The organism is Limnothrix redekei LRLZ20PSL1 (assembly GCF_043235035.1).
Taxonomy (GTDB): Bacteria; Cyanobacteriota; Cyanobacteriia; order CACIAM-69d; family CACIAM-69d; genus CACIAM-69d.
Map to the genome: position 1 here is coordinate 1 of NZ_JAZAQF010000083.1, position 47818 is coordinate 47818.

38 protein-coding genes, 2 pseudogenes and 1 riboswitch are annotated in these 47818 nt (G+C 53.3%); of the genes and pseudogenes, 12 read left to right on the forward strand and 28 right to left on the reverse strand.

Translation table 11 applies throughout. The annotated features are described in order from the left end of the window. The 3 genes and pseudogenes from VPK24_RS14500 to VPK24_RS14510 form a co-directional block, all read left to right on the forward strand. Positions 1-105: pseudogene (locus VPK24_RS14500) on the forward strand (IS630-like element ISAtsp7 family transposase); the annotation flags it as partial. 361 nt (positions 106-466) lie between these two features. Next, complete coding sequence (locus VPK24_RS14505) at positions 467-1432, forward strand: PRC-barrel domain-containing protein (RefSeq protein ID WP_393014408.1); 966 nt, start codon at positions 467-469, stop codon at positions 1430-1432. Between the two features lie 148 nt (positions 1433-1580). Then, positions 1581-3413 carry a helix-hairpin-helix domain-containing protein gene (locus tag VPK24_RS14510; RefSeq protein WP_393014409.1) on the forward strand — a complete coding sequence of 611 codons (1833 nt, stop codon included), beginning with the start codon at positions 1581-1583 and terminating at the stop codon, positions 3411-3413. Positions 3414-3546: 133 nt separating this feature from the next. On the opposite strand, the gene VPK24_RS14515 is transcribed toward VPK24_RS14510, so the two are convergent. The 15 genes from VPK24_RS14515 to VPK24_RS14585 form a co-directional block, all read right to left on the reverse strand. Beyond that, positions 3547-3678, reverse strand: coding sequence for a hypothetical protein (locus tag VPK24_RS14515; protein WP_393014411.1), 132 nt, complete (start codon positions 3676-3678; stop codon positions 3547-3549). 75 nt (positions 3679-3753) lie between these two features. Continuing rightward, complete coding sequence (locus VPK24_RS14520; RefSeq protein WP_393014413.1) at positions 3754-5556, reverse strand: proline--tRNA ligase; 1803 nt, start codon at positions 5554-5556, stop codon at positions 3754-3756. Positions 5557-5652: 96 nt separating this feature from the next. Continuing rightward, a complete protein-coding gene (locus tag VPK24_RS14525) occupies positions 5653-6120 on the reverse strand; it encodes a hypothetical protein (RefSeq protein WP_393014414.1) in 468 nt (155 codons plus the stop codon). 101 nt (positions 6121-6221) lie between these two features. Continuing rightward, positions 6222-6941 (reverse strand): ferritin-like domain-containing protein, encoded by a 720-nt coding sequence (locus VPK24_RS14530; protein ID WP_190356311.1) that lies wholly within the window; start codon positions 6939-6941, stop codon positions 6222-6224. Positions 6942-6953: 12 nt separating this feature from the next. Beyond that, positions 6954-8333, reverse strand: a complete 1380-nt coding sequence (locus VPK24_RS14535) for a ribonucleotide reductase (RefSeq protein ID WP_393014416.1) — start codon at positions 8331-8333, stop codon at positions 6954-6956. Positions 8334-8391: 58 nt separating this feature from the next. Beyond that, positions 8392-9603 carry an FAD-dependent hydroxylase gene (locus VPK24_RS14540; protein WP_393014417.1) on the reverse strand — a complete coding sequence of 404 codons (1212 nt, stop codon included), beginning with the start codon at positions 9601-9603 and terminating at the stop codon, positions 8392-8394. Continuing rightward, on the reverse strand, positions 9600-10604 hold the full coding sequence (locus VPK24_RS14545; protein ID WP_393014419.1) for a methyltransferase domain-containing protein: 1005 nt from the start codon (positions 10602-10604) through the stop codon (positions 9600-9602). The genes VPK24_RS14540 and VPK24_RS14545 overlap by 4 nt, the downstream gene beginning before the upstream one ends. Positions 10605-10692: 88 nt before the next feature. After that, a complete protein-coding gene (locus tag VPK24_RS14550) occupies positions 10693-10977 on the reverse strand; it encodes a hypothetical protein (RefSeq protein WP_393014421.1) in 285 nt (94 codons plus the stop codon). A gap of 19 nt (positions 10978-10996) precedes the next feature. Next, complete coding sequence (locus VPK24_RS14555) at positions 10997-11431, reverse strand: hypothetical protein (RefSeq protein ID WP_393014423.1); 435 nt, start codon at positions 11429-11431, stop codon at positions 10997-10999. Next, the gene (metE, locus tag VPK24_RS14560; protein WP_393014425.1) at positions 11415-13664 is read right to left on the reverse strand and encodes a 5-methyltetrahydropteroyltriglutamate--homocysteine S-methyltransferase; all 2250 of its coding nucleotides are present in this window, start codon (positions 13662-13664) and stop codon (positions 11415-11417) included. Before metE ends, VPK24_RS14555 begins: the two co-directional genes overlap by 17 nt. Before the next feature lie 662 nt (positions 13665-14326). Continuing rightward, a riboswitch (cobalamin riboswitch) is annotated at positions 14327-14470 on the reverse strand. Positions 14471-14552: 82 nt separating this feature from the next. Continuing rightward, positions 14553-19355: a CHAT domain-containing protein gene (locus VPK24_RS14565; RefSeq protein ID WP_393014426.1), complete on the reverse strand. Its 4803-nt coding sequence runs from the start codon at positions 19353-19355 to the stop codon at positions 14553-14555. 939 nt (positions 19356-20294) lie between these two features. Next, positions 20295-20876, reverse strand: coding sequence for a pentapeptide repeat-containing protein (locus VPK24_RS14570; protein WP_190354693.1), 582 nt, complete (start codon positions 20874-20876; stop codon positions 20295-20297). Positions 20877-21106: 230 nt separating this feature from the next. Then, positions 21107-22054: an alpha/beta fold hydrolase gene (locus VPK24_RS14575; protein WP_393014429.1), complete on the reverse strand. Its 948-nt coding sequence runs from the start codon at positions 22052-22054 to the stop codon at positions 21107-21109. 258 nt (positions 22055-22312) lie between these two features. After that, positions 22313-22894: a VOC family protein gene (locus tag VPK24_RS14580; RefSeq protein WP_393014431.1), complete on the reverse strand. Its 582-nt coding sequence runs from the start codon at positions 22892-22894 to the stop codon at positions 22313-22315. Next, on the reverse strand, positions 22861-23019 hold the full coding sequence (locus VPK24_RS14585; RefSeq protein ID WP_393014433.1) for a hypothetical protein: 159 nt from the start codon (positions 23017-23019) through the stop codon (positions 22861-22863). The genes VPK24_RS14580 and VPK24_RS14585 overlap by 34 nt, the downstream gene beginning before the upstream one ends. A 266-nt stretch (positions 23020-23285) precedes the next feature. On the opposite strand from VPK24_RS14585, the gene VPK24_RS14590 reads away from it, so the two are divergent. The 3 genes from VPK24_RS14590 to VPK24_RS14600 all read left to right on the forward strand — a co-directional run bounded on the left by VPK24_RS14590 (position 23286) and on the right by VPK24_RS14600 (position 26883). Next, complete coding sequence (locus tag VPK24_RS14590; protein WP_393014434.1) at positions 23286-23753, forward strand: DUF3119 family protein; 468 nt, start codon at positions 23286-23288, stop codon at positions 23751-23753. Between the two features lie 218 nt (positions 23754-23971). Further along, a complete protein-coding gene (locus tag VPK24_RS14595) occupies positions 23972-25378 on the forward strand; it encodes a DUF3086 domain-containing protein (protein WP_393014436.1) in 1407 nt (468 codons plus the stop codon). A 233-nt stretch (positions 25379-25611) separates the two neighbouring features. Then, entirely contained in the window at positions 25612-26883 is a 1272-nt protein-coding gene (locus VPK24_RS14600) for a D-Ala-D-Ala carboxypeptidase family metallohydrolase (protein ID WP_393014437.1), read from the forward strand. Between the two features lie 322 nt (positions 26884-27205). On the opposite strand, the gene VPK24_RS14605 is transcribed toward VPK24_RS14600, so the two are convergent. Both VPK24_RS14605 and purT read right to left on the reverse strand, forming a co-directional pair. After that, positions 27206-28366 (reverse strand): histidinol-phosphate transaminase, encoded by a 1161-nt coding sequence (locus VPK24_RS14605; protein ID WP_099534619.1) that lies wholly within the window; start codon positions 28364-28366, stop codon positions 27206-27208. A 700-nt stretch (positions 28367-29066) separates the two neighbouring features. Continuing rightward, the gene (gene purT, locus VPK24_RS14610) at positions 29067-30260 is read right to left on the reverse strand and encodes a formate-dependent phosphoribosylglycinamide formyltransferase (RefSeq protein ID WP_393014439.1); all 1194 of its coding nucleotides are present in this window, start codon (positions 30258-30260) and stop codon (positions 29067-29069) included. On the opposite strand from purT, the gene VPK24_RS14615 reads away from it, so the two are divergent. Further along, on the forward strand, positions 30250-30516 hold the full coding sequence (locus VPK24_RS14615; RefSeq protein WP_393014441.1) for a hypothetical protein: 267 nt from the start codon (positions 30250-30252) through the stop codon (positions 30514-30516). The two genes, purT and VPK24_RS14615, sit on opposite strands and share 11 nt — an antisense overlap. Positions 30517-30527: 11 nt before the next feature. Here VPK24_RS14615 and prmC read toward each other — a convergent pair whose 3' ends face one another. Continuing rightward, positions 30528-31436 carry a peptide chain release factor N(5)-glutamine methyltransferase gene (prmC, locus tag VPK24_RS14620; protein WP_393014442.1) on the reverse strand — a complete coding sequence of 303 codons (909 nt, stop codon included), beginning with the start codon at positions 31434-31436 and terminating at the stop codon, positions 30528-30530. 74 nt (positions 31437-31510) lie between these two features. Here prmC and VPK24_RS14625 point away from each other — a divergent pair, with 74 nt between their 5' ends. Further along, entirely contained in the window at positions 31511-33124 is a 1614-nt protein-coding gene (locus tag VPK24_RS14625) for a DNA cytosine methyltransferase (RefSeq protein WP_393014444.1), read from the forward strand. A gap of 1 nt (position 33125) precedes the next feature. On the opposite strand, the gene VPK24_RS14630 is transcribed toward VPK24_RS14625, so the two are convergent. Beyond that, entirely contained in the window at positions 33126-33917 is a 792-nt protein-coding gene (locus VPK24_RS14630; RefSeq protein WP_393014446.1) for a hypothetical protein, read from the reverse strand. An 89-nt stretch (positions 33918-34006) separates the two neighbouring features. Continuing rightward, positions 34007-36835, reverse strand: coding sequence for an isoleucine--tRNA ligase (gene ileS / locus VPK24_RS14635; RefSeq protein WP_393014464.1), 2829 nt, complete (start codon positions 36833-36835; stop codon positions 34007-34009). Between the two features lie 225 nt (positions 36836-37060). Between ileS and VPK24_RS14640 the strand changes: the two genes are divergently transcribed. The 3 genes from VPK24_RS14640 to VPK24_RS14650 all read left to right on the forward strand — a co-directional run bounded on the left by VPK24_RS14640 (position 37061) and on the right by VPK24_RS14650 (position 40015). Then, positions 37061-37312, forward strand: a complete 252-nt coding sequence (locus VPK24_RS14640) for a type II toxin-antitoxin system Phd/YefM family antitoxin (RefSeq protein ID WP_393014448.1) — start codon at positions 37061-37063, stop codon at positions 37310-37312. 61 nt (positions 37313-37373) lie between these two features. Then, positions 37374-38123 carry a hypothetical protein gene (locus VPK24_RS14645; protein ID WP_393014450.1) on the forward strand — a complete coding sequence of 250 codons (750 nt, stop codon included), beginning with the start codon at positions 37374-37376 and terminating at the stop codon, positions 38121-38123. A gap of 614 nt (positions 38124-38737) precedes the next feature. After that, the gene (locus tag VPK24_RS14650; RefSeq protein WP_393014451.1) at positions 38738-40015 is read left to right on the forward strand and encodes a DUF6602 domain-containing protein; all 1278 of its coding nucleotides are present in this window, start codon (positions 38738-38740) and stop codon (positions 40013-40015) included. A gap of 131 nt (positions 40016-40146) precedes the next feature. Here the strand turns inward: VPK24_RS14650 and VPK24_RS14655 are convergent, their stop codons facing one another. The 8 genes and pseudogenes from VPK24_RS14655 to VPK24_RS14690 form a co-directional block, all read right to left on the reverse strand. Further along, positions 40147-40755 carry a Uma2 family endonuclease gene (locus VPK24_RS14655; RefSeq protein WP_393014453.1) on the reverse strand — a complete coding sequence of 203 codons (609 nt, stop codon included), beginning with the start codon at positions 40753-40755 and terminating at the stop codon, positions 40147-40149. A 76-nt stretch (positions 40756-40831) separates the two neighbouring features. Beyond that, complete coding sequence (locus VPK24_RS14660; protein ID WP_393014455.1) at positions 40832-41455, reverse strand: type I restriction endonuclease; 624 nt, start codon at positions 41453-41455, stop codon at positions 40832-40834. Positions 41456-41596: 141 nt separating this feature from the next. Further along, positions 41597-41962 carry a chemotaxis response regulator CheY gene (locus VPK24_RS14665; RefSeq protein ID WP_393014456.1) on the reverse strand — a complete coding sequence of 122 codons (366 nt, stop codon included), beginning with the start codon at positions 41960-41962 and terminating at the stop codon, positions 41597-41599. Positions 41963-42380: 418 nt separating this feature from the next. Next, positions 42381-42602 (reverse strand): annotated as a pseudogene (yidD, locus tag VPK24_RS14670) (membrane protein insertion efficiency factor YidD); the annotation flags it as partial. A gap of 83 nt (positions 42603-42685) precedes the next feature. After that, the gene (locus VPK24_RS14675; protein WP_393014458.1) at positions 42686-42955 is read right to left on the reverse strand and encodes a YciI family protein; all 270 of its coding nucleotides are present in this window, start codon (positions 42953-42955) and stop codon (positions 42686-42688) included. A gap of 117 nt (positions 42956-43072) precedes the next feature. After that, positions 43073-44566, reverse strand: a complete 1494-nt coding sequence (locus VPK24_RS14680) for a carotenoid oxygenase family protein (protein ID WP_393014460.1) — start codon at positions 44564-44566, stop codon at positions 43073-43075. Positions 44567-44865: 299 nt separating this feature from the next. Further along, positions 44866-45147, reverse strand: coding sequence for a photosynthetic electron transport-dependent transcriptional regulator PedR (gene pedR, locus VPK24_RS14685; RefSeq protein WP_099534603.1), 282 nt, complete (start codon positions 45145-45147; stop codon positions 44866-44868). A gap of 183 nt (positions 45148-45330) precedes the next feature. After that, entirely contained in the window at positions 45331-46149 is an 819-nt protein-coding gene (locus VPK24_RS14690; RefSeq protein WP_190529570.1) for a YdcF family protein, read from the reverse strand. A gap of 583 nt (positions 46150-46732) precedes the next feature. On the opposite strand from VPK24_RS14690, the gene VPK24_RS14695 reads away from it, so the two are divergent. Then, positions 46733-47320, forward strand: coding sequence for a hypothetical protein (locus VPK24_RS14695; protein ID WP_393014462.1), 588 nt, complete (start codon positions 46733-46735; stop codon positions 47318-47320). The last annotated feature ends 498 nt before the right edge of the window (positions 47321-47818 follow it).

Consider the following 47818-nt stretch of genomic DNA (forward strand, 5'->3'; position numbering starts at 1 on the left):
ACAGAAACTATAGAGGTGTTGGAACAATTAACGAGACTAGCAGCCCGACTAGTGGATTTACAGTGCCTGAGAAACTGGTTTACTAAGTGCTGTTATTGTACCTAGTGATTGCGGCAAGGGCTGTAGTTTCTTGAGTTGATGACAGTAGGCGATCAGACCGGATCGTGGGGGGCGAGGGGTTTAAGCCCCTTGCTGCGACGATCGGGGTGCGGAAGATCAATCGTTTCAGCATCGCCTCGAAACATGACGACACCCCCTAAGCCCCTTGATGCCTGACGATCGGGTCACGGTAACAGCCATTTGACTCGACCTATGTAAAGTAGGCTTGCCGCGTTGGTTGGGACTAATCGACAGCGTTCGGCAATCGACACCACCAGCCGCCCGCCCTCAATCTGTCAACCTATGCTTTACTATCGACAAGCATCCCGACTTCGGATCTATTGCAATCCATCCCCCTTTGCAGTCAATGACCTCTGAATCGATTCGCCAGCGCTCTGACCTGCTTGGAACGCAAATCATTACCCGAAACACCGGCAAGCGCCTGGGCATCATCAGCCAGGTTTGGGTCGATATTGATCGCCAGGAGATTATTGGCTTTGGCGTAAAGGACAATATCCTCGCCGTTTCGGCCATGCCGCGCTTCATGAACCTGGATAGCATCAGCCAAATTGGTGATGTGATTCTGGTGGAGGACGATCGGGCGATCGAGGACTACATTGAAGCGGATGCCTACAACACCTTGATTGGTTGTGAGGTGATCACCGAAACCGGCGAACTGCTGGGGAAGGTGCGCGGGTTCAAGTTTGATGTGGAAGATGGCAAGCTGGTCTCGATTGTCATTGCCTCGATCGGGTTACCCCAAGTGCCCGAACAGGTGATCAGCACCTATGAACTCCCGATCGAAGAAGTGGTCAGCACGGGCCCCGATCGGTTGATTGTGTTTGAAGGGGCCGAAGCCCGCCTGATTCAACTCAGCGTTGGTGTTCTGGAGCGTCTGGGTCTCAGCAGCCCTCCCTGGGAACGGGATGAAGAGGATCTGTACTTTACTCCCACCGCTGCCCCCGGCAACCAGTTAGCCTCCGGGTTGCGCACCGAAGCCCGCCCGGAAATTCGCACCGAAACCCGGGCCGAGCGCCGCTACGAAGAGGAAGCTTGGGAAGAGGAAACCTGGGAAGAGCCGGCCCCGCGCTATGGCCAACAACGCCGCCAAGATTACGACGAGGACGACAACTGGAGCGATCAGCCCCCGCGCCGCGAACGGGGCCGCGAGTATGTGCGGGAGGATGAGTATGACTATGAGGAAGTCTACGATCGCTACGATGACAACGTAGATTCCGATGCTTGGACGGATGAGGAACCGGGCTACCGCGCACCCAAGCTGGAGATTCCCGAGAAGGTGCGGCAACGGGAACCGGAATACGAAGATTACTAATGCTGGCGCGGAATGGTTTGAGCGGATCGATCGCCCCGCTGCCCGGTTCAACTTGCCTCCGCTTGCCCCCGCCATTAGCGCGAACTTGGCTCCCGCAATGGGCCCCTGAAATTCAGTATGTTTAGGGTGGCGGCGCAAAACCTAGATCATGCAGCGATCGAACCTAACCAAACGGAGCCGAACCCTCCTGGCCCAACGCGCCATGACGGGCGAGCGGATCACGCTGCGCACCACGGGGAAAGCGGGCGGCGAAGGGGAAATTTATCAGGTTCTGGAAGAATCTAGCCTGCTGGCCAAGATTTATCACCCCGACCAACGATCGCCCGATCGAGTGGCCAAGCTGGCTGCCATGTTGAACGATCCGCCGCTGGATCCGTTGGAACCACCGATTACGATCGCCTGGCCGGTGGATGCGGTGGTGGTGGATGGGGCGATTGTTGGGTTTTTGATGCCCAAAGCACCCGAAACCCGCCCCCTACACGAGGTTTACACGCCCAAGATGCGACGGCGCGAGCTGCCGGGCCTCACCTATCGCTATCTGGTGCGGATGGCTCGCAACCTGGCCGCCGCCGTTGATGTACTCCATGAACGGGGCTACACGATCGGGGATGTGAACGAGTCCAATGTGCTGGCCGCCCCCACCGCCCTGGTCACCCTGGTGGATACGGATTCGTTTCAGGTGGTCGATCGCCAACAGCGGCGCACCTTCCGTTGTCCTGTGGGCAAGCCGGAATATACGCCCCCGGAACTGCAAGGGCGCAACTTTCGAGAGGTCGATCGCACTGCGGCCCAAGACTGTTTTGGGTTGGCGGTGTTGCTCTTTCAATTGTTGATGGAGGGAACCCACCCCTTTGATGGCGCTTTTTTGGGATCCGGCGATCCGCCCCTGATCGACCAACGCATTGCGGCCGGAGAATTTCCCTACAGTGCCCGATCGCCCCGTTGGAAACCCAAGCCGATCGCGCCGCCCTTGGCGGGCCTCGACCCGTCTTTGCAAAGCCTCTTTCGCCAGGCCTTTGAAACCCGCCACCCCGCCGATCGGCCCAGCGCCCGCCAGTGGGCCGCCGTCTTGGACAGCGCCGAAAACAACCTTGTGACCTGTAGCGCCAATCCCCAGCATGTCTACTTTGGCCATCAAGGTTCCTGTCCCTGGTGCGATCGGGCGCGACAGTTCCGAGGGCGCGATCCCTTTCCCTCTCCGGCCGCCATCCGGCGCGGCGAGCATATCCAACTGGCCAAAACACACCGCAAGGCTCCCCGGGTGGTGACTCCGCCGCCCACCGCCGCCAGCATCCAAACGATTCCCCTGCGCCCCCTGCCGCCCACCGTCACCGCCCGCAACTATTGGCTGGCTCCCGGCTATTCCCGATCGAGCGCTTGGGTCTCTGCCATTGGGTTGGGCTGCTGTTTTTTGGTCTCCGCAGCCATCATTGCCAGCCGAGAAGCCCTCGACTTTTCCACCCCCGGAGTCCCCGCTCTCATTCCCCGTGTCCTGACGGCTCGCCCCCCTGTCCTTAGCCCAGAACAGCAGCGCCTGGCCCTGATTCAATTTGACAGCACCCGCAGTCAAATCGAAGGACTCACTAATCAACTCACTCAGGAAATGGTGACCCTGACGCAGGATCCCGATCGGCCCCTCGTGCGGCTTTCTCGATCGGCCCTCACGGAGCGCTCCCAACGGGCGATCGCCGCTGCCCTGGGCAAGCCGGGCCTGTTTTATGGCAATGGAACCATTTCCGGCTCCTTGCCCCCCGGCGGGGAGGCCACCCAAACGGTGCTGCAAATTCAATGGATTGAAGCCATTTCCGAATATCAACGACGAATTTTGGGCGACCAATACGCTTGGGGCTATCTGGATTCCGCCACAGTCCGCCACCTCACGGCCGACTCTCGCCAAATTTTGCTGGACTCGCTCACGCCTGTGCCCGTGGCAGTTCCCAGCACGCTCACCCAGCCCGATCGCCCCGCCAATCAACCGTAGAGTTTATGGGATCGGTTGGCGAGGTCTGCGGGGCCGGAAATCATGTCGAAACCGAGCGATCGCCCGGTTTCGATGGGTTGGTGGTTGGTTTTGGAGGGCGGTGCGGAGCTGTTGGGCAAAGGTGGGATCGTTTTCAGTCGATCGCCTGGCCCAACTCGGCCACCGGGAGCGATCGGCTCTCATAGCGATTGGGATTCTCAAAAAACCAGCGGAATTCCACCGTATCCGCCGTCAGCGATCGCAACCAAAGGGAGAGCGTGGTCATGGGGCGAACAAGTCCAATTACGCCGGTTCAGCGCGCAAAACTCGCTCCAGTCTAGCCACCCGATCGGGGTGATCGCTATGCCTGCAAGGCTTCCGCGATTTTGGTTTGTAACGCGCTGACCAACTCGGCGATCGCCACTTCTTCGGCCGTGCCCGTGGCGCGGGTCACTAGCTCCACCTTGCCCTGGGCGATCGCCCGGCCGGTCACCACTCGGAACGGAATTCCGATCAAGTCCGCATCCTTGAATTTCACGCCGGCCCGCTCTTCCCGATCGTCTAGGATCGTTTCAATGCCGGCGGCGTTCAGGTCGCTGTAAAGCTGCTGGGCGATCGCCATTTGGTTCTCGTCCGCAATGTTCGGCACCGTGACGATCGCATGGTATGGAGCGATCGCCACCGGCCAAATCATGCCGTTTTTGTCGTGGGACTGTTCCACCGCCGCCTGGGCAATCCGCGACACCCCCACGCCATAGCAGCCCATCCAAAAGGGTTGGCTCTCGCCGGATTCCGTTGCGAAGGCCGCGCCCATGGCCTGGGAATATTTCAGACCCAGTTGGAAAATGTGACCGGCTTCGATGCCCCGCGCCGATTGCAGGATTTGCGAGGGGTCATGCACCGCCCGATCGCCCGGCCGCGCCAAGTCCAGTTCCACCACCTCCGGTAGTTGGTATTGAGTGCCCCAGTTTGCCCCCACCACGTGATAGCCCGGTTGATTTGCGCCGGTCACGAAGTTTTGGAGTTGGCTGGCGTTCGGATCCACCAGCCGCAGGAATTGGGGAGCCGTGTCCTTGGCCGGGGCGATGTGGTCGTCGCTCAAATCTGGTGCCATGTAGCCCAGGGGCAAGGGCTTGGCGGCCCAGACGGCTTGGGCATCCGCATCGGGCACGTTCAGGGCCAGCACCTTCGTGCCGCCGTAGTTTGGGGCCCGCTGGGTAATCGCGTTAAACAGCTTCACCTCGTTCACGTCCCGATCGCCCCGAATGCTAATCAACACCAGCACTCGCTTGCCGTTATCCAGCACAGCTTCATAGAGCACGTTCTTGACCACCTGGGTCGGGTCGCACTTCAGCGCCTCGCACAACCGGGCGATCGTGGTAGTGTCCGGTGTTTCCAGGGTTTCAAAACTCGTAAAGGGCGAGGGAACCGCATCCACCGGCTGCGACACGGCTTTTTCCACGTTGGCGGCGTACTGCTCATCTTCCGTGAACAGAATTTCGTCTTCGCCCGTGTCTGCCAGGATCATAAATTCCTGGGAGGCACTGCCCCCGATCGCCCCGGAATCCGCCTGCACCGGCCGGAACTTCAGGCCACAGCGGCGCAGCATATTCCGATAGGCCTGATCCATCGCATCGTAGGTTTCCTTCAGGCTTTCGGGCGAGGTGTGGAAAGAATAGGCATCCTTCATGATGAATTCGCGACCCCGCAGCAGGCCAAAGCGCGGGCGAATTTCATCGCGGAATTTGGTTTGGATCTGATACAAATTCACCGGCAGTTGGCGATAGGAACGGATCAGTTCCTTAGCCACAGTGGTGATTACTTCCTCGTGGGTGGGCCCCAGCATCAGTTCCCGATCGTGGCGATCGCTCAGGGTAAAGGCGATCCCTTCTGCTTTATATACATCCCAGCGGCCGGACTCACGCCACAGTTCCGCCGGTTGCAATTGCGGCAGCAGGCATTCCTGCGCGCCCGTCGCGTCCATTTCCTCGCGCACAATCTGCGACACCTTTTGCAGCACACGCCACATCAGGGGCAAATAGGCATAAATCCCGCTACCGATTTGGCGGATGTAGCCCGCGCGTAGCAGCAGCTTGTGGCTGGTGACAACGGCTTCGGCGGGGTCTTCACGAAGGGTGACGAACAGGGCTTGGGACAGACGCATAAAACAGCCAGGAGCAATGCACAGTCCAGAATATCGCAGTTGGGGCGATCGGGCAGGGCGATCGCCCCAGAAGCCGACAGGCCGCGGCCAGTTTCACTAGAAATTCAGACCGATTCCAGATTGCCCCAACTCAGCAGCATTCGGTTGTCCGAGGCGAAATTCATCTTGAATTCGGCAAACTACTTGATAACTTTTAGGAGGCGAAATGGGCAAAGCGCGTAAGTACAAAAAAGCGGCTTGAGCGCCAGATTCCAGCAACAAAACCAGATCGGTTTCGGGGTTGTAGCTGTCAACGGCTTGCAAGATGTGACCATTAATATGGTGATGATTCAAAATAACCGTGTCAGGAAAGGCTAGCCAAGCATTTAAAAATGCTGCAAGCCGTGATCTCACAACATAATGAGTACGAAATGTTTCTCCTGCAATGTTGAGTTGCGGTAAATTCAAGCTACAAATAACTGCACCTCGTCCTCCCGCCAGATAATTACTCCAAGCGTTATATCCCAGAGCAATTAAATTTGTGGCAACAAAGGACTCCTGCCAATCAGAAGAAGATGTCGCCATACAGAAACTCCAATTCGTCACAACTTCAGATTAAAACCCATGGTCGAAAAAGTTGAAAAATACGATTATCAGTGATAAAGTCCAAGCCGCTGCCTGACCGGCTATCGATAACTCGGCAGGGCATCGTTAGCAATTTCAAAAAATGCAGGCTGAATCGCGCGGCGAGTTTCCACCAAGTCAGAAGCGCCTTGATAGAGCAAGCTATCTGACGCATCTAACCAACGTTGAGGCTTCCCCGATCGTCCTGCTTCAGGAATCCGCAAGCCATCAACAAGCCAACCAACGGTATCTCTTCTGAGACGGTCTAAGGAACTGCTGTAGGTCAATCCCAGATCATGAGCTATTTGGCGATGCACAGCCGCATGGACAGACTCATCACCAGAAATATCGCCCGAGATGATTCCTAAACCCACACCACCAAACATCCGGAGCAAGGGCAAAATCACAAAGAAAACAGAATTTTCTAATACAAAGGCCTTAACCAGCGGGTGATCAGGATGATTAATCCATTGCTGGTGAATCTGTTTGGCTGTTTCTTCATCTCTATCAGTCGTTAATTGATAGATTTGAGCGGCCATGCCTAATACTTTGTCGTGCCGTTCTTCGTCCAGAATATTAGAACGCAGGCATTCAACTGCTGTTGCTGGAAGTGTCGTTTTACCCAAAGCATCGTCTAGCCATTCCGCCACTTCTAATTCAAGAATGCGCAGAGCCAGGGCCCGCCCCAAAACTTGATCTGCCCCCGGCACTGTGTTCATTTTTTCGCCACAAGTGGGTGTCCAAGAGCGCTTACGAGCTAATTGTTCAGTGTAAAAGTCCATCAGAAGTCCTTTCTATTCAGCACAAGCAACACATTCGTCGGCCGCCAGATCGCAAGTGACCTGTTTCTGTTGAATGATGGTTTTATCAAGGGCAGCCTGCTGACGGACTGGCAATCGATAGTAGGTTGTCCAGAGTGCCGATCGCATCCATTGTTCTAGGAAAGCTTGATCAATCACCTGGGTATCCCAAACGTTAAAGGATATCGAGTGAGCCTGTCCCGTCGCTTCCATACTTTGCTGCCAACAATTGGCCAATCGGAAATAGTCCTCATACCCCACTTCTGAGGCAATTTCTACTCGGGGATGATGATCATAGGTTTGAATCCCAAAAACGCCACTGTAGCGATCGACTTCACAGGCGATCGGGGGGCTAATTTCCGGTGTTGTTGTGTAGCCGTCGCGATCAACATAGCGATAAGCACAGGAAGCCGTTGGCGCAATTGTTAGACTGCGCTCCATTCCCTTTTTTCGGGCCCAAGCCGCAGCGCGATCGAACCCTTCAATCAGGCTGCCCACTAATCGATCGGCCTTGGTTTGATTTTTGGTGTGGTCGATCGGCCGCAGGCGCAATTCCCAAGCTTCAACTAACTCACGATAAGTAATCCCTTCGATCGCCAAAAGCGATGCCAAGCCGATTACCCCCAACCCCACCTGTCGATCGTGTTCGGGCGATCGATAAAGGCCGCTCTCACCCACACCAGTCACAGGGTGAATTGCACAGAGCATCTTCATGCCATGCTCGAAAGCATCAGGAATATCCTCAATGCAGCACATTCCCAAGTTGACATGCTGCAGCAAACAGGTTCCCCGTGACGGCAAGAAGATTTCATTGCAAACATTGCCATACAGCAGATTTCCCGCAGCATCAGTCCGAGCTTTAGAGAGCCACAAACTGCCGGATTGCATTTGCTCCATGATGTCATTTAGGTATGGCAACTGTAGCAAATCATCATGAACAATTAGCGTGCGTTTAGCCCAAGGTAGGCGATCAATTGGAATATTAATAAAGTCCTGAGCATCGGGGTGATGACTATCCAGATGCAAATTGACCGCTCCGTTTTTAAATCGGCCGCCCCGGCGGATCGTTTCATTCAGAACACTGTAAATGCGGGCAAAAGATGTGGGGCCAGAGGCCGTGACATTCGGCGAAACCGTACCAGCGGGCCGCAGCGCTGACAAGTTGATCGCAACACCGGCCCCATAGCGGAGGGCCTGGCTCGTGAAATGCCAACTGTCTTCGATGCCATCCGGGCCATCCATTCGATCCTGCACAGCCAGAACCGTGCAGCTCACCGGCAATCGCCCCGCAGGATCATGTAGCCAATGATCCACTCGCCCCGTCACTGCCACGGTGGGATGGTCTGCCAATGCCAAAATTGACTGCTTATTCATAAATGAAAGAAACCCCAAAAACCCCAATAAACTATCGTTTTCTTCGAGTGAATACGGCTCAATTTGTCATCAGCATTGGGATGCCTGCCCGTTGCCAAAATCCCGTCATCAATCGCAGGACTAGATACCGTAAAGGTAGCCAATGTGCCATCCATCGCAGCACCAACCGCCGAACGACCACTAATGGCCACCAATGATTCGAGAAGGTACGATTGAGCAGATCAGTGAACAGCAACATCACCCAGTTTTCTAGGCGACGGCGGCGACCATACCGCAGCAAAACCTTGATCTTGCCCAGATCTTGTTGCTGCTGCTGCGCTGTTGTTAGCACGTGTGCCAACGTAATCGCGTCTCGAATTCCCAGGTTTAGGCCCTGTCCACCCACCGGATGACAATGATGTGCCGCATCTCCAATCATGACCAGCCGATGCTTGCAGTAGGCTCGACTGTGTATTAAGCGAGCTGGAAACAATCGGGGCTTGCCCAGAAGTTGTACCGAACCTGAATGATCACCATAGTATGGTTGCATTTCAGAAATAAAATGTTCTGGGGCAAGGCTAGCGACCCTTCTTGCTTCTTGGTGAGGTAAAATCCACACAATTTGACAGCGATTTTGGGGTAGCGGCAAGATTGCAAAGGGGCCAGTAGACCAAAATCGTTCATAGGCAGTGTTTTGGTGAGATTGCGCTGGGGTAACAAAAGCCGTGACACAAGATTGCCAATAATCCCAGCGATCAACCCCAATACCCGCTTGCCGACGCAATAATGATTCCTGACCATCGGCTGCCACTACCAGAGCGGCGAACAAGACTCGCTGCTGGCCATCATGCTCTACCTTGACCTCCACCCTTGAATCGTCATAAACCACATCAATCACTCGTGTTTCATAGAAACAATCAAAGTTAGGAACTGTAGTTAGTTGCTGCTGGAGCGCCGTTTGCAGCACCTGATGTTCTGCGCAGTAATACACAGCCGCCTCCCCCAGCTCCTCTGGTGTAAACACCACTCGGTGTGGGAAGTCAGCATCTGACAAGATAACCTTGGGGAAATGAGTAATTGCAGCAGCAATTTGTGGCCAAATTCCTAACCCTTTAAAGATCTTAGCGGATAAGGGAGAAAGGGCATAAGCCCTAGAGCAGCTTCTCACTTGTTCTTGAGACTGGGCTTCAATGACTGCAACTTTTAGTCCCGACTCTCGCAGTCCACAGGCTAGAGTCAAGCCAGGAATGCCTCCCCCAACGATGATCAAGTCAAAGTCAGACGAAATCATAAGCACACTAGATTGTCTTGATCTCTTTCAAAATCCAGGACTGATTCAGATGGTTGAGTCGAGTCAGCTCGGATTGCACGGAACATTCCGAAGCGACATAAGCCTGCTCCAAACGCCAACCGCATTAATAGAAAGGTGGGAACTTCCCGCAATGACTTGACAAGTCCAACCAAGCCAAACTTGATCAATCCTTCAGGGCGCACAACCCCTTGCCAAATCGAGTCCAGCCAGGCCGGTAGGGTTTCTTGAGTCCAGTCACCCGTAACGACTTGCCCCGCTGTTAGTCCAGTGGCTTCTAATTGCTCTGAAAACCCTTCAATGCTAGAGAATGCAGGGTGAGACCACTGATCTAGTAGTTGTTTCATTACTAAGCGCTCCCAGCTATTGAGCGGCTTTTGGCGATCGTCCCGCTGATTCCAATCAGCCACCACCAAAATGCCACCCGGCTTCAGCACTCGCAGCATCTCTTGGGCATAGCGAGCCTTATCGGGCATATGCGGCCCTGCCTCCACTGACCAAACCACATCAAAGCTGGCATCAGGGAAAGACAGGTTCAGCGCATCATCTACTTGGAACTGAGCGTTGAGGCTTGGCGGAGTCAACTCCCTTGCTCGTTGCACCTGTTGAGGGCTGATAGTGATGCCAGTGACGGCAAAGCCATAGTCACGCGCCAAAATTCGGCTACTGCCACCAATCCCACAGCCCACATCCAAGACTGTTGTTCCTGGCGGTAACTGGTCTAGTCCTCCCCAGCGGGCCATTTCATGCACAAAGTCATGCTTGGACTGGATAAAGTCTTTGCGTCGCGGCGGAGACCCGTAGTGTCCCAGGTGAATATGTTCTCCCCAATAAAACTCTAGAATGCCGTCTTCAGTCCATTGGTCATAGGATTGAGCAACCGACTCAGCGGATTCATACTTACGGGGTGTGCGCAGGTATGCAATTAACCCTGTAGTTAGCACACCTAGGGTCAGTCCTAGTCCCAAAAGTAAAGTGTTCATCTGCGGTCACGTGAAATTGGGTGGTGGGCTGCGTTAGAGGAAAGCAAAGATTCATTGCTAAAACGCAGGGAAGGGTTGAGAAAGCTGTCTAGCTTTTATTGGGTTTGCCACTGAAGTGCATCCAAGACTTAACGGTATCCCACCTCTTGCTAGCAATAATGCCAATTAGATTCCATCTTCGGTCAATTTCTCTCCATGGAAATGAGGGGCTTTGTGGATGTTTTTTCTGCTCCACTTCTTGAGCAATCTTCTGCTTGACAAACGGATGGACTGATGTGGGAATTTTCCCTGAATGATGAAGATACTGCTGGAGCTGACAGATCTTTAGATCGGTCAATTTTCTGGCATCAGACCGTAATTGATCTTGGGACATTGATCGAGTTCCTTTTGAATCAGGGGGTCAGATTAAACTCTGACCAGCGATCGCACAATTGGCGATAACACTCAGAAGGCGCAATTGCTAAGTTTTGCAGCCAATCAATCTCAACCTCTTGACCGTGCTTGACCAAAATCAAAATCTCTCGATCGGGTGCATAGGTTTTGATCGTGTTCAACAAGCGATCGATTGAACTAACAGGCACAAGGCAAAGGTCAAGGTATAAAGCAGCAAGATCGAACGGAATATATTGCACAGACCTTGCTGTTACATTTTCGATCCAGCCCAAGCGAGTAGTCACCGCTTCTTTCGCTGCACAAGCCACGATTCCTCGTCCATGTTTGAGGTAGCCCTGCCATGCAACATAACCGATGTATAAGAAGTTTTCCTGGATGAAAGTTGGTGACTCAACAGTCAGGTCAGGCAACCTTGAACTAGTGGGATGAACCATGAATTTCTTCCCGCAGCTTTTGCGTGGCGAGCACCATATTTTTGAGCGCAGGAAGCACTTCTTCCCATTGGCGAGTTTTTAGCCCGCAGTCAGGATTAATCCAGGTTTGCTGAACAGGCAAAAGATCAGCACCCGTGCGCAACTGCTGGAGAATTTGCTCCACGCTGGGAACACTTGGGCTGTGGACATCATAGACCCCATTTCCAACTTGATACTGATATCCAGCATCCGTAATCTCAAAGAGCGTTGCGTTGTTGCTGCGGCTATTTTCAATGGATAGAACATCAGCATCTAGGCGCTCGATGTGCTCAATAATGTCTCCAAACTCGGAATAGCACATGTGCGTGTGAATCTGAGTTTCAGCCTTCGCGCCACCGGTGGCTAATCGGAACGAATCCACAGCCCAACTGAGGTACTCATTCCATCGGGCAGATTTCAAGGGCAACCCTTCCCGGAGAGCCGGTTCATCCACTTGCACCATGACAGCTCCGGCAGCCTCCAAATCGGCAACCTCATCTCGTAAAGCCAGGGCAATCTGCATGGCCTGTTCACGGCGCGGGAGGTCAGCTCGGGGAAATGACCAATTGATCATTGTGACCGGGCCAGTGAGCATTCCCTTCACTGGCTTGTTTGTCAACGATTGAGCAACTCGGAATTCCCGAACGGTCATGGGTTGCAAGCGGGACACATCACCATAAATGATGGGCGGGCGCACACAACGACTGCCATAACTCTGCACCCATCCATCCGTTGTGAAGGCAAAGCCCTGGAGTTGCTGTCCAAAATACTCCACCATGTCAGTCCGCTCAAATTCACCGTGGACTAGCACATCTAGCCCAACTTCCTCTTGGCGCTTGATGCACTCTGCAATCTTGGTATCGATCGCCTGGTGATAGTCTGTTTGGGAAATTTCTCCCTTTTTGTATCGGAGCCGCAGTTGTCGGATGTCTTGGGTTTGAGGAAAAGAACCGATCGTGGTGGTGGGCAAGGGGGGGAGTTTGAGTTGCCGATGGAGTCGTTGTTCATAGGGAAGGGAGCGCTGAAAATCCTCTACTTTTAGGGTTTGCAACACATCGCGCACCACCGGGTTAGGCAAGTTGAAGCGCTTGAATGCCTGCCAACGCAGTTCGATCGCCGCTTGCTCATGGGCAATGTCTTGTCCGTTGAGGCCATTGGCCAGCAACACCACTTCCGTTAACTTTTGCTCCGCAAAGCTGAGAACATCGCGCAAGGGTTGGGGGAGTTGAGCTTCGCAGGTTGCGTCATGGGGAACGAACTGGAGTGACGCGGAGGGCTGAACGCGCAAATTTGGTGTGATTGCCTGCAATTCCTGAAGCAGTTCCAGCAGACCCTTGGGTTCAATTGCCCAAACGCTCCGCCCATCCACAACACCGGCCCCAAGCACTTTGTCGCGAGGAACGCCATGGGCTTTCACTAAAGACAGATTGTTGCCTCGCGTGAAATCGAGGCTAACTCCAGCTACCGGGAGCTGCATCACCCAGCTATAGACATCCTCCAGATCATCAAAGTAGGTCACCAGTTGAATCGGCAGCCCCGCAGTTGCTAGCTGATGGTAGGTATGTTTAATTACAGTTTCTAAATCGCCGGCATGACTGGTTACCAAGGTTGGCTCATGAAATTGCACCTCGGTGATTCCCAGAGATTTCAACTGCCCCAGCAGGTCAAGGTAGAGAGGCAGCAACCGATCCAAATCTGAGTAGAGATCGTTGGAGCGCCGACTGAGGGTGAGCAGCGTGACCGGACTGAGGATCACGGGGGTAGCCCGATCGCGGAGAATGAGCTGTGCTCGCTTGACCGTTGCTAGAAAATCATCGAAATTGGCCGCAGGAGCAAGATCAGACTCAATTTCGGGCACGAGATAGTGATAGTTGGTATCAAACCATTTCGTCATTTCGAGGGCAGGAATCCCGTCTTTGCCCCTGGCCATAGCAAAGTACTGATCAATGCCTGTGAACTGCCGAAACCGAGCGGGAATTAACCCCAGACGCACCGACCAATCTAGAACGTGGTCGTAAAAAGTTTGGTCTCCGACGGCAATGCGATCGACCCCAGCCTTTAACTGGGTTGTCCAAGCGTGGGTTTCCACGGCTTCTACGACCGATCGCAAGGCGTTTATCTCACATTTGCCATGCCAAAAAGACTCTAGGGCCTTTTTGACTTCACGATTTTTACCCATGCGGGCATAGCCCAAGGTGGCGGTTTGAATAACCATGGGAATCGAGGCTCCTGAAATTTTGTGAAATGTTGAGTGATAATGACACCGCCATTGAGGGGTGCTCTGTTCGATCGAGCACCCGCCGATCGGCTAGGCAAATCCGCGCGATGTCAAAGGATGAACGTTGAAACCAAGTCCTGGGTGACAAACAGACCTAATCCAGCCAAGATGCAGCGAGTGTGGGCATTACTCTGAGGGTGCCTGGATCTCGCGTTGGGGGGTGCGTCCGCAAGGTTTGCGGTTGCGCCCCTGTGCTGGAGTTTGTCGCTGGTGAGAGCGACGAAGGTTGCGTTTGAAGGTTGAGTTTGTCAGTCTTTTTAGTCCCGATGACACCAAGTCCCGCCGATTTTGACGGGGCGATCGGGTTTCTCACGATCTGGAGAAATTCCAGATTGCAACCAGCGATCGGGAGGCCTGATAGTCAGTCCCCGGTTATCGTGGTTGGCCCTTACTATTGGGCAGAAACTGAATTGCCCTAGCGATCAGCTCTTTGAGGGGATTAGGATCCACACCCGCCTGGACTTAGCAATTTGTCGGACAGGAAGGCACGGTCAAGGTGTTGAGCTGAAATGTTGCGCTGTAAGAGCTTGACGACCCAATTTTCTGGGGGTCGTCAGCAAAATGCTGTAAGTTCATCTGTACCTCGCAGATGTGTGGGGCTTTGTAGGACTGAATCGGCGGGCATTCTGACTCGGAGAAACACTTCTCCTTCACAGCTGCGGGACAGTGCCGGATTTACACCGAACTTTCCCCGTTACCTCTAGCGGCTGCTCCCCGCTAGAACCGACTCGGTGCAGTATAGCATCGTTTCCCCAACTTTCGGCGCTGGTGAGATGGGAATTCATCAATGCTCACCTTTTGGGCAGGAGTCTATTGGAGACTGAACTATCGAGTGTCGCCAATCAGGGTGAAGGCGGCCCAGTCGATCGGGTCGGGATATTCCTGAATGGTTCTCAGGGTGGCTTGGCGCAGGGCCGCCGCCTTGTCCATCCCTTGCCCCAGGAATTGATAGAACTGGGTCATCAGGAAGGCGGTGGGTGCGTCGGGCACGGCCCATTGGGTGACGATCGCGCTGGGGGTTCCGGCCGCCAGGAGCGATCGGGATAGGCCCACAATCCCATCACCGGAAATTGCCCCTTGGCCAGTGTTGCAGGCGCTGAGAACGACTAATTGCGCCTGCAAGTCTAGGTTCAGCAGTTCTCGGGCGGTCAGCCAACCATCATCCCCTGGGCTGTTGCTGGGGGCCAGGGCGATCGCGCTGTCTAGACCATGTTTCGCATCCAAAATTCCGTGGGTGGCCAAGTGAATCAGGCTGGCTTGCTCCATTTGCCCGAGGACGGCGGCTTTGGTGGCTTGGGATCCCAACAGGGGACGAGCGTTCAACATGCGAGCGATCGCTTGGGCTTCGATTTCTGCATTGGGCAGCGGGGCCAACTGCGATCGGGTATTGGATCGGCTGCTGGGTAGGCGCGGCATGGTTGGATTACCCACGATCAAGGGGCGATCGGTCAGGGTCGTGCCTCCCTGGCGCAGGCGCTGGGCCTGGCGTTGGGTGCGATCGAGCACCTGAATTGAAGGAGCCATGGCCAAACTGTGGCGCTCGATGAGGTATCGGCCTTGATCATCTTGCAGGGCAGAAAAGGGCACCAGGAACAGATCCTGCTGGGGCATCACAATCAGTCGATCGCCCGGTTGGGTGGGTAACCATTCGGCGATCGGCTCAATCAACAGGCGATGGAGCTGGCGCAAACCGGGGGTAATCGATCGCCGGTTGCCGTTCACCGTGGCCTGGGCCGATCGGCTGGCGGTGCGTGTTCCCAAAAACAACCGCAACAGGGGAATTTGATCGCGTAGGGTTTGGCTGTTGGGCAAGGGCACTTGGCGAAAATGCACCTGTCCTGAAGGTTGCACCACCCAAATATTGATGGCTAAATCGAGGAGTTGGCGTTGGCCGTTGTGGTCTCGGGTATCCCGCTCGATCGCGTAGGAAATCAGCGTGGCGGACTGCTCGCGGGCCACCCGCTGAATTTGCCCTAGGTCGATCGAATCCGTCAATTCCGATGGATTGGGAGTTGGGGCCGATCGTGCGGTGGATCGATCGCCCCATTGGCTCTCTTCCGCCAACAGTTTCAAGAGGGCTTGGGCCCGACCCCGCTCATTGGCCAGCAGGGCTTGTTCCGGTTTTTGGGCCGCAATCAACACCGTTTGCAAGGTGCTGTAGGTGGTTTCTTGGGTTTCAAAAATCGCCAGCCGGGCCCCATCGCTGGTCAGGTTTTCGCGTACCTGTTCCCAAGAGGCGATCGCCCGTTGCAGATAATCCGTGGCCGCGTCAAAGTCTTGGAGTCGATAGTACGTATCTCCCAGGTTAGACAGGGCCCGCGCCGTACCGTGGCGATCGCCCAAGGCCTGCGACAGGGCCAGGGCCTTTTGTTGAACCGTGGCCGCAGCCCCATAGTCCCCTTGGGCATAGTAGGCCAAGCCCAAATTATCGAGGGTGCGGGCGATCGCCGGTTGATCGTTCGCCTGTTCCGCCAGGGCCAAACTGGCCTGATGGGCTTTCACGGCCGCCTCATAGCGCGTGGCTTGGTAATCCAGCAGGCCAATTTGGGTGAGGGCGCGGGCTTGGTTGCTCAGATCCTGATGCTGCTGGGCGATCGCCAGAGACTGTGCAAAATAGGCGCGGGCTTGCTCCAGGTTTTGTTGATTGGTCGCCATCAGGCCCAAGTTATTCAGGATATTGCTTTCCAACGTGGGCGCAGGGTTTGATCGCAACAGGGCCAGGGCCTGCTCATAATGGGCGATCGCCTCTGGATATTGACCCAAAGCCCCATAGCTACTGCCCAGGTCACTTTCCGCGATCGCGGCCAACAGGGGCTGATCCGTTGCCAAATCACGACTTTCGCGATGGGCCAAAATCGCATCGCCATATTCACCCGCTTGGTAGTGGGCCCGGCCCAACCGCTGCAAGGCCACCACGATCGCCTTGCGATCGCCACTGCTGCGGGCCCGCTCAAGGTCTTTGCGTTGGCAATCTAACCAAACAGTGTTGTCGCAAAGGGCCACTTGCAGAGTTTCGGCCCGCAAGGCCTGCAGATTCAACACTTGCCCTGGGTCGGTTACTGGGCCATTGGTGGGGGTTCCTGAGGGATTTGTGCCTTCCAAACCAGGCGATTGGGGCCCCAGCCAGGCTGTTTGATTAATGGCCTGGTTGGTCTGGGTATTCACCATGCCGGCCGAATGCGCCAAATTTGAGCTGCCCTCTCCAATTGCACCGCTGTTGGGTAAGGGGTTACTACTCACCGGTAGCCCCGTCACCAAGGTTCCCACCATCGAGTTGTTGGCCGCATCCGTCACCCCCGAGGGTGGAACCAAAGGCGCTGCATTGGGAGACTGGCCGGAAGAAGGCGCGATCGACAAATTCGTGGATGTGGGAACTGCACTGGTCACAGGAGCCGCATTGCCAGCAACGCCGTTCACCGATGCCGGGTTCGCCGCAAAGGCAGCGGAGGCCAAATTAGCCCGCTGCACGATCGCATCGGAACTAATGACCGTGCTCAGGTTATTGCCAATCAGGTTCGCGTTCCCAGCATTCGCAGTTCCCGCCACCGGGCTACTCCCCCCCGCGCCCACCGGTTGTTCAATGGTGTTGGCCAAGGTGGACTGCACCAACCCGTCCACATTGGCAGCCCAAGGAGTCGAAACCGGGGGCTTACCGGTAGTCCATGTGGCACCATTCGCCATCGGTGTCACCAACCCGCCAAAGTTTGCCCCGTCAAGGTTGAGGTTAACCGTAGCCACCGTGAATAAACCAGTGTTCCCGGTGTTCCCGGTATTCCCGGTATTGCCCGCGTTGGAATTGCTGTTCACCACGATCGGCTTCACAGGCAACAAAACGGGTTGATCGTCCTCATCCTCTGAATTGGTGGAATTGCTGGCGGGCGAGTCCACAGGGGCGATCGGGCTCAAGCTAAAGGAGGTGTTCAGTCCGCTAACGGTTGTGTTGTTGGTGGTGCTTGGGTTGGAGCCAGTTTGCATGGGAGCCACCGGAATCAGTGGCACTGAATTGCTCAGGGTTGGATTGGTATTGGGGGGATCGTTAGTTGTGCCGGGAATCAGGGTAATGGATCCGGGGTTGATCGTGCCCGTTGTCCCTGTGCTCGTGCCCGTTGTTCCCGTGCCCGTTGTGCCCGTGGGGTTCAGAGGAACAACAGGGCGTAGGGTTGTGGAGCCAGTGCTAGTGCTGCTGCTGGAACTGGTGCTGCTGGGTGAGGGCGTAGTGGGTCTGGTGGTGGTGGTAGCAACCACGGGCGAGGAAATGAAGGGAGCGCGGTTGCTGCGGGCGGGTGTGGAGCCGAAGGCGAGGGTGGTTTGACCATCACGATCGCTGAAGATCGGTTCAAAGACCGTGCGAAACAGCACCCGATCGCCCGTCGGTTGCGTCACAAACAATTGACCACCCGTGCGCAGGGGCAAATTCCCGGCGATCGCCCCTGAACTCACTAAAAAAAGATGGTGATGACTGATGATGCCGCTGTCGGGGTGGTGCAAGCCGTGTAGATCCACCTGCCGATCGCCCCAGAGGGTCAACTGTCCCCCGGCGCTCAACCGCAAAGGATTCGTGGGATTGTCCCGCCCGATCGCCGCTTGTCCCGCCAGTAAATGCAAATCGCCCGTGGAGCTGAGCTGACTAGACAGCAGCAGCAAGTTATGGGCCGCCGACAGGGTGGCCGTTCCGGCCGTGGCTGACTGCACCGCCACATCACCCGTCGCCAAGGGGCCCTCAGAATGGCCGATCGAAACCGTGCCATCGGGCCGCACCGTCAAGGCATTGGCCGTGACCGGTTGCCCCGCCAGCAGTTCCGGAATTGTTTGCGGGGCGATCGGGCCCAACGCCAAATCCGCACCGGGCCGCCCCCCGATCGGCAAATCCAACGCCAGCACCGACCCTTCCGGCGTGAACCGCACAAAGCGATCGCCCGGAACCGCTGCCACCATCAGCCGCCCTCCCGGAGCCGACAGGGTTCCCACGCTCAACACCGTGCCCCCCACCAAACTCAAGCTTTGGCCCGTTGGCACGGCCAGCCCCGCCCGGTTCAAAATTCCCGCCGGTTGCGACAGGGCAAACGCCAATCCCGTTGGATCGCCCAACAAATTCGCGTATTGATTGGCTCCCGTCGCTTGGAACCAAAATTTCTCAGACTCACCAAAGCTCACACCCGTGGCCGTAGTGGCCGTGAAGGAAGCGGGCACATTCAGCCGAGCATTGGGCCCAAACACCAGACCCGCCGGATTCACCAAAAACAGATTGGGGTTGCCACCGCTGACCTGGATGAGTCCATCAATTCGCGATGGATCGCCCCCCACCACACGCCCCAGAATGTTGCGCAAGTCCGGTGTGGCCAGGAAGTTCGCAATTTCCTGAGTGTTGAGATTAAACCGCTCAAAGCTGTGGAACAGGTTGGCCCCGTCGCTCGATCGACTGCCGCCGCTGATATCTAGGCGATCGCCCTGGGGAGTCACCACCGTGCCCGTGCCGTCGGCCGCCGGGGCGATCGACTGGGCCCAAACCGCCCCCGAGTCAATACCCAGGCTCCCGATCGTCAAGAAACCCGCAATTCCCGCAATTAAACATCCCCCAACGCCCGCCCCCACGAAGGAGCAGCCACCTAAGTTCCGCAAGACATGCATGGTAAGGACAACAAGCAGTGAGTAGGAGTCAGATCCAGCGAGATCAAGACGCAAGCAAAATCAAGATGCCATCAAATCGCTGAAGTTTCTGGAGAGCTGCTCAACAAGCAACATACCCATTTTTCGCAAGAATTTGATCCCATACGCCCCGTGGTCAGTCTAGAACATTCGTTTGTGAAATCTAGAAACGATTCAGTCCATTCAAGATCCGCTTCTGGATCCATTCAAAAACTAATGAGACAATCAATTAAATGATTAGATAAATTATTAGATCTCTTTCGCGAATTAGTTAACAGCCTTCATCCCTGAAACCCTTCTCTCAAGATAGGTCAATCAACGATCATTTTGTAGGTTGGGTTGAGGAACGAAACCCAACAACAGCAAGCTTCACAGTGATCGAGTTGGGTTTCGCAAGGCTCAACCCAACCTACTGGCTGTCATGCTACTACCGAAGAACCAGGCGACTGAGCATTTTGTCAGTCAATTAGCAATCTCGAAGAGAGATTTAGGATCATGATTGATACAAGAGGTCTATTAGCTAAGTTTGGTTATTAACTTCTTGTATCACAAACAAAAAATGCTCAATTTTTCATCCATGGTTCTTTGATTGAATAACAGAAATTTAATGAATATCAGAATCAATGAATATTAAATAAATATCAAAATTAGACTCGAAGATTAGATTCAAGTAACTGTATGAATTTGTTGTAATTTTGCAATAAATTTTCAAACAAAAAAGATAAACCCTGATGACTGTCAGGCATCCTTGAACATTCAAATAGGCATGGTGCTCGAAATTTCTGCCATTTTTGCAATTACTCGCAATGCCAGAAATTATTGATCAATGCCATTAATACTTTGAATGACAAGTTTATGGCCTGCTTTTTTTCACTGGTGAACAGAGTGAAAACCACACCCCTAAAAATCAGTCAAGCGCCTTTAGGCCGTTTCAGCACTCGTGTCAGCGCTATGAATTCGATGGCGCTGATGTTGACGTAGTTTCAACATCAAATCAGGAGGCAACTTGGCAGACTTCCAATAGGCATCTTGGAAATTGGACTCGGCTAACTTTGCCATATGCAGGTCGGCCCCGGCAAAATTGGCTCCCAAAATATTTGCCTCTTGTAAGTTCACTCCCACCAACGATGCGCCCACAAAATCAGCCCCCAAAGCACAGAGTCGATGAAGATTAGCGCCATCAAAGGTCGCCCCGGTGAAGACCGCTTCGATCGAGTTAGTCGCTGATAAGTTGGCTCCGGTAAAGTTGGCCCCGATCGCCCTGACCCAAGTGAGGCTAGCTCGACTGAGATTCACCCCAATCAAATCCACCCCAATCAAGTTTGCGCCGTTCAAATTGGCTTCACTCAAGTTGGCACGGGTTAGGTTAGCCAACACCAAATTGGCTTCGCTCAAATTAATTCCCGGTAGCTCAGCCGCAATCAGATTAACTTCACTGAGATCTGCGCCGCGAAAATTTCGTTCTCCTAAGCGATAGCGCCCCAACAGTTCATCTGCATCCATGACGTTATTCACCCCATTTACTTCAATTGGCTTGGGAATGAGCCAAATCGATCGCCCTTTGTCGCCATAAGGGACTGCTACCGCTCAATATGACTGAATTATGACGAAGTATTGTCATCAATTCTGGGCAATCGACCATCTCACTGCTTCCCTCTATTCTGTTCAGAATAACGATGAGTAGAAGCGAGTTGGCTTAATTATCGATTGATTTAGTTTTTATTCCCTTCCAGTCAATCTATCTTTACAAGCAGTTTGAGAGTGAATTCCGAAACCGCATGGGTGAAAGCCGCGGTGGATTCATAGGGCAAAACATTCCGTCCTGGAAGTTTGTAGCCTTCACCTTGGGGAAGGTTTTCAAGGTAAAGATTGAGACGCTGATCAGGACTTTCCTGCTTGCCGCTTTTACTGATGCTAGAAGCGGTTTCTCCAAATAGAGCTAGGGTTGGATAGGGAATTTTGCGAATTTTTTCGGCATAGCCCTTCTGCCAAAACCGAGCTAGAAACGCAAAAACCGCATGGCGACTGGCCGGATCCGCAGCCCCTTGATCCAGCATGGAAAGCCATTCTTCGTCAATGTCTGGCACAGCAGCAAAAAGCTGTTTGGCCGAAAAAGAACTCAAAAATTGCCGCCGCTTTGCATATTGAAAAAAAGCAGCCCCGATCCAAGAGTCAAACAGCCCATTCCAGAGCAATTTCTGTTGCCACTTTGGCGCAACTTCGGCCATCACTTGCCAAGCAGGCGGCCCTGAGAGAATCAGGCCGCGAATGTCGATCGCCCCGTTGGCATTGTTGGCATGGGTCGATCGCTCCACCATCTCGATCGCCACGGGAAACAGCGCCCCTTGCACCACCAAAATCACCGGCCGCTGCACCACCGTTTGCACAAAATGCAGCAGTTGATTAGCCCAATCTTCTGGATAAAGGGCGTAACGAGGCTTGGCCGCATCCCCACAGCCCAACAGATCTGGATTAAAGATGGCTAAGGCACTGCCCGATTGTTCCCAAGCATTAATAAACCGCGTCCAAAAGTGTCGCGATAGGCCAACCCCGATCGGGTGAATTAATAACAAAACTGGCTGGTTGGGTTGGGCCGTTCCCCACTGATCATAGCTACAGCGATAGCCTTGCCAGTCATAAAATTGAGTGGCTTGATTGGTCGAGTTTTGCAAATTAGTCATGGTAATTGCTCGCAAATAATGGCTAAATTCAAGTGTCTATTTTGACGTTCCAGATATTCCTCGAAAAGATTTTTGAGTAATATCTTAAGATGCTTAAAAAGCACTGATCGCGGTGAAAAAGGGGCTTTGGTTTCTTGCTTTTCTCGATTCATGAGACTTGCAAGGTGGCAGCTTTGATTTGACAAATATCCTCTGAGATTAGCTCATGAAATTGGGTTAAAAAATGAGGCGAAGGGTGAATGCAACAACGGTGATTTCTTAACTGGACTCCGAAGACCTTGGATCCGGATCACAGCGAATTTCTACCATGAATCCGTCAGGGTCGTAAAAGTAAACACCGCGACCAGTGGGGCGAGTGACGGGCCCATGGGCGATCACCACGTGGCTTTGCTGAAGGATGGTAAGGGCGTGATCGAACGCTGCGGGGGCAATATCAAAGGCCAAATGATTGGCGCGGGTAAATTGCTGATCCGGATCCGGGTGTGGCGGCTGCAGGTCTGGCTCCCAAAACAAATCCAAAATTAAGCCATCGGGGAGCAGAAAGTTAGCAACCTTGCCCGCTGCCACCAGGGATTTGAGGGTGCTGGGAACCCGATCGCCCGTTAACTCCTCCAGACCCAACAGACCGCCATAAAAGCGACGGGCGGCCTCCATGTCCTTGACGTTGAGGGCGATGTGGTGAACCTTGCGCAGGGTAGCTGGCCCCAATCCAACGGATGCTGACGGGGTGGATGCCAACCCACAAGGCAAAGGAGACAAAGATGGCGAATCAACATCCGGGGTCACATCCGGGGTCACATCCGGGGTCACATCCGGCGCGATCGCTTCAGGGTTCGCCATTCGATCGACTGCTGTTTCCATCGCTCCATGCTGTCCCAACGCTTCGTGCTTTTCAGGTTAACAGGGCGATCGGGTGGGTGTCGTTGCCGTAAATTTGCGGAGAAGGGGGCTGAGAACCGGCGCATGAATCACGGAGCAGGGGTGAAGGGCAGGATCGATCGCGCCGTTCCAAACATCCTCTTAGAATGGGACAACGAGTGCTGCCCTTGGTCATCCAATCACTGCATTTCGCCGCGCTGAAATGGTTGTGCTCAACGCCAAGGCGGCCTGGAGCAATCCCAGAGCCATACCCAGAGCTATTGCTGTATTTTTTTGATCTCAACTGATCTCAACTGATCCCAATTGATTTCAACTCGCGTCCCAATTGATCCCCACTCGCGATCGCCTAAGTATGTCTGAACCCAACGCAACCCCATCCGCTGTCCAGTCGCCCGACTTGTCCCCGATCGCCCCTGGGGAAACCACCGCTGGCTTGCTGCCCGATTCGGAAGTGATCGAACTGCCGCCGGATTTTGTGTTGCCCACGGGTTTGGCGGCCATCTCAATTCTGTTTTTGGCTTGGAACTTGTTGGCGGCGCTGGCGCTGGCGGCGTTTTCGGCGTTTTTGACCCTGCAAGCGGCCACCCTGCGACTGTTGTTCACGGCAACGGCTTTGGACATTTACCGAGGCGACAAGCTGATTCGGCGCTTTCCTTACCAGGATTGGGAAAACTGGGATATCTTTTGGTACTACCTACCAACTCTGTTTTATTTCAAGGAAGTGAAGAGCTTGCATTTCCTGCCCATTTTGTTTGACCCCAAGCTCTTGCGGGCCTGTTTGGAAGCGAAACAACTGCCTAAGCGTCGCGCTTGGCAATAGGGCCGCTGTGGCGCGATTGAGCGCTGGGGAAATTTCTGGGGGCGATCGAGCGGGAGTGATGGGATTGGCGAGATCGGTCACTTTCGGGAAATCCGACCGAAGATCGGGTGGGGTTACGAATCATAATCGTCCAAGGAACTGGGATGATGGCGGCCAAGGTTTAAACGCTCAGTGTTGTTCCGCTTGAGCGTTCCACTGTTTGCAATTTAGTGCTTGAAATGTCTGATATTGCTGATCTGTCCGAATCGATCGATCGCCCCTCGGAAACCAACTGGGACGATGAACCGTTGCCCACCCCTGCCCCATCGCCTCAGGTGGGAGAAGCGGCGACGGCCGGAACACCGGTCAGCTCGGTGGATCGATCGAGCACAGCAGCGCTGACAGCCACAGGGGAATCGATCGCCGATTTCGCCGACTCGGTTCCCGAGGCTTCCCCCGCTCCCGAACCGGCAGCAACACCGGAAACGATCGACGCACCATCTCCGATCGACAACTCCCCGGTGGCTCCGGCCCCGATCGTCGCAGCCCCAGAGTCGGCAGCGCCTCCGGCGGATAACCCCGATCGAGCAACGCCAGCAGCCACTTCAAGTGCAGACCCAAATCCAAACCCAGATCCCGATCCAAGCGCACAGCCCAATCTCGACCCAGCGCCAACTTCAAATTCCCAAAATTCCCAATCAGCCACCCAAGCCTTGGCCGATCGCGTGGCCGATCTCCAAGAGCAACGCGATCAACTGCTGGCGGAAATTGCCCAAGCCCGTCGCGACCTCAGCCGCATTCTCAGCTTGGGAACTGCCGAGCTGGAACAGCGCCGCCAAAACCTGACCGCCAGCATTGAGCAACTGGAGCGCCGTCAGGAACGAATTCGCCAGGAAATGAAAAGCACGTTTGCCGGTGCATCCCAAAACGTTGCCGCCAGGGTTCAGGGTTTCAAGGACTACCTGGTGGGTAGTTTGCAAGAGTTGGTGGCCGCCGCTGAGGAATTATCCTTTGCGCCGCCGCCCGCCCCAACTCCGGCCCCGGCTCCGGAGCGATCGGCCCCCCCACCGCCCACCGCGATCGAGGGACAATTTCAGGGCGATCGCCGCAAAATTGAGCAAATCCTAGAGCGATATCGCACCCGACCGGACTATTACGGCCCCCCGTGGCGTTTGCGGCGCACCTTTGAGCAGGTTCACGCCGATCGGGTCAGTCAGTGGTTTTTTGACCTCAGTGGTCGAGGGGCCCTGCGCACCATGGGCAGCCGTCTACAAAACATCCTGGTGGTTTCCGCCACCATCTCCGTGCTGCGGGCCATCCATGGCGATCGACTCCGAACGCTGATTCTGATCGACAGTCCTGAGCGGCTGGGCGACTGGCGGCGCGGCCTGCAAGACTCCCTGGGCATTTCCCGTGCCGACTTTGGGGCCGAACAGGGCGTAATGTTATTTGAGTCCCCAGACCCCTTGGCTCAGCGGGCCGATCGAATCCAGCGGGGCGGCGGTGTGCCGTTCATTGTGGTGGATGAGTCTGATGGCCGCATTAGCCTTTCGTTGTTGCAGTTTCCCCTATGGCTGGCAATTGCGCCGGATCCCCGCATTGCGCCCCCCAGCGGCCTCGGCGGCAGCAGTTATGGCTACTACTAACGATGAGCTGGCCCACACTGCTGGTCAGCATGGAGTGGCCACTGTGAATGAACTGTCAGGGCTAATCCAAGCGATCGAGGGCTAAAGCCCCATGGCGATCAAGCAACGAGAGTGGCAAAATTCGTAAAAATCCTTGAAGCTTCAAGCCATCCAGCCCATTGATGGCTAGCATGTCCAAGTAAGTGCAACCAGTTCATTGCAACTGGGCGCTGTATTTCGGTGTGGTGCAACCTATGGTGAAGCTGAAAATCGTTCAACCCACGATCTTCAAAAGCCGGCCAGTCTCGTCGAGTGAACTGCCAACCGCAGAAAAACTCTCGGTTGCCCCCCGCGAACTCACGGTAAAGGCGGCGGTCTTGGAAGGGAATCATTATCGGGTGACCCTGATTGAGCCGATCGGGAATCGCCAAGAGTGGTTCATCTTTAAGGATCATTTGGAAATTGCCGCCGTCCCCACCCTGGTTGTCAAGAGCGAAACCGTTTTTAAAACCCGCGTGGCCCTGTCTTCAGCCCTGAGCAGTGCAGAGAAGTTGAGCGTGGCTCGGGGTGAATTTCCCCTTGAAAGCTACGAAGAAGCGCCCGACTCCCACCTGAGTGTGGTGTTGATGCAACCCTTGCGCGATCGCAAAAATTGGGTGGTGTTTAAGGGGCACATTGAGCTGTTGAACGTGCCACCCTACCCGCCGCCAAAGGACGCGACCAATTTTCCGCCCCTGCCCAAAATTCGGGTCAAAGTACCCACCATCTTTAAGCAGCGCCCCGTCTCTTCCGCAGAACTCAAAGATGATGAAGAGGTGTCCGTATCGCCGGGCGATTTTCGAATTCGGGCCATCAGTCGATCGGGCAGCCACTATCAGGTGCAGCTCAGTGAACCGGTGGGCGATCGCCAAACTTGGTTTGTGTTTGCCGGCCACGTGGACTTAATCGATGCCGATCAACTGCTCTCGGCCAGTTCGGCTCCTAGCCCTGCCCCGGCTCCCACGCCTAGCCCCGCGCCAACCCCGACTCCTGCCCCCGCCCCAAGACCTGCCCCGACCCCTGCCCCGACTCCTGCGCCCAGCCCTAGCCCCACGCCTTCCCGCGGCCCCGCTATTCGGATCCCTGGCTATGGTGTGGTGGGAACCCGTGATCCAATTGTTCCCAATGGCTCCTTTTTTTGGGGAGAAGCCACTAAGGAGGGCACCAGAATCCCTGAATCGGAAGAAATTGCCCGCAACATTGTGCGAATGGCTCAACAGATGCAGCGAATTCGCACCAAGTTGGGCGATCGCGCCATCACCATCACCAGTTGGTATCGACCGCCAGCGGTGAACCGGGCTGTGGGCGGCGCTTCCAACTCAACCCACATGCGAGGCCATGGGGTGGATTTTGTGGTGGAGGGTCTTTCGCCCCAAGCGGTTCAGCGAATTCTGGATCCTTGGTGGGAAGGGGGCCTGGGGTATGGCTCCACCTTCACCCATGTGGATAACCGTGGGTATCGGGCCCGGTGGAATTACGGCAATTAATGCCTGAGATAGGTAATCCCATCTAGTGTCTAACATCTCGCGTCTAAGAGGATGTCTGAGAAGTAACTTGAGGGACTTGCAAAGCACGAGTCGTTGTGGGGCAAGGGGCTTAAGCCCCTTGTTTTCGATGATCGATGAGACTCGCAAGGTGGCAGTGATGACTTTTCAGATGTCCCCTAAAATTTCGCGAACTTCGCTGCTGGAATCTGACTTCTCAAATCTGGCTGCTAAAATCTGGCTTCTCAAATCTGGCTGCTAAAAAACGGCTTCCCCCCGATCGCTCAGAGGGAAGCACCTTTGCAGCAAATTTCAGCCGGGTCGCCTAGCGGGAAGCAACGGTTTGCGCCAAGGCCACCCGCATTCGATCGACAGTGCGCGCATTTTCCGCCGGGCTGCCCACAGTAATACGCAATCCGCCTCCTGTGTGACGAATTAGGGTTCCCTGCTGCTTAAGCTGCTGCACCAGATGAGCCATGGCTTCGTCGGTGTTGGCGGCTCCCTTCAGGCGAGCGTAAAGAAAATTCGCTTGGCTATCCCACAGTTCCAGTCCTGGCAGGGCCCGCAACTGCTGGAGCAATCGATCGCGCTCCGTCAAAATTTCTGGGACGATCGCCAACAGGTCTCGGCGGTGGGCCAATGCGGCGAGGGCGGCCGCTTGGGTAAAGCTGGGCAGGTTGTAGGGTAGGCGTACCTTTTCCAAGATGGCGGACAACTCGGGATTGGCGATCGCGTAACCCACCCGATGGGCCGCCAATCGAAACGCCTTCGAGAACGTCCGCAACACCACCCAGTTGGGCCGGGCTTGCAGTTCACCCACCACGGTGCGACGGCTGAATTCAAAATAGGCTTCGTCAATCACCACCAAAATATTGGGCGGCAACCCCCGCAACCAGTTGAGTTCTGCCGTCGTCAGGGCGTTAGCGGTGGGGGAGTTGGGATGCACCATCCACACCACCCGCACGGGCGAGGGGGTCAGTTGCGCTTGGGCAATGACCTGACGCGCGGCATCCAGATCAATTTCAAAGGTTTTGGGCGATCGGCCCACTCGCTCCACCGGAATTCCCAGGGTTTGGGCCAAAATCCCATACATGCCAAAGGTAGGCTGGGCCACCAACACGCGACCACGACCGCCCACGCAGGTGGCAATCAGGATCGATCGAATTAATTCATCCGAGCCATTCCCCACGGAAATTTGCCCAGGGGCGATCGCCTCCGCCGTGCCGTTGGCAATGGCCGAGCAGGCTTCATTCACGTACTGGGCGATCGCCCGCTTCAGATCCGTATGATCGCCTCCCGGGTAACGGTTGGTTTCAATCAGGTTCTGATAGGTTAAGCAGAGTTTTTCTTTCAGCGCTTCCGGCAACTGATAGGGACATTCATTGGTGTCCAGACGATCAATCTCAACGCCCGTGGGTAACTCTCCCCCCGGGTGAGCCTGATAGGCGACAAACTCAACCAAATCTGGACGCAAAAACTCCAACATGGTGCGGGCTACAAATGGCTGTTAGGGAGGTTGACCGGCGTTCCGTCTTAAAACAACGGAATTGGCTGCACAAAAAATCTGAAACAAACCCCAAAAAGTTCAATTTCAACTGCAATTAGACGAGCAACACTGATGCTGATCTGCGGTTGATCTGTGATCTGGCTGGGATCCCCCCCTTGAATCGCGAACTGAATCACAGACGGAACACAAACTTAATCTAGTTCAAGCAAGCCAGTCTAATCAAGCGAGTTTTGTTGAGCTAATTCAGTCGGGCTAATTCACTCAGGCTAGTTCAACCGGACTGATGCAATTCATTGAATGGGTTGATTGGTTTAGTCTCCCATGGCATCAGGTCGAGAAACCACGAATTGAAGCAAAAGTTACCAGCATTGAAACAAGAATTAATTGGCGATTTAACCTAAAAATAGCTTGACCTACAGGTGGCTGGATGGGGTTGCAGGTTCTTCAAAAATAAGCTAGTCCCAAAACCGCAGCGGTCAACATTTTCTCAAGATTTTTGAGGATGCGTTTCGACGATCGCCCTCATCATACCGAGATTCTCCTTACAAAAACACTGGACTCTAGAAAACGCAATCGAAAACCGGTTGGGGCCTCCACTCTGCCCGACCATGGGGAGCGATCGTCGCTGGCCTCGGGGGCGATCGATCCAGCAAGCACATTCAGTGGCCCCATCGGCTCCCTATAGCCCCGTCAGGTTGACCTGAACCGATCGCGCCACTCGATTTGCCTTGGCCCGGGCCTGGTCAATCGACTCAGCCCGCGCCAGGGCCACCCCCATCCGCCGATATTGACGGGTGCTGGGTTTGCCAAACAACCGCACATCCGTGCCCGGCTCCATCAGGGCTTCCGCCAACCCGTCATAGACCACCGACTCTGCGGGATCCGACTGGCGATCGGCCAAAATAGCAGCACTTGCAGCCGGTTCGTAGACCGTAATTTCTGGGATGGGCAACCCCAAAATGGCCCGCAAGTGCAACTCAAACTCATTCAGGTTTTGGGAGACGAGAGTAACCATGCCCGTGTCGTGGGGGCGGGGCGACAGCTCAGAAAAAATGGCAGCGTCAGGCGTGATGAAAAATTCCACCCCAAAAATGCCCGCTCCGCCCAGGGCCTCTGTCACCCGCTGGGCGATCGATTGGGCCTGTTTCAACAGCTCCGGAGCGATCGGGGCCGGTTGCCAGGATTCTTGATAGTCACCGCGTTCTTGACGATGGCCGATCGGGGGGCAAAACAACGTTGGCCCCGCCCACTGCCGAATCGTCAGCAGCGTGATCTCCAGCTCAAAGTGAATAAATTCCTCAACAATCACCTTGGCTTGGTCACCGCGTCCCTGTTCGGTGGCGTATTGCCAAGCGGTGGTTAGCTCCTCGGGCGATCGCACTACGGATTGGCCCTTGCCCGACGAAGACATCACCGGCTTCACCACATTCGGAAAGCCAATCTCCGTCGCCACGGCCTGCAATTCGGCCAAGGTGGCCGCATAGCCATAGCGAGCCGTGCGCACCCCCAACTCGCCCGCCGCCAAGTCCCGGATTCGATCGCGGTTCATGGTGTAGTGGGTGGCGGCGGCCGTCGGAATGACGGTGATTCCGCGTGCTTCAAATTCTGCGAGCTTTTCGGTGCGAATCGCTTCAATTTCCGGAACGATGAAATCTGGGCGATGCTTCGTCACGATCGACTCCAGCGCATCCCCATCCAACATTGAGATGACCTCTGCCTCATCGGCCACCTGCATCGCGGGCGCATTGGCATAGCGATCGACCGCAATCACCTGGTTGCCCAGACGCTTGGCCGCGATCGCAAACTCTTTGCCTAACTCGCCGGAGCCAAGCAGCAAAAAGGTTTTAGGCAAAGTAGAACCGGTGACGGACATGAACTTTCAACACACCATAGCTGAACGATCATCAACGCCGCGGCCCCAGACCAGAGGCCACGTTTTCCCTGAACATTTTTGCCTGAACGCTTTCCTGGATTCGGTCAACGCCATTGAACTGGATTCGGCTCTTTCTGGAGGCGACACTGATTTCAGCGTAACCATCCAATTAAGCACCCATCCCAGTCCCGATCGCCATCCCGATCGCTCCTTAGAAATCGCCCAGGCAACCCAGGGCAAAAGCCCGTTCAGATAACCTTCCTATTATCACGCGGTGGGGGCGATTTCCACAGAGAGCGGGCGACGCAGCGGTTGGTATCTGGCCGAAACAAATCGATCAATCCCCGCCAAATCCCGATGGGCCGTAATCTCCTGATAAGACCCCTTGGCCCACAACAGTTCCATCACCGCCGGAGCCTGCCCAGCCATCACCTCCACCAACCAAACGCCACCCGGTCGGAGATAGGCCGGAGCCGTCTTCACCAAATGACGCAAGCAATCGAGTCCATCGGGCCCACCATCGAGTGCTCCGTGGGGTTCGTGGTCAGCAACTTCTGGCTGCAATGCAGGCACTTCTGCACTCGGAATATAAGGCGGATTGGAAACCATCCCCGCCAGGTGGCCCGCCAAATCTGCCAAGGGTTCAAACCAGTTCCCCTGCGCGAGGTGAATTCGGTGATCCAGTCCTGTGTGCATGGCGTTGAGGTGGGCAATTTCCAGCGCCGCTGTCGATCGATCCACCGCCCAAATTGTTGCCTCCGGCATGGCTTCCGCCAGCGCCAGGGCGATCGCCCCGCTTCCCGTCCCCAAATCCGCCCAAACCCCCCGCCGCAAGAGGGCATTTGTCGCCGTCAGTTCCCAAGCCAAGTCCACAATTAACTCCGTCTCGGGCCGAGGAATCAGCACCCCGGGAGACACCTGTAGCCGAAAATTGCGCCAGCCCACCACCCCAGCCAGGTACTGCACCGGTACGCGATCGACCAATCGCCGTTGCCACAATTGATCCAAGCGTTCTAGGTCGATTCCCGAAGGCAAATCGCCCACCTGGAGCCGCAGCCGCAGCCGATCGACCCCGGCCCATTCGACCAAGAGCCAATCTAGTTCCCCAATGGGCACTTGCTGCTCCGATGCTTGGCGGCGCGCTTGCGCATACCAAGTCCAAAAATCCGCTGTCATGGATCACACCGCTCCGCAATTGCCACAAAGCCCCGAGTGAACAGTGCCCCGCTGCGATCGCTTTGTACCGCTTCATGGCCCTTCTCGCAATGACCGGGCCACAAATTGTGCCCATGGAACCCGCCCAAAAATCAACGGCAACCATCGGCCCGAGCACCCACTCAGGCGATCGGCAATCCATTTCAGGGATGATTTCGGCTAAAACACACCCGCCAAGGCCGAAACACAGCGATCGCCCGCCAGCACAGAACACCTCAGGCGCGGTTGTTAATTCTGAACTGCAACACTCTCCCCAGATCTTGAACCTCAGATCTTTTGATTTTTGCAAGGAATTTCATATCATGGCAAAGTCAGAGATCTTGCAAGGGCAATGCCCAATCCTTAGTCATTATCAGCGGGTGCTGTTAGCCCAAATTCCTGACCGTCACCATCAATTAATAGCTGTTAATAGCTTTCATATGATTCAAGCCTTAAGTTTTTTTTCAGGGTGTATGGGCCTTGATTTAGGTCTCGAAAAAGCGGGTATTGAAGTGTTACTCGCATCAGAAATTGATCCAGCCGCTCGACAAACTATTCAACTAAACCGTCCCCACCTACCCCTATTGGGCGACGTGAGAGATTACACAGCCCCCGAAATTCGATCCCTAGCCAAGCTAAAAGCTAATCAGGATCTTGATTTAGTCGTTGGTGGGCCACCTTGCCAAGCTTTCAGCAGTGCTGGCAAACGGCAGAGCTTTAATGATGATCGCGGCAATGTTTTTTTATTATTTATTGATTTGGTAATTGAATTAAATCCTCGTTTTTTTGTCCTGGAAAACGTCCGAGGATTGCTATCAGCAACTCTACAGCACCGCCCCATGCATCTGCGCGGCAAACAAGCACCACCCCTAAATCCAGAGGAAAAACGCGGTAGTGCCCTAGTGCATATCATTCAAAAAATTAAATCTGCTGGCTATAGTGTTTCATTCAATCTATACAATGCTGCTAATTTTGGCTCTCCTCAACAACGAGAGCGGGTGGTAATTGCTTGCAGTCGTGATGGGCAGAAATTGCCCTATTTAACACCAACCCATTCTGAAACAGGGCTTTATAATTTGCCGCGCTGGCGCACGCTACAGGATGCCTTAGCGGGCTTACCCACCGAAGGTCATGAATTTGTGAAATTCCCTGAAAAGCGCTTGAAATATTATCGCCTGTTAAAAGCCGGACAATATTGGCGAGATTTACCACCAGAATTACACGCGGAGGCCCTTGGCGGTTCCTATCAAGCAGTGGGCGGAAAAACAGGTTTTTATCGCCGTCTGGCCTGGGATAAACCATCGCCCACGATCGTGACTCATCCAGCGATGCCAGCTACCGATTTAGCGCATCCTGAGGAAGATCGTCCCTTAAGTGTTCAAGAATATAAACGCTTACAGGAATTCCCAGATGATTGGACAATTGCCGGTGGATTGCTCGATCGCTATCGCCAAATTGGTAATGCGGTTCCCTGTTCGCTAGGGAAGGCGATCGGTCAAATGTTGCTGGACTATCTCGATGGTCAAACAGAAACCAAATATCCTGACTTTCCCTACTCTCGTTACTCTAAAACCGATGACGTGAGCTGGTGGGCCGACGTGGTTGGCAACTCAGAACAGCCTGAACATGATCATGACAAATCACAGCAGCTTTGCTTAGATATCTTTTGATCTATTGCTCACTTTGAAAAGCGAGATAAGCCACTTCAATATTCAAAATCATGGTTTTTACGCTGTCTTCAACTAGACCATACTCAATCCCAATCTTTGACCAAAACTCCTGACCGCAAGCCCGAGGAATTGTGGGACTAGAAAAGTTCCAAGTCCCTAAACAGAATGCAGCAGCAAATAAGGAAAATTCATGAATAGCTAACTCTTCCTGAGATCTGGGCTTTTGGCTACCGGTTAATGTGCCAGGTGTCGTTTTGAGTTGTGTGAAGATCGGGTTGGTGTGGCCCACCTCAAAAATAATGATGTCTATTCCTGTGATTTTGATCCCAAAGTCTTTTTCTGGGCTGATGGCATAAGGACTGATTTTAGCCAAATCTTCCCATAGTTGACCCATTTTGGTGCTTAAACTGCGAGAAATTGCATTACTAGCAGTAAAGAGTGTTGCACCACAGAGTTCATAGAGATTTCTGGGGTTTTCAGCGGCTTGGCGAGGCGATCGCACTAGGGATGGGATCGAGTCAATAAATTGTTGGGCAAAGGCATGACATTGCTGGGCGATCGCCTCTGATTGGTTTTGGCGATCGAGTACAGAGTTGCCTTGCTGATCGGCTGTAATTTGTTCGCGGCAATAGTCCAGCAATAGCGGCTTGATGGCAGTTGCTCGCTGATAGGCCGTTTGCAAACTCGGCTTGATTTGTAGAGGAACTGTTATTGACTTGGTATAGGCATCAATTAACGCTGCCCGATCGCCCAAGGAGAGTAATCGCAAGTCATCTATTTTCAAATCATTCATAAAGTCCGGCCGAGATGATTAGCAGAGCAGAATCATTCAGCATATTCCAGGGAGGGGCGCACATCGGTGCGCCCGCAATTTCGCCAGCTTTAAAAAGTGCCCGCCAAGGCCGAAACGCAGCGATCGCAGGCCAAGGGATGTGCCTCAATCGTGCCGACCGAAGGCGAATAGTTCCAGCAACGATCGCACTTGTGACCCTCGGCATCCACCACGCCCACGCCCAGCGGCTCCGATTCAAAGCGGTATTTCAAGCCCTGGAGCCGATCGACTCCATCCAGCAATTCCACCTGAGAGGTGATGAACAAATAGCGCAACTCATCGACCCCGTTGGTGTCATCGCCCAGGGAAGAAATCGGGTTGAATTTTGACAGTTGATCGCGCAGGGAATCATCAGCCACATAGAGCAGCAACTTGGCTTCTAGGCTGGCCCCGATCGCCCCGTCCTTGCGGGCTGCTTCCAAGACCTTGTTGGTTTCCATGCGAATTTGGCGCAGGTGCTGCCACTTTTCCGCAAGGGCGGGTTGCGACCAAGCGGGGTTGATCGCCGTCCAACCGGCTTGGAATACCGATAGATGGGATTTGGCGTAGGGAATTGCTTGCCAGATGTCCTCGGCCATGTGGCAGAGCACCGGGGCGATCGCCTTGGCCAGGTTTTCTAGGGCGATCGCCAAGACCGTTTGGCAACTGCGGCGACGGAAGGCGGCCGGCGCGCTGATGTAGAGCCGATCTTTGGCAATATCCAGATAGAAATTCGACAGATCGACCACGCAGAAATTCTGTACCGTTTGGAAGAACTTGAAGAATTGGAAACTGTCGAAGGCTTCCGTAATTTCGCCAAATACTTCCGAGATCCGATGCAGCAAATAGCGATCGAGTTCCGGCAGTTGATCGTAGGGAACCGCGTCCGTTGCCGGGTCGAAATCATGCAGATTGCCTAACAGGAACCGCGCCGTATTGCGGATCTTGCGGTACACATCGGCCATCTGTTTCAGGATCGTTTTCCCGATCGGCACATCGGAGGAATAGTCCACCGACGACACCCACAACCGCAGCACATCTGCGCCGTAGGGCGGGTTTTGTTTTTGATCCTTGCCGCCGTTGATGATTTCCAGCGGGTCGATGATGTTACCCAGGGATTTGCTCATTTTGCGGCCCTGTTCATCGAGCGTAAACCCGTGGGTCAACACCGTTTTATAGGGCGCATGGCCCGAGTTGGCGACGCTGGTGAGCAGGCTGGATTGGAACCAGCCCCGGTGCTGGTCGGAGCCTTCCAGGTAGAGATCCACCGGGTAGCCCAGGCCGCGCTGTTTGGCCACCGCCGCCCAGGAGGAGCCGGAGTCGAACCACACATCCATCGTGTCTGTGCCCTTGGTGTAGGTGCGGCCGTTGCTGCGGTAGGGTTCCGGCAACAGTTCCGCCACGGACAGTTCCCACCAGGCATCGGAGCCGCGCTGGGCGAAAATGTCGCGCACATGGGCGATCGTCTCGGCGTTCATCAGCACCTCGCCGGTTTCCGCATCGAAGAACGCCGGAATCGGCACACCCCAACTGCGCTGCCGGGAAATGCACCAGTCCGATCGCTCGCCCACCATCGACTCAATCCGGTTTTGGCCCGTGGACGGAATCCAGCGCACCTCCCCAATCGCTGCCATGGCCGCATCTCGGAACCCATCCACCGACGCGAACCACTGCTCCGTCGCTCGGAAGATCGTCGGCTTCTTCGTCCGCCAATCGTAGGGATATTTGTGAGCGTAGGGTTCCCGCTTCAGCAGCGATCCCGCCTCGGTTAGAGCATTGATTACCGCATCGTTGGCATCCTTCAGCACGTTCAACCCGGCGAAGGGGCCGGCTTCCTCGGTGAAATTCCCCCGATCGTCCACGGGCGACAGCACGCCTAACCCGTATTTTTGCCCGGTGATGAAGTCCTCTTGACCATGGCCGGGAGCCGTATGTACCAGCCCTGTCCCCGATTCCGTGGTGATGTATTCGCCGCCGATCACCACGGGCGAGGTGCGATCAAATAGCGGATGCTGATATTGGCAATGCTCCAACAGCGCACCCTTGAACGTAGCTCGCACCGTTAGGGCCGTCCCAAAGGTGGCCGCCAGCGACTCCGCCAAATCCTTAGCCACCACCAGATAGCGCGGCAGGCCCGCCAGTTCCCCGGTCGTGTCCACCACTGCGTAATCCAACGCCCCATTCACGGCCACGGCCAAGTTACCGGGAATCGTCCAGGGGGTCGTGGTCCAAATCGCCACGCCCAAGTCCGCCGCGAACTCACCCAGCACCGGTTGAGCCGCCGCGCTCAGTTCCGTCACCCGAAACGCCGCGTAGATCGACTGGGAAATATGCCCCTCGGGATATTCCAACTCCGCTTCCGCCAAGGCCGTTTGGGAACTGGGACTCCAATGCACCGGCTTCAGGCCGCGATAGATGTAGCCCTTGGTGAACATTTCGCCAAAGACTTCCAGTTGCGCCGCCTCGTATTCCGGCTTCAGGGTCAGGTAGGGATTTTCCCAGTCGCCCCACACGCCCAGGCGCATGAATTGGGCTTTTTGGATGTCTACCTGTTCGAGGGCGTAGGCTTTGGCTTTTTGGCGCAGGGCGATCGGGGTGAGGCCGGCGCGTTCGTCTTTGCCCAGGGATTGCAGCACCTTCAGTTCGATCGGCAGGCCGTGGCAGTCCCAACCGGGAACGTAGCGCCCTTTGCGGCCGCGCAGCAGTTGGTAGCGGTTGATGATGTCCTTCAGGGTTTTGTTGAGGGCGTGGCCCATGTGCAGCGACCCGTTGGCGTAGGGTGGGCCGTCGTGCAGGGTGAAGGGTTCGCCGGGGTTGCCCTCTGCCAAGGTTTCGTAAATGTTGGCTTCTGCCCAGAAGGCTTGGATTTCCGGTTCGCGCTTGCTGGCGTTGGCCCGCATGTCGAAGGCGGTCTGGGGCAGGTTAACGGTGTCCTTATATTGGCTTTCGGCCTTGGCAGTTTTGTCGGCAGTCACGGCGGTGTTGCTTGCGTCATCAAGGGGTTGCAGTCCCTAAGATTCTACCGGCTGACGGCCGGGCTGGCCGGGCTGGCGAGGGTGGCGGCAATTCAGGCTCGGTACAATGGTTTGTGAGGTTTTGTTGGCAGGGCGATCGGGGGTGGGGCGATGGATGCAATCAGCTACTCGGCGCTGCGGGCGAATTTGGCGGGCACGATGGATCGGGTTTGTGACGATCGCGAGCCGATCGTTGTGACACGCAAAAACGGGCGATCGGTGGTGATGTTGTCCTTGGAGGATTACGCATCGCTGGCGGAAACAGCTTACCTGTTGAGAAGCCCAGAAAATGCAAAGCGCCTATTGGGAGCAGTTGAGCAGCTTTTGGCAAATGGTGGTGTTGAACAGGACTTGAGTGAGTAAAATTAAGCTATTAGTTTTTTTGCGGTTTAGCTTGCTCTATTCCGGTCATTGATCAACACTTATGCTGAAATCTAAAGCAATCAAGAAATCAATTGATTTCATTGTAGAAAACTTATCTGTATTGGCAACATTAGGAGCAACATCATATGTAGTTTTTCGGCAATCCAATGCTGCAACAAAACTACCAACTGATGATCTCCTGTCTGCGGTAGTTGGGATTCTTGGCTTACTGGCCTTGTCTGAATTTCTTGAACGTTATAATCGCCTAAAGTCAATTGAAAAATACAATCAGAAGATACTCGGTCTTCTAGAAGCCAGAGTAGTAGATCGACCTTCGGCAGATGCATTTTTCCAAAAGCTTCCTGACTTTGAATCATTCACCAAACATTCACAGAGTATTGATTTTTGTGGCGTATCCTTAACATCTACGCTAAATCGGCAACTATCGAACCTGCGTGATTGTATTAAGCGCGGCGGCAAAGTTAGGATATTGATCATTGATCCACAATCTGATGCTCTGCAAATGGCAGATCTTCGTAGTGAAGTTCCAGGAAGTGGTTACTGTGGACGAAAGCTAGATGCTTCGTTCAACGACTTAAATTATTTGTGGAGACAAGGTGCTTTAGAAGCCCAAGCAAATAGACCAGGAAAAATCGAAATACGCTTATTGAACTTTGCGCCATCTTTTGGTATCTATGCATTTGATGTGAGTAAGAATTCAGGTCATATTTTCATTGAAATATATCCTCATATCACCGGTTGGGGGAGTACACCTAGTTTTGAATTAATTCAGGGCAGAGACGCACACTAATACAATTACTTTTCTGATCAGTTTGAAGCTCTTTGGGAGCGCGCAAAAGATTGGCAGCCAACAAATAGCTCCTAGTGCAGTCCTTTGTGAAAACAGGGTACAGTCCCCAGTCCAGTAGGTTGGGTTGAGCCTTGCAAAACCCAACGCAATCAATGCGAACCTTGCTGATGTTGAGTTTTGTGCCTCAACTCAACCTACACATCTACGAGGATATTTTGAATCCCATCCATACAGAAAGGAAAGTTTGACTATGGCGATCGTTATTGGTATTGGCATAATTTTATTGTTGATTATTATTCTAGGTTCTGCCTCTGACAGTAACACTTCATCCAGTAAGCCTTTTGACGATGCAAGCGATAGAATTCCTGTAAGACCCCATCTTCGTAAAGGTAAACCTGTAAGAGGTCATACTAGGAGGAAAAGACGCAAGTAAAACCACCTTCACATCGTTTTTACATCGTTCCCAGGCTCCGCGTAGGAACGATACGGATAAAACATTACTTCGGTTGAAGATTGCCAGTTCCAAAGTTGCAGTAGAAATGCTATCTTGGGAGACTGATTGTACCGCTGAAGAAATTTGCAAGTTAACTAAATAGGTATGACCCTATCAATTCATGAATGAACGTGATCTGACAATAAAAGAAATTCAAGAAGCTGCTGCTCAGCCAACACGAGAACTACAAGAGGTGATTAAAAGTCTCTCATTTTGGTTGGAAAATGTTCATCATCCATCTGAAGGAGGCTATATAGAATATGCAGTTAGATCATATCTACGCAAGCGAATTCCTCGACGTTTTGAAGTTTCTACAGGTTTCATTTCGACTTTACAGAAAAATGTAGTAGAAAATGATCAAAGCCAAATTTCCAGAAGAGTATCTAGACAATTTGATATTCTGATTTGGGATTCTTACACTTTTCCACCACTTTTTCGAGCTGATGACTTCGTAATTTTAGCTCCGGAAGCAGTAAAAGTAATAATTGAAGTAACAAAAAGCTTAGACAGTGACAAGCTTTCTAAAGACTTAGGAAAATTTGATGATCTACTAGATTTTTATTCTGGAGAGCGATTGCTATTTAAACCCTATACAGCAATTTTGGCTTTATCAGGTTCTAAACTTATAAAGTCCTTACAAAATCTAGAGAGATTTTATTTATTCGAATCAAAAATACCAGTTTTATTTCGATACTTAATTCTTGATTCTTTTCTGAGAACACCGTATTTCCGTTTGAATTCTTTCCTTTCACTACCAGGTTTCGTAGATTCAATTTGCATACTAGATCAAGGATTAATGAAAGGTCGATTTGAGAATCTGAAATTCAATCTAAATCAGACTAATGTTGTAAGATACTATGCTTTAAATAATCAAAATAGCACTGAAATTACTTTTGGCTGTTTTGAACGAGATATAATTTTTTATCTTTCCGAATCTGCAGCTCAACTATCTGGATTTAGAGAAGTATCTATTGATATTTATAGAGAACTAATACAATCAAATCTCTTGTTAAGACCTTTTGCTTCAATCATAATTGAAAACTGGGCATCAGAATCAATTATGCCTAGCATAAATGCTTGGGAAAAATTATCAGGAAAATCACTTACAGATTGCCCAGAGAAAGTCGAAAATGTTTCCAGATTTGTTGGCGCTGATTTTTCAATAAATCACTCACACCCAATAATGTATGTTGAAGAGTCTCCCAATTCAGAAGTTTGGGTATTTGAAAAGCATTCAAGCAAAGTTTTTGCGAGTGGTCGTTACAAAAATAGCAACCGCGTCAAAAAATGGCACGTATTCAATATTGATAAAGACTGTGGAATCTCCGAAGAGAAAATTACAGAAATAAATAAATTCGATGAAACCATCGATAACTTCAAGAGGAGTATTTTTTCTTGACTTTCTTGCTTGTACTTTGATTCAATATTGAAAATTTTCAGTGTCAGTTGAATTCCAAAATTAAAAACACTTAAAAGCTTTGCAACTTATTCAGTCTATCACAGTACTATAACTGAGCTTAAGCCTAGTTATCAGACAATGGAGAAGTTGACCCGTCGGTAGATTTCAGTTAGTGGAATCGAGAGTTGCAGATTGCTTAACCAGAGAGCCGCATCGATTTTCCCGTAGCTGGTAAACGTCCAAGCCACCGCATCAGTTTTGCAATAGTGCTCGATGTAGGGTTCCTCAGCACTAATCAACAAATAATCTTGAAAGCTGAAGAGCGATCGATATTTGCGGAATTTTTCGCCCCGATCGTACCGCTCTGTTAAAGGCGACAACACCTCCACAATCAAACTAGGATTCAGGATTTCATCATCGCGATCGCCGTGAAATTCTGGCTCCCCCCGCACCACCATCCCATCTGTATAAGTGCAGCAGCGAGCGTCAGGAATCCAAACCCGCAAATCGCTGTTATATACCTGCCAATCCTTGTCCCGCAGCGCAAAATGCAGAAACGCCACCAGGTTCACCGCAATTTTGCTATGGGCCTCTGATCCGCCCGCCATTGCCACTCGAATTCCATCGTGATATTCATGCCGCTGATCGGCGATCGCTTCCTGTTGCCAATAATCAGCCAATGACAGGCGATCGCCCTGCGATGGTGGAAAGCTCGGAGCGGATGGGCTTGACGCAACCATAGCGAAACCCGAGGGAAACGGGAACTTTAGGTTAATGCTTAGTTTAGCAAGGCGATCGAGAGGCCGCCGGTCGGCATTATTGATTGCCGAGATTGCGCAGAATTTGAGTTGTGATTGCCAATTCCTCCAGGGAAGTTAGGGGCGAAAAAAGTCGCGAGAGATCGTAACAACGACGCGGTTGCTGTTGCAATTTCACGAAAAACATTTCATCCCCATTGGTGACAAAACCAAAACTGGGGCGATCGGGATCAGGATTCGCTGCCAAATAAGCCAATGATTGGGGCAAAGCTGTCCACACCGAAAGAGCCGTTTTTTTGGACTCAATCACCACAATCCAAAGACGATCGCGCAAGACCAACACATCCAAACGACCTTGCAGGGTTTCATCCCCATCCCCGATCGCCAATTCCACCGAGGGTTCCGCACAAATTTGAAACGGTGGATCGTAAAAACCCGCGATCGCCAACAGGGGCAAAGTGAGCAACAAATTCACCGTTTCTTCCAAAAGTTGCCCAGCCGATCGCTGATAGAGATATCGTCGTCGCAATTGCGCCAAGGCCGCGCGATCGCCCTCCAACAACGGCGGTAAACGATCGCGCCATTCCGTGAAGAAATCGCCGCCCTCTTCCCAACGCGCCAGCGCCAGGGTTTGTTCTGCAACCGCCAGACTTGTGATGGCATCAGTAGCCGCGATCGGCATGAAATCAACCGTTAGGAATTGTTAGTGTGGCAGCGTCGTTCTGATAACCAAAGCCGATCGCCCAGATGTGGTTGAATTTCACGGGCGATCGCCGGATGAATTGTCCCAATTACTAACCGTTAGGAGTTGACTGGGAGTAAATTAGTATCCTAAAACGGCCTGAATTTTTTGCTTCAGCGTCTCGGCATTAAAGGGCTTGACAATGTAGTTGCTCACACCGGCTTCCTTGGCAGCAATCACATTCTCCGTTTTGGATTCTGCCGTCACCATGATGAAAGGTGTGGCATTTAGCTTGCTATCAGCTCGCACTTCTTTCAACAGTTGCAGCCCTGTCATTGGCTCCATGCTCCAATCCGCAATAATCAGCCCAAACTTGCTCTCTCGCAACTTCTGAAGGGCGCTAACACCATCACCTGCTTCTTCAATATCGTAATAACCAATCTGCTTCAGCAAATTCTTGATGATTCGACGCATGGTGGCGTAGTCATCAACGACTAGAACTTTCATCTTCTGTTGCTCCTAGGGGTGAAGAGATGGTGAGTCATCAGGTCTATGCTTGGGCGGCTTGGGCGAAAAATGCAGCGCTTGGCAAATTTGACTGTGATGACCACGACAATGAGTGAATCTTAATAGATTGGATTGGTTAATGAGGCTAAAAACATCGAGACTCAAAATTAGTTTATGGTTTTTAATTTTTTAGATTTCAATTTTTTAGATTTCAATCTTTTGGCTGAATTGTTTCTGAATTTGCCACTTCCGGATTGACTAAATTAACTGGTTCAATGCCCTTGGTTTCGATCGCCACAGAGGCGATCGACTGGTCGCCCGATCGCTGGTATTTAGCCCAGAGGGGATGGGGCCGGCCGGCCATTGCATCGGAGTCGATCGCGCCGGGGCCCAGGGCCGCCCGCCAAGACCAGGTTTCCGGCAAGGGGTCATAGCCTCCCGGTTGGAAGGGATGGCAGCGCAGGATGCGGGCCAAAGCTAACCAGCCCCCGCGCCCCAGGCCAAACCGCTGAATCGCCCCGATCGCGTAGTGGGAGCAGGTGGGGTAATAGCGACAGTTGGGGCCCAACAGGGGCGATAACAGGACTTGGTAAAGACGCACCAGCCCGATCGCCAGTCGGCCAGGGAGCGATCGCAACAGGGAAATATGGTTGGTAAAACCTGTTTGGTAAAACCCGTTTGGTAGCTGTTTAGGCTTTTGAGATATCCTCTCAGGCATCTTTTTTAGAAGGCTTGAATCCATTCTTTGATTTCGTATTCTGTCCAAATACCGTTTTCCCAATAGGGATCGGCTTCGATGAGCTGACGAACGGTTTCTTCGCTGTCTGCTTCATAGATGCCAAATACTTTGCTGTTGTCTTTGGTGGGGCCCAGGGTGATCAAAATGCCTTCTGCTTTTTGTTGGGCTAAGCCGTCTAGGTGCGCTTGTCGATAGGGGGTGCGTTTTTCGAGGGCATCTTCACAGTAGCTGCCAAACAAAATGTATTTAGCCATGGTTCAAGAGTTGCGACAAATTAGGGATTTTGGGGCTGCCTATTGCATGGAAAAGCCAAAGCAAGCATGAAAGCGGTGGCTGAACGTGGCTCCTTTCAGCCACCGCCTTCAGGCAACTTAGGAAGTGGATTTGGGATGCCAAACCCCATGGAATCCGAGGTTGATCGGATGGGGGAAGGCTAGGCGGGCGATCGGGGCATCATCCAGTCGATCGCTTTGCCAGATTTGCAGGTCGCTGCAATCCCGGTTGCCATCATAGACCACGCTCAGGATCCAACCCGATCGCCCATCGCCGGCCGGGTCGGCCACAAACAACGGCTCCGAAGGATAGCACCCCGGTTCTAGGTTGGCATAGGTGATGCGATCGGTCTGGGCATCGTGGCGGGCGATCGCGCCGAATTGTTCCTGTTTGAAAGCTGCGGGGCGATCGAGGTCGGGCCGATGGGTCGAAAAGTAGCTGTAGCGGTTGGGGGAGCCAACTTCGCTGGGGGCCACGGTCGGAAAGTCTGAATGGCGATCGAACAGGATCCGTTGATCCAGCAATTGCCGCCGCTGGAGATCGAACCGTAATTCCACGTATTGGGATGTTGCAAGGGTGGTGATTTTGCCGCTGGCCACTTCCTTCAAGTGTTGGTTGGTGGCAAAGTCCGGGTAACGCGCCATGGTCAGGCTGACGGAGCGATCGGGGTTTTGCCAACCGTTGCCAAAGTGCCACTGAAACCAAGGTTCCGCCTCAATGGTGGCGGTGAGGGTCAGGGTTTCGCGATCGACGAACCAAACTTGCGTGGGCCGATCGCCCTGCCACTTCATCGCGTCACTGAAACATTTGAAGTTCAACAGCGCTGGCAGCAGCTCCAAACTCAAGGGCGGAATGCAAAAGACCAGATAGGGCCCCGCCAGAACGCAATCATGGATTAAGGACAGGGATGGCAGGGGCAGTTGGCGTTGGGCCAGGAGGCGACCGGCGCGATCAAACCGCAGCAAGTTCAGCTTGGGACGGGGGCCCGGCAACGCTCCGAAGTTATAAATTTCGCCCGTGGCTGGATCCACCTTGGGGTGAGCGGAGAAGGCCTGACCCGGCTTCAGCACCCCACCCAGGGAATCGGGGCCGATCGTGGTCAAGTTGTCTAAATCCAGCGCATGGGGCCAACCCCCTTCCCACAGGGCCAGGAGCCGATCGCCCCAGGGCAAAACGGAAGTATTGGCCGCATTTTTGAGATCGCGCCCCACCCGTTGCCACCAAGGTTTTGGAGCCAGTTGCCCGTAATTGGCAAACAACCATCGATCGGCCGCTTCTTCCTGTTCGTAGGCCGCCGTTTGCACCATCCGATAGGTGGCTTGGGCCTGGGGTGGGCCTTGGGGTTGATCGGGCGATCGGCCAAAATGCACCGCCAACACCGCCCCATCCCCATCAAACCAATGGCCCGTGGGCTGTCCCGATCGAACCATCCGGCCCGGCCCGTTGCGGTAAAGCGTGCCTTGCAAATTCTCGGGAATTGCCCCAGCGGTCACTGTCAAGGGAGTGAGCGGAAATTCGATCGCTGGTCGCCGCACGGCCGGCAACCATTGAGGATCGCGACTCGTCTGAGCTTGCTCTGTTGCTAAAACCATTAATTTCGCAATCTCCTGACGAATGATGGCCTGTGTTTTGCGGTTCAGCGCTGTTTTAGTAGCGTGGCTGCCTTAATTTGCTGGGTCAAATTACATGGCTGTTACCGTCACCTGATCGTTAAGCAGCAAGATGCTCAAGCCCCTTGTTACCACGACTGGCTCCGCAACTTTGACCCAATGTATTCAGCCTGTTGTATTCAGCCTGTTGTATTCAGCCTGTCATGCTACTAGCATCAATCTGGGATCAGAATCTGGGATCAGAATCTGGAATGAATCTAAGAAGTGATCGACGGACGTTCCTAGGAAGCCGTTGCGCGATCGTTTTCCACTTCCACAGGCGGCACGTTGGGCAATGTGCAGCAATTGACCTGATCTAGGCAAACCTTGCCCCACTGCAACGCCCAACGCACCAAAGCCACCCGATTTTCGGTTCTGGTTTTGGTCAAGATATTACTGATGTGGTTATCAACCGTTCGCTTGCTGATCTCTAACTGCTCCGCAATGTCTTGGTTGGTTAAACCAGCAGCCACTAGCTCAACAATTTGCAGTTCGCGATCGGACAGGGAGATCCAGTTATCCATGGGACGGTAAGACTTTCCGTTTGTTGAATCCGTATATTTACTTATTTTCCCCCAGTTGCTTGCGGCCTGGGGAAGCGGCAACCGGGCCAAGCGCCCCGTTGCTTCAGCAACTCAGATCCCTATGAGTGTACTTGACGATTCTTAACATGCCTATGGGGCACGGGCCGATCGATCTCAGCGGCCCTAAATCCAACCCCGCAACCAGTAAGCCACCATCCCCACGTATTCTTTAATGGCCCGAGTGGTGGCCCGCAAATTATCCGCATCGGGCAAAAAATTCAACGCAATTCCCTCTGGAGAACTGCGCCGCTCGCGCTCATCTTGATCACTAAAAAGAAAATCCGTGGGAGCCGCGATCGCCTCAATTCCCAACTTGCGGAAAATGGCGATCGATCGCGGCATGTGCATCGCTGAAGTCACCAATAACACCCGCCGCAACCGTTCCCGCTCCAGAATTTTCTTCACCTCTTCGGCATTTTGGCGCGTGTTCAAGGAGTTGGGATCCTGCAACATGTCCTCGCTCGGAACTCCCATCACCCCCGCCAACTCTGCCATGGCCGCCGACTCTGGCTGACCGCCTCCGCCCCGCCAAGCAATTCGACCGCCACTAAAAATCAGCTTCGGAGCCTTGCGATCGCGATAGAGCTTCACCGCATAGAGGGTGCGATCGCCCTCATCGGCCAGATCAATCCAGGGACGAGGTGGCTCCGTGGACTTAATGCCCCCACCCAAAACCACGATCGCATCGGCCCGGGGCAGGTCACCGGAGCCGCCCGTTTGTTGCTGAAGCACCAGGGCCCGCGACTCCAGTGATCGGGTCAGGGCCACCGCCACCCACCCATTCGCCGCCGTCCACAAAATCACCAGTGCCAAGGCCACCGCCCAAGCCGCCCAACGCCCGCGCCGCATTGACAGCAACGCCAACGCCGCCACCATTAGAGCGCAACTTAGCCCCAAGGGATAAAAAAATAGCGGCAACAGCTTCGATAAAAACAAAAACATGAGCAGCGATGGCAAGGGCAAAAACGAGGACGAAAACATAGTTCATCATTCATAATCGGCCTTTGATTGTCAATCACTGCTTCGGTTTCTAAGTCAAAAATAGATGAAAAAAATAATAGATTGTCTTTAAAAGATGGCATAAAATTTAAAATAATTCTTGAAAAGAAATTCACTTCAATGATTATTTCAATAATTATTGAAGTGAATTAAATTTTGATATTCAATGAAATTTAAAATTCAGATTAAATTCTTGATTATTTACAAGCAAAAATTGTCAAAAATATTTAGAAAATCATTAATTAATTCATGCAAAAAGCAAGCAAAAAGCATTAAAAATCAATGAACTTATCCATGGCCGCATGAATCGAAATACTTAATACAGGCTTAACCATTCATTGAATAAAAATTAAATAGAAATCAAGCCAGTAACTTCAGTAAAATTCAAGCTATAATCATTGCCGATTATTTTCGATCAATCGCTTTTGATTGATTTTAATCGCGCTCAGAGTAATTAAGATTACCCTTTTAATCGGTTTTCAGAATTAGTCTGCTGAATTGGCTCAATGAATTGAAATGGGATCCTATGCAAACATCGATGACCTTGCCGGAACCAATAACCTTTGAAGCGGCGATCGAGCTAACGCAAGAATGGCTTGATCGCTGGGCTACTGGATCCTGGACAACAGCAGAATTCGCAACGGCGGCAGCTCAGTTAGTCACCCATATCGCCGGGGCCCGTGGATTTTTTGTGGTCTATTTGACCGATGAGCGATCGATTGTGGATCCTGCGCCGGAAGCCCTTGTGGTTACCCTTGCTCAATCGCCAGACCAAGTGTTGGAACTTTTGGTGAAAAACCTGGCCATGGCGGCGGCCATGGTGGTGATTCACGAGCGATCGGGCGATGGGGCCATGGCTGATCAATCTCGCCGCACCAGTCGTCGATCGGGCAACCTACTTCAGCAACTGGATCGTTATTTCGCCGCCCATCCAGCCCTCCTGGCGAAAGCCACTAGCCCTTCCGTCACAGAACTGCTGCACCAACTCCGAACCGCAGCCACCGAGCAAACCGGGCCCTTCGCCGACTTCCTGGAACGATGGGGCTATGACGATTTGCAGCGGCGGGCGATCGTTCGGGCGATCGAGCATGTGGGTGTGCAACCGGGCCGCTAAGGCAATGGCCAAACATTTCCCATCGAAAATCAGCCAAGCCACTCAACCGGCGGGGAAATTCATCCCCGATCGTTGCACTCATTTGGGGTCTGGGGGTGATCCGTCCCGATCGCAAAAATCCTCAACCCTGCGGGAGAAACCCATTGAAGCAAGGGGCTTCAACCCCTTGTCTTCATTAATTGTAAGTTCTATTACCAATACTGATACCAACACTAAGATTTTGAAATTAGGCTTGAAGTTAGGTTTGGAATTAGGTTTGGAATGATTGTGTCCGTTGTTACTGGGTTTGCCTTATTTACGCTGGCTTGGAACCTTCGATGCAATTCCGTAAATTCGTTTACTCTTTGGGTGCTTTTTTTAACTCAATACTTAGAGCTAATTTATAAAGAGAAGCTAAAGCCGACTTGGCAGCTCTAAATCCGGTTTTAGGCTAGACCTACCCGAAGCATCACCCAGCTCATGAGTCGTCTCCCGGTCATTGCCAATCCTACCCGCAAA

What these genes read in the sequence shown, in the direction of transcription:
- VPK24_RS14505 (WP_393014408.1), top strand. Translation starts at nt 467, where the DNA reads ATGACCTCTGAATCGATTCGCCAGCGCTCTGACCTGCTTGGAACGCAA.
- VPK24_RS14510 (WP_393014409.1), top strand. Translation starts at nt 1,581, where the DNA reads ATGCAGCGATCGAACCTAACCAAACGGAGCCGAACCCTCCTGGCCCAA.
- VPK24_RS14515 (WP_393014411.1), bottom strand. Translation starts at nt 3,678, where the DNA reads ATGACCACGCTCTCCCTTTGGTTGCGATCGCTGACGGCGGATACGGTG.
- VPK24_RS14520 (WP_393014413.1), bottom strand. Translation starts at nt 5,556, where the DNA reads ATGCGTCTGTCCCAAGCCCTGTTCGTCACCCTTCGTGAAGACCCCGCC.
- VPK24_RS14525 (WP_393014414.1), bottom strand. Translation starts at nt 6,120, where the DNA reads ATGGCGACATCTTCTTCTGATTGGCAGGAGTCCTTTGTTGCCACAAAT.
- VPK24_RS14530 (WP_190356311.1), bottom strand. Translation starts at nt 6,941, where the DNA reads ATGGACTTTTACACTGAACAATTAGCTCGTAAGCGCTCTTGGACACCC.
- VPK24_RS14535 (WP_393014416.1), bottom strand. Translation starts at nt 8,333, where the DNA reads ATGAATAAGCAGTCAATTTTGGCATTGGCAGACCATCCCACCGTGGCA.
- VPK24_RS14540 (WP_393014417.1), bottom strand. Translation starts at nt 9,603, where the DNA reads ATGATTTCGTCTGACTTTGACTTGATCATCGTTGGGGGAGGCATTCCT.
- VPK24_RS14545 (WP_393014419.1), bottom strand. Translation starts at nt 10,604, where the DNA reads ATGAACACTTTACTTTTGGGACTAGGACTGACCCTAGGTGTGCTAACT.
- VPK24_RS14550 (WP_393014421.1), bottom strand. Translation starts at nt 10,977, where the DNA reads ATGTCCCAAGATCAATTACGGTCTGATGCCAGAAAATTGACCGATCTA.
- VPK24_RS14555 (WP_393014423.1), bottom strand. Translation starts at nt 11,431, where the DNA reads ATGGTTCATCCCACTAGTTCAAGGTTGCCTGACCTGACTGTTGAGTCA.
- metE (WP_393014425.1), bottom strand. Translation starts at nt 13,664, where the DNA reads ATGGTTATTCAAACCGCCACCTTGGGCTATGCCCGCATGGGTAAAAAT.
- VPK24_RS14565 (WP_393014426.1), bottom strand. Translation starts at nt 19,355, where the DNA reads ATGCATGTCTTGCGGAACTTAGGTGGCTGCTCCTTCGTGGGGGCGGGC.
- VPK24_RS14570 (WP_190354693.1), bottom strand. Translation starts at nt 20,876, where the DNA reads ATGGATGCAGATGAACTGTTGGGGCGCTATCGCTTAGGAGAACGAAAT.
- VPK24_RS14575 (WP_393014429.1), bottom strand. Translation starts at nt 22,054, where the DNA reads ATGACTAATTTGCAAAACTCGACCAATCAAGCCACTCAATTTTATGAC.
- VPK24_RS14580 (WP_393014431.1), bottom strand. Translation starts at nt 22,894, where the DNA reads ATGGCGAACCCTGAAGCGATCGCGCCGGATGTGACCCCGGATGTGACC.
- VPK24_RS14585 (WP_393014433.1), bottom strand. Translation starts at nt 23,019, where the DNA reads ATGCGCCGGTTCTCAGCCCCCTTCTCCGCAAATTTACGGCAACGACAC.
- VPK24_RS14590 (WP_393014434.1), top strand. Translation starts at nt 23,286, where the DNA reads ATGTCTGAACCCAACGCAACCCCATCCGCTGTCCAGTCGCCCGACTTG.
- VPK24_RS14595 (WP_393014436.1), top strand. Translation starts at nt 23,972, where the DNA reads ATGTCTGATATTGCTGATCTGTCCGAATCGATCGATCGCCCCTCGGAA.
- VPK24_RS14600 (WP_393014437.1), top strand. Translation starts at nt 25,612, where the DNA reads ATGGTGAAGCTGAAAATCGTTCAACCCACGATCTTCAAAAGCCGGCCA.
- VPK24_RS14605 (WP_099534619.1), bottom strand. Translation starts at nt 28,366, where the DNA reads ATGTTGGAGTTTTTGCGTCCAGATTTGGTTGAGTTTGTCGCCTATCAG.
- purT (WP_393014439.1), bottom strand. Translation starts at nt 30,260, where the DNA reads ATGTCCGTCACCGGTTCTACTTTGCCTAAAACCTTTTTGCTGCTTGGC.
- prmC (WP_393014442.1), bottom strand. Translation starts at nt 31,436, where the DNA reads ATGACAGCGGATTTTTGGACTTGGTATGCGCAAGCGCGCCGCCAAGCA.
- VPK24_RS14625 (WP_393014444.1), top strand. Translation starts at nt 31,511, where the DNA reads ATGGCCCTTCTCGCAATGACCGGGCCACAAATTGTGCCCATGGAACCC.
- VPK24_RS14630 (WP_393014446.1), bottom strand. Translation starts at nt 33,917, where the DNA reads ATGAATGATTTGAAAATAGATGACTTGCGATTACTCTCCTTGGGCGAT.
- ileS (WP_393014464.1), bottom strand. Translation starts at nt 36,835, where the DNA reads ATGCGGGCCAACGCCAGCAAGCGCGAACCGGAAATCCAAGCCTTCTGG.
- VPK24_RS14640 (WP_393014448.1), top strand. Translation starts at nt 37,061, where the DNA reads ATGGATGCAATCAGCTACTCGGCGCTGCGGGCGAATTTGGCGGGCACG.
- VPK24_RS14645 (WP_393014450.1), top strand. Translation starts at nt 37,374, where the DNA reads ATGCTGAAATCTAAAGCAATCAAGAAATCAATTGATTTCATTGTAGAA.
- VPK24_RS14650 (WP_393014451.1), top strand. Translation starts at nt 38,738, where the DNA reads ATGAATGAACGTGATCTGACAATAAAAGAAATTCAAGAAGCTGCTGCT.
- VPK24_RS14655 (WP_393014453.1), bottom strand. Translation starts at nt 40,755, where the DNA reads ATGGTTGCGTCAAGCCCATCCGCTCCGAGCTTTCCACCATCGCAGGGC.
- VPK24_RS14660 (WP_393014455.1), bottom strand. Translation starts at nt 41,455, where the DNA reads ATGCCGATCGCGGCTACTGATGCCATCACAAGTCTGGCGGTTGCAGAA.
- VPK24_RS14665 (WP_393014456.1), bottom strand. Translation starts at nt 41,962, where the DNA reads ATGAAAGTTCTAGTCGTTGATGACTACGCCACCATGCGTCGAATCATC.
- VPK24_RS14675 (WP_393014458.1), bottom strand. Translation starts at nt 42,955, where the DNA reads ATGGCTAAATACATTTTGTTTGGCAGCTACTGTGAAGATGCCCTCGAA.
- VPK24_RS14680 (WP_393014460.1), bottom strand. Translation starts at nt 44,566, where the DNA reads ATGGTTTTAGCAACAGAGCAAGCTCAGACGAGTCGCGATCCTCAATGG.
- pedR (WP_099534603.1), bottom strand. Translation starts at nt 45,147, where the DNA reads ATGGATAACTGGATCTCCCTGTCCGATCGCGAACTGCAAATTGTTGAG.
- VPK24_RS14690 (WP_190529570.1), bottom strand. Translation starts at nt 46,149, where the DNA reads ATGTTTTTGTTTTTATCGAAGCTGTTGCCGCTATTTTTTTATCCCTTG.
- VPK24_RS14695 (WP_393014462.1), top strand. Translation starts at nt 46,733, where the DNA reads ATGCAAACATCGATGACCTTGCCGGAACCAATAACCTTTGAAGCGGCG.